Source organism: Streptomyces sp. NPDC059649 (assembly GCF_042734445.1).
In the GTDB taxonomy this organism is placed as follows: domain Bacteria; phylum Actinomycetota; class Actinomycetes; order Streptomycetales; family Streptomycetaceae; genus Streptomyces.
In genome coordinates this window covers 173,015-230,685 of sequence record NZ_JBHWDV010000005.1, presented here as the reverse complement: position 1 = coordinate 230,685, position 57,671 = coordinate 173,015, and the positions used below count along the sequence as shown (strand labels likewise).

General features: G+C 71.9%; 48 protein-coding genes and 1 pseudogene (2 of these 49 running past the window's edge). 31 read left to right on the top strand and 18 right to left on the bottom strand.

Translation table 11 applies throughout. The annotated features are described in order from the left end of the window. Positions 1-224: the final stretch of a LuxR C-terminal-related transcriptional regulator gene (locus ACFV1J_RS10660; protein ID WP_385856932.1), read on the top strand. 805 nt of this gene lie to the left of the window's left edge; only the last 224 of its 1,029 coding nucleotides appear in the window; its start codon lies beyond the left edge, outside the window; its stop codon occupies positions 222-224. 42 nt (positions 225-266) lie between these two features. Here ACFV1J_RS10660 and hppD read toward each other — a convergent pair whose 3' ends face one another. Genes hppD through ACFV1J_RS10645 form a run of 3 tightly spaced genes read right to left on the bottom strand, consistent with a single transcriptional unit; the run spans position 267 to position 4,807 of the window. Beyond that, positions 267-1,364 (bottom strand): 4-hydroxyphenylpyruvate dioxygenase, encoded by a 1,098-nt coding sequence (hppD, locus tag ACFV1J_RS10655; RefSeq protein WP_385856931.1) that lies wholly within the window; start codon positions 1,362-1,364, stop codon positions 267-269. Between the two features lie 6 nt (positions 1,365-1,370). Further along, positions 1,371-1,595, bottom strand: a complete 225-nt coding sequence (locus ACFV1J_RS10650) for an MbtH family protein (protein ID WP_385856930.1) — start codon at positions 1,593-1,595, stop codon at positions 1,371-1,373. Further along, a complete protein-coding gene (locus ACFV1J_RS10645; RefSeq protein ID WP_385856929.1) occupies positions 1,592-4,807 on the bottom strand; it encodes an amino acid adenylation domain-containing protein in 3,216 nt (1,071 codons plus the stop codon). The genes ACFV1J_RS10650 and ACFV1J_RS10645 overlap by 4 nt, the downstream gene beginning before the upstream one ends. A gap of 249 nt (positions 4,808-5,056) precedes the next feature. On the opposite strand from ACFV1J_RS10645, the gene ACFV1J_RS10640 reads away from it, so the two are divergent. The 6 genes from ACFV1J_RS10640 to ACFV1J_RS10615 all read left to right on the top strand — a co-directional run bounded on the left by ACFV1J_RS10640 (position 5,057) and on the right by ACFV1J_RS10615 (position 14,912). Further along, a complete protein-coding gene (locus ACFV1J_RS10640; protein WP_385856928.1) occupies positions 5,057-9,286 on the top strand; it encodes an amino acid adenylation domain-containing protein in 4,230 nt (1,409 codons plus the stop codon). 163 nt (positions 9,287-9,449) lie between these two features. Further along, positions 9,450-11,165, top strand: coding sequence for an S-methyl-5-thioribose-1-phosphate isomerase (gene mtnA / locus ACFV1J_RS10635; RefSeq protein ID WP_385856927.1), 1,716 nt, complete (start codon positions 9,450-9,452; stop codon positions 11,163-11,165). After that, on the top strand, positions 11,162-11,752 hold the full coding sequence (locus ACFV1J_RS10630) for an acireductone dioxygenase (RefSeq protein ID WP_385856926.1): 591 nt from the start codon (positions 11,162-11,164) through the stop codon (positions 11,750-11,752). The genes mtnA and ACFV1J_RS10630 overlap by 4 nt, the downstream gene beginning before the upstream one ends. Then, a complete protein-coding gene (gene mtnC / locus ACFV1J_RS10625; protein ID WP_385856925.1) occupies positions 11,749-12,513 on the top strand; it encodes an acireductone synthase in 765 nt (254 codons plus the stop codon). The genes ACFV1J_RS10630 and mtnC overlap by 4 nt, the downstream gene beginning before the upstream one ends. Positions 12,514-12,547: 34 nt before the next feature. Next, positions 12,548-13,393, top strand: coding sequence for an S-methyl-5'-thioadenosine phosphorylase (locus ACFV1J_RS10620; protein WP_385856924.1), 846 nt, complete (start codon positions 12,548-12,550; stop codon positions 13,391-13,393). 289 nt (positions 13,394-13,682) lie between these two features. Next, positions 13,683-14,912, top strand: coding sequence for a PP2C family protein-serine/threonine phosphatase (locus tag ACFV1J_RS10615; protein WP_385856922.1), 1,230 nt, complete (start codon positions 13,683-13,685; stop codon positions 14,910-14,912). Between the two features lie 158 nt (positions 14,913-15,070). Here the strand turns inward: ACFV1J_RS10615 and ACFV1J_RS10610 are convergent, their stop codons facing one another. Beyond that, on the bottom strand, positions 15,071-15,463 hold the full coding sequence (locus tag ACFV1J_RS10610) for a cupin domain-containing protein (protein WP_385856921.1): 393 nt from the start codon (positions 15,461-15,463) through the stop codon (positions 15,071-15,073). A gap of 372 nt (positions 15,464-15,835) precedes the next feature. Here ACFV1J_RS10610 and ACFV1J_RS10605 point away from each other — a divergent pair, with 372 nt between their 5' ends. Together ACFV1J_RS10605 and ACFV1J_RS10600 are read left to right on the top strand one after the other, a co-directional pair. Beyond that, positions 15,836-16,261 (top strand): MarR family winged helix-turn-helix transcriptional regulator, encoded by a 426-nt coding sequence (locus ACFV1J_RS10605; protein ID WP_385856963.1) that lies wholly within the window; start codon positions 15,836-15,838, stop codon positions 16,259-16,261. Positions 16,262-16,487: 226 nt separating this feature from the next. Next, positions 16,488-16,919: a hypothetical protein gene (locus ACFV1J_RS10600; RefSeq protein ID WP_385856920.1), complete on the top strand. Its 432-nt coding sequence runs from the start codon at positions 16,488-16,490 to the stop codon at positions 16,917-16,919. A gap of 224 nt (positions 16,920-17,143) precedes the next feature. On the opposite strand, the gene ACFV1J_RS10595 is transcribed toward ACFV1J_RS10600, so the two are convergent. Both ACFV1J_RS10595 and ACFV1J_RS10590 read right to left on the bottom strand, forming a co-directional pair. Next, complete coding sequence (locus tag ACFV1J_RS10595) at positions 17,144-17,698, bottom strand: hypothetical protein (RefSeq protein WP_385856919.1); 555 nt, start codon at positions 17,696-17,698, stop codon at positions 17,144-17,146. A gap of 134 nt (positions 17,699-17,832) precedes the next feature. Beyond that, positions 17,833-18,345, bottom strand: coding sequence for a hypothetical protein (locus ACFV1J_RS10590; protein WP_385856918.1), 513 nt, complete (start codon positions 18,343-18,345; stop codon positions 17,833-17,835). Positions 18,346-19,299: 954 nt separating this feature from the next. Here ACFV1J_RS10590 and ACFV1J_RS10585 point away from each other — a divergent pair. The 4 genes and pseudogenes from ACFV1J_RS10585 to ACFV1J_RS10570 all read left to right on the top strand — a co-directional run bounded on the left by ACFV1J_RS10585 (position 19,300) and on the right by ACFV1J_RS10570 (position 22,750). Further along, positions 19,300-19,838 (top strand): annotated as a pseudogene (locus ACFV1J_RS10585) (PTS transporter subunit IIC). A gap of 446 nt (positions 19,839-20,284) precedes the next feature. After that, positions 20,285-20,737, top strand: coding sequence for a MarR family winged helix-turn-helix transcriptional regulator (locus tag ACFV1J_RS10580; protein ID WP_385856917.1), 453 nt, complete (start codon positions 20,285-20,287; stop codon positions 20,735-20,737). Between the two features lie 164 nt (positions 20,738-20,901). After that, positions 20,902-21,927 (top strand): ATP-binding cassette domain-containing protein, encoded by a 1,026-nt coding sequence (locus ACFV1J_RS10575; RefSeq protein WP_385856962.1) that lies wholly within the window; start codon positions 20,902-20,904, stop codon positions 21,925-21,927. After that, on the top strand, positions 21,887-22,750 hold the full coding sequence (locus tag ACFV1J_RS10570; RefSeq protein ID WP_385856916.1) for an ABC transporter permease: 864 nt from the start codon (positions 21,887-21,889) through the stop codon (positions 22,748-22,750). The genes ACFV1J_RS10575 and ACFV1J_RS10570 overlap by 41 nt, the downstream gene beginning before the upstream one ends. A gap of 208 nt (positions 22,751-22,958) precedes the next feature. Here the strand turns inward: ACFV1J_RS10570 and ACFV1J_RS10565 are convergent, their stop codons facing one another. Both ACFV1J_RS10565 and corA read right to left on the bottom strand, forming a co-directional pair. Further along, positions 22,959-23,762, bottom strand: a complete 804-nt coding sequence (locus ACFV1J_RS10565) for an SMI1/KNR4 family protein (RefSeq protein ID WP_385856914.1) — start codon at positions 23,760-23,762, stop codon at positions 22,959-22,961. 112 nt (positions 23,763-23,874) lie between these two features. Further along, positions 23,875-25,032, bottom strand: coding sequence for a magnesium/cobalt transporter CorA (corA, locus tag ACFV1J_RS10560; RefSeq protein ID WP_385856913.1), 1,158 nt, complete (start codon positions 25,030-25,032; stop codon positions 23,875-23,877). Positions 25,033-25,250: 218 nt separating this feature from the next. On the opposite strand from corA, the gene ACFV1J_RS10555 reads away from it, so the two are divergent. The 4 genes from ACFV1J_RS10555 (at position 25,251) to ACFV1J_RS10540 (ending at position 28,373) form a co-directional block, all read left to right on the top strand. Then, positions 25,251-25,640, top strand: coding sequence for a cell division protein SepF (locus tag ACFV1J_RS10555; RefSeq protein ID WP_385856912.1), 390 nt, complete (start codon positions 25,251-25,253; stop codon positions 25,638-25,640). A gap of 55 nt (positions 25,641-25,695) precedes the next feature. Beyond that, entirely contained in the window at positions 25,696-27,123 is a 1,428-nt protein-coding gene (locus tag ACFV1J_RS10550; protein ID WP_385856911.1) for a biotin transporter BioY, read from the top strand. After that, positions 27,120-27,479 carry a nucleotide pyrophosphohydrolase gene (locus ACFV1J_RS10545; RefSeq protein ID WP_385856910.1) on the top strand — a complete coding sequence of 120 codons (360 nt, stop codon included), beginning with the start codon at positions 27,120-27,122 and terminating at the stop codon, positions 27,477-27,479. The genes ACFV1J_RS10550 and ACFV1J_RS10545 overlap by 4 nt, the downstream gene beginning before the upstream one ends. Positions 27,480-27,917: 438 nt before the next feature. Beyond that, entirely contained in the window at positions 27,918-28,373 is a 456-nt protein-coding gene (locus ACFV1J_RS10540) for a DUF6099 family protein (RefSeq protein ID WP_385856909.1), read from the top strand. 669 nt (positions 28,374-29,042) lie between these two features. Here ACFV1J_RS10540 and ACFV1J_RS10535 read toward each other — a convergent pair. Then, on the bottom strand, positions 29,043-29,864 hold the full coding sequence (locus tag ACFV1J_RS10535; protein ID WP_385856961.1) for an NAD(P)H-binding protein: 822 nt from the start codon (positions 29,862-29,864) through the stop codon (positions 29,043-29,045). Between the two features lie 87 nt (positions 29,865-29,951). Here ACFV1J_RS10535 and ACFV1J_RS10530 point away from each other — a divergent pair, with 87 nt between their 5' ends. The 7 genes from ACFV1J_RS10530 to ACFV1J_RS10500 all read left to right on the top strand — a co-directional run bounded on the left by ACFV1J_RS10530 (position 29,952) and on the right by ACFV1J_RS10500 (position 40,983). Further along, positions 29,952-30,428: a winged helix-turn-helix transcriptional regulator gene (locus tag ACFV1J_RS10530; protein ID WP_385856908.1), complete on the top strand. Its 477-nt coding sequence runs from the start codon at positions 29,952-29,954 to the stop codon at positions 30,426-30,428. Between the two features lie 349 nt (positions 30,429-30,777). Continuing rightward, complete coding sequence (locus tag ACFV1J_RS10525) at positions 30,778-31,701, top strand: LLM class F420-dependent oxidoreductase (protein WP_385856907.1); 924 nt, start codon at positions 30,778-30,780, stop codon at positions 31,699-31,701. Between the two features lie 202 nt (positions 31,702-31,903). Next, positions 31,904-33,526, top strand: a complete 1,623-nt coding sequence (locus ACFV1J_RS10520) for a 3' terminal RNA ribose 2'-O-methyltransferase Hen1 (protein ID WP_385856906.1) — start codon at positions 31,904-31,906, stop codon at positions 33,524-33,526. Beyond that, entirely contained in the window at positions 33,523-36,294 is a 2,772-nt protein-coding gene (locus ACFV1J_RS10515) for a polynucleotide kinase-phosphatase (protein ID WP_385856905.1), read from the top strand. Before ACFV1J_RS10520 ends, ACFV1J_RS10515 begins: the two co-directional genes overlap by 4 nt. Positions 36,295-36,735: 441 nt before the next feature. Further along, positions 36,736-37,971, top strand: a complete 1,236-nt coding sequence (locus ACFV1J_RS10510; protein WP_385856904.1) for an arginine deiminase — start codon at positions 36,736-36,738, stop codon at positions 37,969-37,971. Between the two features lie 252 nt (positions 37,972-38,223). Continuing rightward, positions 38,224-39,228 (top strand): ornithine carbamoyltransferase, encoded by a 1,005-nt coding sequence (gene argF / locus ACFV1J_RS10505; protein WP_385856903.1) that lies wholly within the window; start codon positions 38,224-38,226, stop codon positions 39,226-39,228. Between the two features lie 201 nt (positions 39,229-39,429). Further along, positions 39,430-40,983 (top strand): amino acid permease, encoded by a 1,554-nt coding sequence (locus ACFV1J_RS10500; protein ID WP_385856902.1) that lies wholly within the window; start codon positions 39,430-39,432, stop codon positions 40,981-40,983. Here the strand turns inward: ACFV1J_RS10500 and ACFV1J_RS10495 are convergent. Then, the gene (locus ACFV1J_RS10495; protein WP_385856901.1) at positions 40,946-41,581 is read right to left on the bottom strand and encodes an ATP-binding protein; all 636 of its coding nucleotides are present in this window, start codon (positions 41,579-41,581) and stop codon (positions 40,946-40,948) included. The two genes, ACFV1J_RS10500 and ACFV1J_RS10495, sit on opposite strands and share 38 nt — an antisense overlap. 649 nt (positions 41,582-42,230) lie before the next feature. Between ACFV1J_RS10495 and ACFV1J_RS10490 the strand changes: the two genes are divergently transcribed. After that, complete coding sequence (locus tag ACFV1J_RS10490) at positions 42,231-43,058, top strand: enoyl-CoA hydratase family protein (RefSeq protein ID WP_385856900.1); 828 nt, start codon at positions 42,231-42,233, stop codon at positions 43,056-43,058. Continuing rightward, on the top strand, positions 43,043-45,562 hold the full coding sequence (locus ACFV1J_RS10485) for an oxidoreductase (protein WP_385856899.1): 2,520 nt from the start codon (positions 43,043-43,045) through the stop codon (positions 45,560-45,562). Before ACFV1J_RS10490 ends, ACFV1J_RS10485 begins: the two co-directional genes overlap by 16 nt. A 48-nt stretch (positions 45,563-45,610) precedes the next feature. Here the strand turns inward: ACFV1J_RS10485 and ACFV1J_RS10480 are convergent, their stop codons facing one another. The 3 genes from ACFV1J_RS10480 to ACFV1J_RS10470 form a co-directional block, all read right to left on the bottom strand. Beyond that, entirely contained in the window at positions 45,611-46,594 is a 984-nt protein-coding gene (locus tag ACFV1J_RS10480) for a ScbA/BarX family gamma-butyrolactone biosynthesis protein (RefSeq protein ID WP_385856898.1), read from the bottom strand. Between the two features lie 177 nt (positions 46,595-46,771). After that, positions 46,772-47,389, bottom strand: a complete 618-nt coding sequence (locus ACFV1J_RS10475; RefSeq protein WP_385856897.1) for a ScbR family autoregulator-binding transcription factor — start codon at positions 47,387-47,389, stop codon at positions 46,772-46,774. A 463-nt stretch (positions 47,390-47,852) separates the two neighbouring features. Then, on the bottom strand, positions 47,853-48,497 hold the full coding sequence (locus ACFV1J_RS10470; RefSeq protein ID WP_385856896.1) for a TetR family transcriptional regulator: 645 nt from the start codon (positions 48,495-48,497) through the stop codon (positions 47,853-47,855). Between the two features lie 483 nt (positions 48,498-48,980). Here ACFV1J_RS10470 and ACFV1J_RS10465 point away from each other — a divergent pair, with 483 nt between their 5' ends. Then, complete coding sequence (locus ACFV1J_RS10465) at positions 48,981-49,739, top strand: HAD family hydrolase (protein WP_385856895.1); 759 nt, start codon at positions 48,981-48,983, stop codon at positions 49,737-49,739. A gap of 71 nt (positions 49,740-49,810) precedes the next feature. Here the strand turns inward: ACFV1J_RS10465 and ACFV1J_RS10460 are convergent, their stop codons facing one another. Beyond that, positions 49,811-50,662 (bottom strand): PaaX family transcriptional regulator C-terminal domain-containing protein, encoded by an 852-nt coding sequence (locus tag ACFV1J_RS10460; RefSeq protein WP_385856894.1) that lies wholly within the window; start codon positions 50,660-50,662, stop codon positions 49,811-49,813. A gap of 4 nt (positions 50,663-50,666) precedes the next feature. Further along, positions 50,667-52,316, bottom strand: coding sequence for an AMP-binding protein (locus ACFV1J_RS10455; protein ID WP_385856893.1), 1,650 nt, complete (start codon positions 52,314-52,316; stop codon positions 50,667-50,669). A gap of 239 nt (positions 52,317-52,555) precedes the next feature. Between ACFV1J_RS10455 and ACFV1J_RS10450 the strand changes: the two genes are divergently transcribed. Together ACFV1J_RS10450 and ACFV1J_RS10445 are read left to right on the top strand one after the other, a co-directional pair. Then, on the top strand, positions 52,556-53,680 hold the full coding sequence (locus ACFV1J_RS10450) for an acyl-CoA dehydrogenase family protein (RefSeq protein WP_385856892.1): 1,125 nt from the start codon (positions 52,556-52,558) through the stop codon (positions 53,678-53,680). A 119-nt stretch (positions 53,681-53,799) separates the two neighbouring features. Further along, positions 53,800-54,600: a VOC family protein gene (locus ACFV1J_RS10445; RefSeq protein ID WP_385856891.1), complete on the top strand. Its 801-nt coding sequence runs from the start codon at positions 53,800-53,802 to the stop codon at positions 54,598-54,600. On the opposite strand, the gene ACFV1J_RS10440 is transcribed toward ACFV1J_RS10445, so the two are convergent. Together ACFV1J_RS10440 and ACFV1J_RS10435 are read right to left on the bottom strand one after the other, a co-directional pair. Next, on the bottom strand, positions 54,578-54,790 hold the full coding sequence (locus ACFV1J_RS10440; RefSeq protein ID WP_385856890.1) for a hypothetical protein: 213 nt from the start codon (positions 54,788-54,790) through the stop codon (positions 54,578-54,580). The genes ACFV1J_RS10445 and ACFV1J_RS10440 overlap by 23 nt on opposite strands. Before the next feature lie 37 nt (positions 54,791-54,827). Continuing rightward, positions 54,828-55,688: an MOSC domain-containing protein gene (locus ACFV1J_RS10435; protein WP_385856889.1), complete on the bottom strand. Its 861-nt coding sequence runs from the start codon at positions 55,686-55,688 to the stop codon at positions 54,828-54,830. 274 nt (positions 55,689-55,962) lie between these two features. On the opposite strand from ACFV1J_RS10435, the gene ACFV1J_RS10430 reads away from it, so the two are divergent. Beyond that, positions 55,963-56,394 (top strand): hypothetical protein, encoded by a 432-nt coding sequence (locus ACFV1J_RS10430; protein ID WP_385856888.1) that lies wholly within the window; start codon positions 55,963-55,965, stop codon positions 56,392-56,394. A 118-nt stretch (positions 56,395-56,512) separates the two neighbouring features. Beyond that, positions 56,513-57,415, top strand: coding sequence for a hypothetical protein (locus ACFV1J_RS10425; RefSeq protein WP_385856887.1), 903 nt, complete (start codon positions 56,513-56,515; stop codon positions 57,413-57,415). Between the two features lie 135 nt (positions 57,416-57,550). Here the strand turns inward: ACFV1J_RS10425 and ACFV1J_RS10420 are convergent, their stop codons facing one another. Continuing rightward, positions 57,551-57,671, bottom strand: partial view of a helix-turn-helix domain-containing protein gene (locus ACFV1J_RS10420; protein ID WP_385856886.1) — the 3' portion only. The gene runs 1,409 nt beyond the window's last position; only the last 121 of its 1,530 coding nucleotides appear in the window; its start codon lies beyond the right edge, outside the window; its stop codon occupies positions 57,551-57,553.

The window sequence follows — 57,671 nt, the reverse complement described above, 5'->3', positions numbered from 1 at the left end:
ACGTCCAGCGGGCCATACTGCAGGCCGTGGTGTCCGGCGAGACCGATGACTCCATCGCCCGCCGGATGGGCATGAGCCGCCGGAGCGTCGCCAAGCACATCAGCCGGGTCTCCCGGCAGCTGGGCAGCAACAGCCGCGCCCAGCTCGGCTATCTGCTGGCCACCTCCGGCCTGCTGTGGCTGCCGGACCCACCCGAATTCCCGCCGGCGGAACGGACCTTCTGACCGGCCCGGGTGCGGGCCGTACGGGCGCACCGGGCCGCGTCCTCACCGGGTCGCGTCCGACCGGTTCTCCTGCAACTCCACTGCCTCGTACAGCGCCTTGATGTTGCCGCTGCCGAACGTCCGGGCCCCGAGCCGCTCGATGACCTCGAAGAACAGCGTTCCGCGCGGGTGCCCGGACCGGGTGAAGATCTGCAGCAGCTGGCCGTCCTGGTCCTGGTCGGCCAGCACGTTCAGGTCCCGCAGCTCGTCGACCGAGTGCCGGGCGAGCGTCAGCCGGCCCGGGATCATGTCGTAGTAGGTGCGGGGGGTGTCCAGGAAGCCGATACCGCGCGCCGACAACAGCCCCACCGAGCGGACGATGTCGTCCGACGCGAACGCGACGTGCTGCACACCCGCGCCCCCGTGGGAGGCGAGGAAACGGTCGATCTGGCCCGGCTCGCGGGTGGTGTCCGGCTCTATCAGCGTCAGCGTGACCGTCCCCGCGTCGTTCTGCACCACGATCGAGTCCATCGCCTGCCCGCCGACGACGATGCGCTCGGTGAACACCGCGGCGAAGCCCAGGGCCCGTTCGTAGTACTCGACGGTCGGCCCCAGCCGCCCCGGCTCCAGACACACCGCCAGGTGGTCGATTCCGTACAGCCCGGTGGCCGACGGGCCGGGCCCGCCGGCCGACGTCCCCGGCCGCTGCACGAAGGTGTGCACCACATCGCCGAACCCGGCGATCGAGGCGGTCACCACCCCGTCCCGCTCGGCCGGCCCGGCCACCGGTTCCGCGCCCCGCCGCACCGCCTCGGCGAACGCGGCCGCGGCATCCGGCGCCCGCAGCGCGATGTCCCGGACCCCGTCACCGTGCCGCGCGACGTACCGGGCCGACGGATGCGCGGCGTCCTGCGCGGCGGTCAGCACCAGCCGGATACCGCCGGCACCCACCGCCACCGTACGCACCCCCTCCTCCGCGGCACGGGAGACACCGGGGACACCGGGGGCACCGGAGATTCCGGGGAAGCCGTCCAGGACGCCGAAGCCATAGCGCGCGGTGAACGGTTCCGCGGCCGCCGCCAGATCGCCCACCGCCAAACCGAGGTGGTCCAGGCCGAGTTGGCGAAGCGGCCCGGCAGGGGCAGAGGTCGTCGCGGACATCCGGGCTCAGTCCCTGCCGTCCTGCGCCGCGGCCATCGCCGCCACCAGGGATGCCGGCCGCAGATCCGTCCAGTGCTCCTCGATGTACGCGGTGCACTCGGCCCGACCGCGGTCGTCCAGCCGCACCTCCCAGCCCTGCGGGACCTCGGCGAACGACGGCCACAGGGAGTGCTGGCCCTCGGCGTTGACCAGGACCTTGAACGTGCCGTCCGCGTCGTCGAAGGGATTCATGGTGATGACCTTTCAGGAGGATCGAGGGGGAGTGCGCCGAGCCGCCGGTCGGGATCGGCGGCGACCTCGCGCAGCAGCCGGACGTAACGGCCCGCCAGCCGCTCCACGGTGGAACGGTCGAACAACTCGGTGGCGTATTCCAGGCTGACGTCCAGCGCGCCCGGCGCACCGTCCGGCGCGGTACGGCTGACCAGGTCGAAGGCGAGGTCGAAGCGGGCCGCGCCGGAGCCGGCCAGCCGCCACTCGTGGGCGGCGCCGTCCAGCACCAGCGCCGACCCGGCGGTGTTCAGCAGCCCGAACGCGATCTGGAACACCGGGTGGTGGGACAGACTCCGCGGCGGATTGACCGCCTCCACCAGCAGGTCGAACGGGACGTCCTGGTGGGCGTACGCGGGGATCCAGGCCTGCCGCACCCGGTGCAGCAGCTCGCCGAACGGCGGATCGCCGGAGGTGTCGGTGCGCAGCACCACGGTGTTGACGAAGAAGCCCACGAGATCGTCCAGCGCCTCGTCCGCGCGGCCCGCGGTCGGGGTGCCCACCACGATGTCCGTACCCCCACCGAGCCGGGTCAGCAGCCCGGCCAGCGCGGCCTGCAGCACCACGAACAGCGTGCAGCCGCTGGTCCGGGCCAGCTCGTCCAGCGCCCGGCGCAGCTCCGCGGGGATCACGAACTCCACCACGTCACCCGCACCGCCGGCCACCTCCGGACGCGGACGGTCACCGGGCAGCGGTGTGCACTCCGGGATCCCGGCCAGCGCGGTACGCCAGTGGGCCAGCGCCCCCGCGAGCGGGCTGTCCGGATCGTCGCGGTCGCCGAGGACCCGGCGCTGCCAGGCGGCGTAGTCCCGGTACTGGACCGGCAGCGGGGGAAAATCGGGCGCCGTGCCCGCGCGCCGGGCGGCGTAGGCCCGGGACAGATCGCGGAAGAGCGGGGTGAAGGACCAGCCGTCGGCGGCGATGTGGTGCAACACCACCAGCAGTACGCTCTCCTCACCGGTACGGAACAGCGCCGTCCGCAGCGGCAGCTCGCTCTCCAGGTCGAACGGGGCGCGGACGGCACGGGCCAGCAGCCCGGCCACCTCCGCCGGCCGGCAGTCGGTGACGGTCAGTGCGGGCCGGGCGTCGGCCGGGTCGAGGACCACCTGGTGCGAGGTCTCGCCCTCGGCGGGGAAGACGGTCCGCAGACTCTCATGACGGGCCGTCACATCGGCCAGCGCGGCCCGCAGCGCGTCGGTGTCCACCGGGCCGGGCACCCGGAAGACCAGCGGGATGTGATAGCCCGGGTCGGCGTCCCCCATCAGCTGGTACAGCAGCCACAACCGCCGCTGCGCGTGCGACAGTTCGGCCCGGCCCTCGCGCGGCCCCGCCACCAGCGGAACGCGGGCCGCCGGGCCGTCCTGCCTGCGGCGCTCCAGCCGGTCCGCCAGCCCGGCCACCGTCGGTGCCGCGAACAGGTCCTCCAGGCCCGGCCGGACGCCGAGCGCGGCGCCGATGCCCACCGCCGCGCGGGTCGCGGTCAGCGAGTGCCCGCCGAGCGCGAAGAAGCTGTCGTCGATGCCGACCCGTGCCACGCCGAGCACGTCCGCGAAGACCCGGCACAGCACCCGCTCGGTCTCGTTGCGCGGGGCCCGCCCGGCACCCTCGAACACCGGCGCCGGCAGCGCCCGCACATCCAGCTTTCCGTTGTTGGTCAGCGGCAGCCGGTCCACCACCACACAGGCGGCGGGGACCATATGGCCCGGCAGGGCCAGCCGCAGCCCGTCCAGCAGCCGGGCCGGCCAGTCCTCCCCGACGGTCCCGGCGGTGGCCGGCGCGGCCGGGACGACGTACCCGACCAGATTCCGGCCGCCGTGGTGGTCGGGCAGCGGCACGACCGCGGCCCGGGCGACGTCGTCCCGGCGGGTCAGCTGGTGCTCGATCTCCCCGAGCTCGATGCGGAATCCCCGCAGCTTGATCTGGTTGTCCTCGCGGCCGAAGTACTCCAGCAGCCCGTCCGCGCGACGCCGCACCAGATCGCCGGTGCGGTACATCCGGCTGCCGTCCGCCGCGAACGGATCCGCCACGAACCGGCCCGCGGTCAGCTCCGGCCGCCCCCAGTAGCCACGGGCCACGCCCCGCCCGGCGAGGTACAGCTCGCCCACCTCGCCCGGGCCGACCGGCAGCAGCCGCTCGTCCAGCACATGGGTGCGGACACCGGCCAGCGCCGAGCCGATCGGGACCGGCCCGTCGCCCACCTCCGTGATCAGATGCCGGGTGGCGAAGACGGTCACCTCGGTCGGCCCGTAGACATTGACCACCGACCCCGGACCGGAGGCCGCCAGCGTCCGCGCCACCGCGCTGGGCGAGGCCACCTCGCCGCCCATCCACACCTGGCAGCCGTGCGCGAAGGCCTCCGGGGCCTCCTCCGTCATCAGGTTGAACATCGACGGGGTGATGAACGTGGAGGTGATCCGCTCCGCGACGACGGTCCGCACCAGCGCGGCCGGATCCAGCCGCCCCGGCGGTGCGACGACCACGGTCCCGCCGCGCAGCAGCGGCACCAGGATCTGGTACACCGACGCGTCGAACTCCAGCGGCGACTGCAGCAGCACCCGCGCGTCGATACCGGCCCAGCAGTCGTCGGCCGCGAACTCCACCACGTCCCGGTGGCTGACGGCCACGCCCTTCGGACGGCCGGTCGAGCCCGATGTGTGGATGACGTACGCGAGTTGGTCCGGTAACACCGGCGGCGGGGGCGCCGCGGGGCCGGCCGGCGCGCGGTCCAGCAGTTCCCCGACGACCCGCACCGCCACCCCGGCGAGGCCGTCGGCGGGATCCTCGGCGCAGCTCGCGCGCAGCGCCGCGGCCCGCTCCGCGGTGTCCACCAGCACCAGCCGGGTACCGCACTCGCCGATCACGGTCCGCAGTCGGGCGGCGGGGGAGCGGACGTCCAGCGGGGCATAGGCGCCGCCGGCCTTCAGCGTGCCGAGCAGTGCGACCACGACGTCCGGGCCGCGCTCCATCAGGATGCCGATGCGGTCCTCGGGGCGGACGCCGCAACCGGCCAGGGCGCGGGCGAGGGCGTCACTGCGTTCGTCGAGCGCACCGTAGGACAGCGCGGCACCGCCGCCGTGCCCGACCGCGGGCGCGTCCTTCCGCTCGCCCACCCGCGCGGCGAATACCGAGGTGATGGTGCTCGACGCTTCCGTGCTGGTGCTCGGCGCTTCCGGCAAGCCGAATCCCCTTTCGGCGCGGACGGGTTGACCCGGATCTGCCGGCGGCTTCCACCGTGGTCCGGCGACGGCGCTCGGCAACGTAGGTCGGCGTCGGAAGGGGTGTCAAGGAACCCGTGATGTCCCGCCGGCGGGACACCGGATCGTGCTTGTGCGGATTCCCGGCGGCCGGTTGAATGACCGCCGCATCGCCTTTTCGCACATTCCTTTTGCATTTCCGGAAGAGCGCAATGGGATGAGGTCTTCCCGATGACACTGGACGGCACCGGCGCGACACCGCACGGTCCGCGCGGCGCGCGCGAGGAGATCCTGCGCGGTCTGTTCGCGGAGGTCCTCGACGCCCCCGACGTGACGGTCGACGACAACTTCTTCGCCCTGGGCGGGACCTCGATGCTCGCCGTCCGGCTGATCAACCGGATCCGGGCGGTGCTCGGCGTCAAGATCGGTGTGCGGGCGCTGTTCGGCGCCCAGACGGTCGCCAAGCTCGCCGCCCACCTCGCCGCCGACGACCCCGTACACCGCCCCGTGACCCGGGTCGCGCCCCGCCCGGAGCCGGTACCGCTCTCCGCCGGCCAGCGCGGCCTGTGGTTCCTCGACCGGCTGGCCGGCCCCGGCGCGACCTACAACATCCCGGTCGTCACCCGGATCACCGGCACCCTCGACGACCGGGCGCTGGCCGCCGCGCTCGGCGACGTCGTCACCCGCCACGAGGCGCTGCGGACCCTCTACGGCGAACGGGACGGCGAGCCGGTCCAGCGGATACTGCCCGCCGACCAGGTGCGCATCGACCTGCCGGTGACCGACCGCACCCCGGACACCCTGCCCGCCGCGGTGGCCGCCGCCGGCGCCCATGTCTTCGACCTCACCGCCGAACTCCCGCTGCACACCGAGCTGTTCCGCACCGCACCGGACCGATGGGTGCTGGTCCTCGCGCTGCACCACATCGCCTGCGACGGCTGGTCGGTGAGCCGGCTCGGCCGCGACCTGTCCACCGCGTACGCCGCCCGGCTGCACGGCCGGGCACCCGACTGGGAGCCGCTGCCCGTCCAGTACGCCGACTTCGCCCTCCGGCAGCGCGCCGCACTCGACGAGGAGTCCGCGCCCGACTCCCCGGTCGCCCGCGGACTGGCCCACTGGCGCACCGCCCTGCGCGACCTGCCCGAGGAACTGCCGCTGCCCGCCGACCGCCCCCGCCCGGCCCGGGCCGGCAGCGCCCACGGCACCCTGCGCCTCCCCGTCGACGCCGCCACCCGCGCCGGCATCCGGCACCTCGCCCGGACCGGTCACGCCACCGAACTCATGGTCGTCCAGGCCGCGTTGGCCGCCCTGCTGACCCGGATGGGCGCCGGCACCGACATCCCGCTGGGCACCGTCGTCTCCGGCCGCACCGACGACACCCTCGACGACCTGATCGGCTTCTTCGTCAACACCCTGGTACTGCGCACCGACACCTCCGGCGACCCCACCTTCGCCGACCTGCTGGCCCGCGTACGGGACACCGACCTGGCCGCCTTCAGCCACCAGGACCTGCCCTTCGACCGGCTCGTCGAGGAACTCCAGCCACCCCGCTCGCTCTCCCGGCACCCGCTGTTCCAGGTGATGCTCTCCTGGGCGTACGGCGGCGACCTCGGCCTGGAACTGCCCGGCGCCACCTGCGCCACCGACCGCGCCCAGGCCCAGGGCGCCAAGTTCGACCTGGAATTCGCCTTCGACGAGCGGCCCGACCAGGACCTGTTGGAACTCTCCCTCACCTACGCCACCGCCCTCTTCGACGAGCCCACCGCCCGGGCCCTGGGCGAGCGGCTGCTCCGGCTGCTCGACCGGGCCGCGGCCGACCCGCAGCAGCACCTCGGCGCACTCGACCTGCTCTCCGCCACCGAACACGAGCAGGTCATCCGCGGCTGGCAGGGCACCGTCCGGCCGGCCGCGCCCGGCACCGTCGTCGAGGCCTTCGACGCCAGGGCGGCCGCCGCACCCGACGCCCCCGCCGTGGTCCACGGAAACACCGCCCTGACCTACGCCGAACTCGCCCACCGTGCCGAGCAGTTGGCGCAGCGGCTGATCCGGGCCGGAGTGACCCCCGACACCGCCGTCCCGCTGCTCATGGAGCGGTCCGCCGACCTCCTGGTGGCCCAGCTCGCCGTCCTGAAGGCCGGCGCGGCCTATCTTCCGCTGCAGCCCGCCCACCCGGAAGCCCGCCTCCGCACGGCCCTGGCCGAGGCCGGCAGCCCGGTGCTGCTCGCCGACCCCGCGCACCGGGACCACCCGGCGGCCGAGGGGCACACCGTCCTCGTCCCCGGCGCCCGCCGCACGGCGGACCGCGGCCGGCCCACCGCACTGCCCACCCCGCACCCCGACCAACTCGCCTACGTGATGTACACCTCCGGCTCGACCGGTGAGCCGAAGGGCATCGGCACCACCCACCAGGGCGTCCTCGACCTGGCCCGCGACTCCTGCTGGGGCCTCGGCCCCGGCGACCGGGTGCTCTTCCACGCCCCGCACGCCTTCGACGCCGCCACCTACGAGATCTGGGTGACGCTCCTCAACGGCGGCTGTGTGGTCGTCGCGCCCCCGGGCGCACCCGACGGACCGTCCCTGACCCGGCTGATCACCCGGCACCAGATCACCCACGTCCATCTGACCGCCGGGCTGTTCCGCACCGTCGCCGAGGACCACGCGCACTGCTTCGCGCCCGTCCGCGAGGTGCTGACCGGCGGCGACGCGGTGTCCGGGCAGGCCGTCGACCGGGTCCTGGCCACCTGCCCCGACACCGCCGTCCGCGCCCTGTACGGCCCCACCGAGACCACCCTGTGCGTCACCCAGACGTCCTGGTCACCCGGCGAACGGGCCGACGGCACCGTCCCGTTGGGCCACCCGATGGACAACACCCGGGCCCACGTCCTGGACGAGGCGCTCCGCCCGGTCCCCGCCGGCGTCGTGGGGGAGCTCTACCTGGCCGGCGCGGGACTGGCCCGCGGCTACACCGGCCGCGCCGCGCTGACCGCCGAACGCTTCGTGGCCTGCCCGTACGGCGCCCCCGGCGAGCGGATGTACCGCACCGGCGACCTCGTCCGCCGGGACGCCCGGGGCCGGCTGTTCTTCCTCGGCCGCGCCGACGACCAGGTCAAGATCCGCGGCTACCGGATCGAACCGGCCGAGGTCGAGGCGGCGCTCGCCGCCCTGCCCGGTGTCGGCCAGGCCACCGTCGCCGTCCACACCGACCCCGCCGGCGAGAAACTGCTGGCCGGCTATGTCGTACCGGAACCGGACCGGCCGGCCCCCGACCCCGCCGTCCTGCGCGACCAACTCGCCGCCCGGCTGCCCGACTACCTGGTCCCCGCCGCACTCCTCACCCTGGAAGCCCTCCCGCTGACCCCCAACGGCAAACTCGACCGCCGGGCGCTGCCCGCCCCGCGGTTCGCCGCGGACGGGCACGGACGGGCCCCGCGCGGCCCCCGCGAGGTCGTACTGTGCCGCCTCTTCGGGGAGGTCCTCGGACTGCCCCCGGTCGGCATCGACGACGGGTTCTTCGAACTCGGCGGGCACTCCCTGCTCGCCACCCGCCTGGTCCACCGGATCCGCTCCGTGCTCGGCGTGGAACTCGGCGTCCAGGACCTGTTCCGGGCCCCGACCGTGGCCGGACTGAGCGCCCTGCTCGCCGCCGGCGGCACCGGCTCCGGCACCGACCTCGGCGAGGTGCTCACCCTGCGCGCCGACGGCGACCTCCCCCCGGTCTTCCTGATCCCCGCCGCCAACGGCCTGAGCTGGGCCTACGCCCCCCTGCTGCGGCACGTCCCGGCCGGCCACCCGGTCCACGCCCTGCAGGACCCCCGGCTCACCCAGGAGAACCCCGGCCCGCGCACCGTCGCCGACCTCGCGGCCGGCTACCTCGCCCGGATCCGCGCCCTGCGCCCGCACGGCCCGTACGTCCTCGCCGGCTGGTCGTTCGGCGGCACCGTCGCCCAGCAGATCGCCAACGACCTGGCGGCCCAGGGCGATGCGCCCGCCCTGCTGGTCCTGCTCGACGCCTACCCCGGCGACGTCCTCGGCTGGGGCACCACCCTCGACCCGCACACCCTGGTGCCGCTCGCCCTGGACGGCATCACCGCCGGGACACCGGACGGCGCCGACCTGCCCCCGGCCGCCGCCCTGCGCGAGGCATTGCGGTCCGCCGGCAGCGCCCTCGGCTCCCTCGACGAACGGACCGTCGGCCGGCTCGTCGAGGTCGCCCGGCACAACGTCCGGGCACTGGCCGAACACCGCCCGGCGCGCTACTCCGGACCGGTGCTCTGCTTCGACGCGGCGGCCGGCCGGCACCCCGCGGGCCCCGCCTCCGAAAGCTGGCAGCAGCTCCTCGACGGCCGGGTGGACACCGTCGCCGTCCGCGCCGACCACACCGGCATCGTCACCGCCGCGGCCATGCCCGAGATCGGCCCGGTCGTCGAGGCCGCCCTCAAGGCGGCGGCCCCACCGGACTGACCGTGCCCCGGCCCCGCCCACCCGCCGCAAGGAGGAGCATGTCCCGCCGCCGACGCCCCCCGGAGACCGGACCGCCGCAACGCCCCGGCAATACTGCCGCCATGCGCCCCAACTACCGTTTCCCCCAAGCGAATCCGGCCCGCACGGAGGCGGTGACAGGCCCGTGAACGCACACCAGCCCTCCCTGTACTGGGAAGACGGCGCCATCGTCACCATCGACCAGCGCGTCCTGCCGCACACCCACCGGCAACTACGGCTGCGCACCGTCGACGAGACCATCGAGGCCATCACCACCCTCGCCGTCCGCGGCGCGCCGGCCATCGGCCTGGCCGGCGCCCTCGGCGTGGCCCTCTCCACACAGCGGCACCGCCACCCCGACGGCACCCTGGACGCACCGGCCGTACGCGCCGACGCCCGGCGCCTGGCGGCCGCCCGCCCCACCGCCGTCAACCTCGAATGGGCCGTCCACCGGGTCCTCGCCCGGCTCGACGACGGCCACCAGGCCGTCCTCGACGAGGGCCTGGCCATGCTGCGGGAGGACGCCGAGGTGAACGGCGCGATGGTCCGCCGCGCCGCGGACCTCCTCGGCGACCTGCTCCCGGACCGGCCGCTGCGGCTGCTCACCCACTGCAACACCGGTCGGCTGGCCACCACCGCGGTCGGCACCGCCCTCGGCGTGATCCTCGAACTCGCCGCCCGCGGCCGGGTCGCCGAGGTCCTCGTCGACGAGACCCGCCCGCTGCTCCAGGGCGCCCGGCTCACCGCCTGGGAACTGCGCGAGGCCGGCGTGCCGCACCGGGTGTGCGTCGACTCCGCGGCCGCCGCCGCGATCGCCGCCGGCCTGGTCGACTGCGTCCTGGTCGGCGCCGACCGGATAGCCGTCAACGGCGACGTCGCCAACAAGATAGGGACCTACGGCCTCGCGGTCGCCGCGGACCGCAGCCAGGTGCCGTTCCTCGTCATCGCCCCCGAATCCACCCGCGACCCGGCACTGGCCACCGGCGCCGGCATCACCATCGAGGAACGCGCCGCCGCCGAGGTCGTCGAGTTCGCCGGCACGCCGGTCGCCCCGTCCGGCACCGCCGTCTTCAACCCGGCCTTCGACGTCACCCCCGGCGAACTGATCACCGCCATCGTCTCCGAGAGCCGGGTGCAGCGCCCCCGCGAGGCATCCGCACCCCCTCCCGGCGCCGACCTCCCCGACGACGGGCAACTCGCCGCCGAGGTCGCCGCCATGTCCCAGGCGCTGTACGCACGGGACTGGATGCCCGGCACCTCCGGCAACATCTCGGTCCGCTCCGCCACCGACCCCAAGACCGCACTGATCACCGCCAGCGGCCGGGACAAGGGCGAACTGACGGCCCGTGACCTGGTCGCCGTGCACGCCGAGAGCGCCGACCCGCTCGCCTCCGACGGCCCCCGGCCGTCCGCCGAGACCGCCATCCACGCGGCCGTCTACCGCACCACCGACGCCCGGGCCGTGATCCACGTGCACGCCCCCTACGCCACCGCGGTGGCCGGCCGCTGGGCCCGCGAGACCGCCGCCCCCGGCACCGGCCCGGACCCGCTCCCGCTCCGCGCCTTCGAACTCCTCAAGGGCCTCGGCCTCGCCGACCCGTCGGCCACCGAAGTGCCCGTCTTCCCCAACCACGCGGATGTCGGGAGGATAGCCACCGAGGTGGCGGACCACCTCCAGGACCGGCCGGCGGCACCGCCCGCGCTGCTCATCGCCGACCACGGCATCACCGTCTGGGGCCGCGACCTGGCCCAGGCGCGCAACCGGCTGGAGTGCCTGGAGGCGATCTGCCGGCTCGTCCTGCTCGACGACGGCAACTGGCCGGCCCGGCCCGCCCCGACACCGGAAGGAAACCCCGCATGACGCTCCTTCAGCTGATGCCGGACGACGCACCGGAAACCGTGCTGCTGCGCACCACCGACACCACGGTGATCGCCACCACCCTCGCCGGCCACGGCGTCGAACTCCGCCACTGGCCGGTCCGCGGCACGGTCACGCCGCAGGACGACAGCGACGAGATTCTGGGGCGCTACCGCGCGGAGGTCGACGAACTCAGCGCCCGCGAGGGCTTCCGCCTCATCGACGTGGCACGGCTGCACCCCAGCGACGACCCCGCCTGGGCCGAACAGGCCGCCAAGGCCCGCACCACCTTCCTGGAGGAACACCGCCACGCCGAGAACGAGGTCCGCTTCTTCGCCCACGGCCGGGGCTGCTTCTACCTCCACCTCGACGGCAAGGTCTTCGCCACGGTCTGCGAGGCCGGCGACCTGCTCTCCGTACCGGCCGGCACCCGCCACTGGTTCGACATGGGCACCCGCCCGGATTTCACCGCCATCCGCTTCTTCGAGGAGGAGGACGGCTGGGTCGGCGACTTCACCGGCGACCCGCTCGCCCGCACCTTCCCCACCCTCGACGCCCTCGTCGGCACCACCGAACCGGCGGCCCCGTGACCGACCGTCCCGCCCCCGGCACCCCGCCCCGCACCCCGGCCGGCGCGCCCATCAGTGCCGTCGTCCTCGACATCGAGGGCACCACCGGCTCGGCCGACCACGTCCACACCGTGCTCTTCCCGTACGCCCGCAAGCGGATCGCCGGCTGGCTCGCCGCCCACCGCGGCGAGCCCCGCTGGACCGAGATCCTCGACGGCGTCCGCGCGGCGACCGGCACCCCCGACCTCGACGAGGCGGGCGCGGCCGAAGCCCTGCACGCCTGGGCCGACGCCGACGTCAAGGCCGCCCCGCTCAAGTCCCTGCAGGGCGAGATCTGGGCGGCCGGCTACGCCGACGGCACCCTGTACGGCCACGTCTACGACGACGTCCCCGACGCGCTCACCCGCTGGCGGACGGCCGGCATCGCCCGCCACATCTACTCCTCCGGGTCGGTGGCCGCCCAGCGCAACTGGTTCGCGCACAGCAACCACGGCGACCTGACCGGCCTGATCGACGGATACTTCGACCTGACCACCGCCGGACCCAAACGGGAAGCGGACTCGTACCGCACCATCAGCCGCACCCTGGCCGTACCGCCCGGACGGACGCTCTTCCTCAGCGACATCCGCGAGGAACTGGACGCCGCTGCCGCGGCCGGCTGGCGGACCGCGGCGGTCCGCCGCCCGGACGACCCCCGCGGCCGGTCCGTCGAAGGCCACCCCGTCCACGGCGACCTGACCGGGCTGCACCTCCCGCCCGCTCCGCCGCCCCCGGCCGCCTGAGCCACCTTCCGGCCCACCCACCGAGACAGGACACATGACCACCACCGCCACCCCCGCCGGAGCCGCGACCGGCCCCGCCACCCCCGCCGCCGAACTCGCCGTCATCGGCGGCAGCGGCTTCTACGAACTCCTCGCCGACGCCGAACGGATCACCGTCGACACCCCCTACGGCGAACCGTCCGACGCGATCACCGTCAGCGAGATCGGCGGCCGCCGCGTCGCCTTCCTGCCCCGCCACGGCCACGGCCACGCCGTACCCCCGCACCGCATCAACTACCGCGCCAACCTGTGGGCGCTGCGCTCCCTGGGCGTCCGCCAGATCCTCGCCCCGTGCGCGGTCGGCTCGCTCCGCCCCGAACTGGGCCCCGGCACCGTCGTCGTCCCCGACCAGCTCGTGGACCGGACGAGCGGCCGCGCCCAGACCTACTACGAGCGGGGCGCGGTCCACGTCTCGTTCGCCGACCCGTACTGCGCGCACGGCCGGGAAGCGGTCCTGGAGGCGGCCGCCGCCACCGGCACCGAGGCCACCGACGGCGGCACCATGGTCGTCATCCAGGGACCCCGCTTCTCCACCCGCGCCGAGTCCCAGTGGTACGCCGCGGCCGGCTGGTCCCTGGTCAACATGACCGGCCACCCCGAAGCGGTCCTCGCCCGCGAACTCGCCCTCTGCTACACCGCCGTGGCCCTGGTGACCGACCACGACGCGGGCATCGACGCCCACCAGAGCGTCTCCCAGGAAGAGGTCTTCAAGGTCTTCGCCCAGAACACCGAGCGGCTGCGCGCCCTCATCCTGGAAACCCTCGACCGCCTCCCCAAGGAACGCACCTGCGGCTGCCCGGACACCCTCGCCGGCCTGGAGCTGCCGATCGAACTGCCCTGAGGGGCAGGTGGGTGACGGCCCTGTCCCACAGCCCCGTCCTGTCCCACAGCCCCGTCCTGTCCCACAGCGCTCTCCTGTCCGACAGCGCTCTCCGAGAAGTACAGCGCTCTCCGAGAGGTCCTGTCCCAGGTGCTGTCCCAGGTCTTGTCCCAGAGTCCTGTCCGACATACATCCATGGATGACATGCCGCAGGTGGCGTAATGGCCGGGCGGGGTCGTCCGGGCACGCGAGGCTGAAGGGCCCTGATCACGGTCGCAGGACCGTGATCACGGTCGTGTCAGGAGCCGTGGTGGACAGGTCGGGGATGGACGGTTCGGGGCCGGACGGGTCGCCCCGCCCGGTCATGGAACGGAACCGCGGCGCTCGCCGGCCGGGCCGCGGCCACCCGGCACCCGGGCGCGCGGGGGTCGTGGAGAACAGCGGCTTCGAGGTCCCCCGCCCGCCGGCCTGGATGCGCTGGCTGCCGGCCGCCTACGTCGCGCTGGTCCTGCTGCTCGAAACCGTCACCCCCACGGAATGGGCGGTCAGCTTCCTGCTCATCGCCCTCCCCGTCGTCGCCGCCTACACCCTCGGCCCCCTCAGCGTCGCCGCCTTCACCGCCTTCACCCTCGCACTGGAAGGCGTGATCGCCGGCACCCCCTGCTGCACCGGCCACAACATCCACCAACTCTGGGAGAACCACCACGTCGCCGCCTACATCGCCACCGCCCTCGTCGGCATCCTCGGCGTCGCGCTGGCCGCCCACCGCCGGCGCCAGGAGCGCCACCTGGTCCGCGCCCACTCGGTCGCCGAGGCCCTGATGCGCACCCTGCTCCGGCCGGTCCCGCACCAGGTCGGGCACGTGCTCGCGGCCGGCCTCTACCGCTCCGGCGAGGTCGGCACCATGGTCGGCGGCGACCTCTACGACATCCGCGCCACCAAAACCTGCGAACGCGCCATCATCGGCGACGTCCGCGGCAAGGGCCTGAAGGCCGTACGCACCGTCGCCGACATCCTCGGCAGCTTCCGCGAGGCCGCCTACGACCAGGGCGACCTGCTCAGCGTCGCGGCCCGGATGGAACGCCGACTGGTCCGCGAGGCCGCCGAACTGCGCGACGACGAACTCTTCGTCACCGCCGTCCTGATCGAGTACGACGCGGTGGCCGGCGAGGTGACGATCGTCAACCACGGCCACATCGAACCGGTGCTGATCTCCGACGGCGAGGTGACCCCCCTCCTAGGACCCCCCGCCCTCCCGCTCGGCCTGGGCACCCTCGCCGACGTGACGCCCACCGCCTACACCCACCCCTTCGCCCCCGGCGACGTCCTGCTCCTCTGCACCGACGGCCTGATCGAGGCCCGCGACCACGACGGCGCCTTCTACCCCCTCCTCGACCGGCTCCACCACCACTTCACCGGCCGGCCCGCCCCCGGCCCGGCCGACGTCGTCGACTTCCTCAACACCGACCTGCCCCGCCACACCCGCGTCTTCCAGGACGACGTAGCCATCCTCGCCATCGCCCCGCAGCCCACGCCGTAACGGCCAAAAAGCTCGCCAACACCCCCCGGCCTCTTCCTCCGACGCTCCCTGCCCCGCGGCGGTACGGGGCCCGTCCTGGCCACCTCCGGCAATGGCCGTCAGCGTCTCCCGCCGTTTCCCAGGGCCTCCCGCCGCCTCCCGCCGTCTCCCGCGGTCCATCACTCCGCCCACGGCAACGCCCGGCTCTCCTCATCTCCCGGCACCGAGGCGCGCCCCGAGGCGGACATGGCCACCAGAGCCTCGGCCGGCTCCCCGCCCGTACGGAATTGCCGCAGCACGCCGGCGGGAACCACCAGGGTCTGCCCCGCAGCCACCGTCTCGGTGCGCCCACCGGCCGTCACCTCGATCGACCCGACGGTCAGCATCCACACCTGCTCCCGGTCGATCACATGCTCCGGCCCGGCACTCCCAGGCTCCATCCGCACCTGCCAGGTACTCAGTTCAGCACTGCCCCGGCTCGGCGCAGCAAGCCCGGTCATGACGGCCGCGGGCGTGGCGGTGACATCTCCGGCCGACGGCGTAATGACACAAGCGAACGAGTTCGCATCCATGAAATCCCCTCAGAGCAACCGACAACTCGCGGAAACGACAAGGCGAGGACAAGCAATGACAAGCGAGGCCAAGCGAGGGTCGGGGTGAGTAAAGCTGCTTTACTCACCCTCCCGAGGGGAAAGTAAAGCAGCTTGACTCGCCTGTGTCACCATGACTCCGTGCCCCGCAACCACAAACCCACCCACCCCACCCCCCGCCCCGACGACACCAACGACCGCCCCGACGACGCGACATCCCACAACTCCACGTCACACCACGCCGCGTCACACCACCCCGCCTCCCGCAACGAGCCGAACCGCAACGCCCCGCCCGAGAGCGCAGGGCCCATCAACGACCAACTCCCCACCATCGAGCTGACCTTCCTCCTCGGTATGGCCTTCCAGCTCCTCCTCGGCGAATTCACCCGCCGGGTTGCCGACGCCGGCTATCCAGACCTCCGCCCCGTCCACGGCATGGCCTTCCAGGTCCTCCGCGGAGACGGCGCCACCAGCAGCGAACTCGCTGAACGGCTGGGCGTCACCAAGCAGGCCGCCGGCCAGATCGTCGACGACCTCGAAGAACGCGGCTACGTACGCCGGCAACCCCACCCGGCCGGCGGCCGACGCAAACTGGTCGTCCTCACCGAAGCGGCACACCAGCACCTGGCCGTGGCCGGCCGCATCCTCCACGACGTAGAAGCCGAAGCCGCCCGCGCAACCGGCCGCCAAGACCTCACCGTCGTACGCGCCGAACTCGCCGACCTCATCCGCGCCTTGCATCCCAACGACTCCCTGCCACCCCTCCGCCCGGTGTGGTGACCACGCACGCCACCGGGCGCCGCGGCGTCCACGGCATGACGGCTCCCACGAGGGGCGGGAGGGGCATCCTTGCCGACGCCTCCGATGACGCCCCCCGACGACGCGCCCGGGTGCCCCCCGACGACGGCCCCCACGGCAACCCCGACCACACCCCCACTGTCGGTGCCGACCCGTACGCTGCACCTTTGATCGAACAGTTCGACTTCGGGGGGGAATCGCCTCAGACATGGGTGGCAACGCGTGGTGGCAGACAGGCCCGTATCAGCATGATCTGGCGACGGCATTCCGACAGGCGCAAGCGGCGGAACTGGAGCAGAGCGACCATGGTTTCGAGGGCAGGGCGGGCAGGACCATAGAGGAACTGTGGACGGACCCCCACTGGCACGAGTACATCTTCACCGGCGGCACCGGCTCCGTGCTGGACTTCCCCTTCATGATCGACGCCGCTGATACCGACGACGGCCCTTTTATGCGGCCACTCACCGACCATGAGGTGCGTGCCTGGGCTCCCAGTGGTCAGCCCACCCACGCCGAGTGGGTCGACGCCCTCAGTTGCGAGCGTCTGCCCTACCCCAGACGTGGCCGTGGGAACTGCACGGTGCTCTACCGCAACGGCCGGCCAACGGAGATCGGCTACTGGGGCGTCACCGCAGATTAGCGGAGCAATGCCCCCTCAGTTCCCGCGTGCTACCCGGTTCCCCGGGTGTAGTTCCAGCTCCGTCCTTGCGCACCAGCCCCGTCCGTTGCGCTCCGGCTCCGTCCGTTGCGCCCCGGCTCCACCGGTGCGATCCGGCTCCGCCCGCTGCGCTCCCGGTCCACCGGTGTGATCCGCCTCCGTCCATCGCGGTCCGGTCCACCGGCGTGATCCGCTCGCGCCACGGACTACGCGTCCCCTCCCCAAGCCTCCGTCCTCTGGTGCGCGTTGCGGGCCATGTCCACGAAGTTCTCCAGCGCCGCCCAGAACGGTCTGTAGGCGGCATCGAACGCATCACGTCTGTCGCCCTCACCGGCCAGCTCCTGCTTGACCGCCGCGTAGAACGGGCCGGTCGCCTTCTGGAGCGACAGCGCCGCGGCTGCGGCGGACGGCGGGCCCTCCAGCTCGACGACACGCGCACAGCGACGGATCTTGAGGTACTCCGCCACCTCCCTGTCATGCAGTTCAGCCAGCGTCGCCGTCCGGTCATCGGAGCCGGGCAGCCGCAGCGCCGCCGATATCTCCCAGAACAACTCGCCCATGCGATGGGTCTGTTCGATCAGCTCCAGGTACGCGGTGCGCCGGCTCTCACGCAGCCGCTCGGCGCGTTGCGAGCGCGCGGCGATCTCCGCCTGGATCCGCGCCGCCTGCGCGCTGCCACGACTGGTGACCCAACTGGCCAGCACCGCCGTGCCACCGGTTACCGCCGCGATTGCCAGAGTCCACAAGCTGCTGTCGCCCACCCGGCGCACAATACCCAGGTGCTCTCGCAGCCCGGCGGCCGCCCGACGCCCTGTTCCGAGCCCCGGTCGCCACACCGTCACCTGGTAACCAGGCCCACGCCCGGCCGGCCATCACGCCGGTATCGAACCAGCCCTTACGACGGGAACTCGCCTGGCGGCACCTCACTCGTGGTCGCATTGCCGCCGATCACCTTGTTCAAGGTGAACGTCAGCACCGTGTACTGCGTCCCACCGGAAACCTGGACGGTCCGGAAATTCGCCTTGTCGTCGAACTTCTCGAAGCTGCACTCTCTCGTGAACGAACTCTTCCGGCTGTTCCAGTCCTCCCCGGTGGTGAAGTACACCGTGTAGGAACCGCTGTTGACGCTACGTATGGTGGTGTCGGACCCCTTACGTATGTAGACCGAGAAGGCCGTCCGCGTACCTCTGGTCAACGTCACCACCGCATCGCCGCTCGTGCCGTTCCTGACCGTCAGCCGGCCCAGCCCGCCCCGGCTGCTGTCGCGTATGAACGCTCCATTGGCCAGCCGCCGGTGTTGCGCCTTTTCCGTACGCGGCAGCCGCAGCGTGGCGTCGTACCCCAGGCTCGTGAGTGCACGGCCGGCCTCTCGCACGCTCTTCGGGCTCTCCGCCGTGCCGAGCGTCACGCGTGGCGAGTCGGCACACCGGCCTCCACTTCCGTGTGCGCTCCTGAGGTCCTGGCTCAAGGCGCGTAGTGAAGTGGCGAGTTGGCTGTTGCCCGTGGTGGCGTTGTCCGGCGTCCGGGCGGTCTCGAGGGCGTCCGCGGCGGCTTCGGCCCTGCTGGCCGCCGAGTCCAGCGCCCGGTTCAGCGCCCCTCCTTCCCGTGCCTGGTCAACCGCGTGCAGGGCGCTGTTGAGCGGTTCAAGGGCGTTGGTGAGGGCGTGCCGGTAGGACTCCGGATCGACGGTCGGAGTGGGGGAGGAGCTGGGCGACGATGCCGCTTCGGCCGCCGATGAACCACCGGACCCGCTTGCCCCACTCGATCCACCGGCCTCACTTGCCCCGTCCGACGAACACGCCGACAGCGGGAGTGAGAGAGCGAGCACCGCCGCTCCGAGAACGACGCCCCGGCGCAGCCGCGCCCGTGCCTCCGACCTGCTCCGCAATGACGGCGTACGCCGCACCCACATATACCTGGTCATGATCCCCCCTGATCCCCCGATTCCCCCGGTTTCCCGGTAGCCCGGGACCCCCAATTCCGCTTGCATCCCTCTGCATTGCTCGTACAGCTCTATTACTCGTGCAGCTCTATCGCTCGTTATCCCTGGACCTCTATCGGTGGTCCAGAGTCCCGTCCCCCAAATCCCTAGAGACCTCAGAGACCTCAGGGGCCCCAGAGGCCCTGCTTCGGTCCGATTCCCCCCAACTCTCTCCAGTCCCCCCGGATCCCCTGGATCACCGAACTTCCGGCAACTGCCGAAAAGGACCGGATCCAGAACAAAGGCTTCTCCGACCGCAGTTGGCTGTCAAGGTTGCTCGTCCGGGCTGTGGATAACTTCGTCAAGGCGGGCTAGGCCACGGCCTTTCGAGGCGTTCGCGGCCGACGCGGCAGCCCGGCCGCCAACCTCGGCAACTACGTCATGCACTCCGCCATGCACTCCGTCATGCAGGGCCCCCAGTTCGGCATCGCGGTCGCGGTGATCCTGTTCGGGGTGCGCACGATCCTGGCCGAGCTGGCCCCCGCCTTCAGGGCATCGCCGGCCGGCTCGTGCCCGGCGCGGTGCCGGCGCTCGACGTACCCATCGTCTTCCCGTACGCGCAGAACACCGTGCTCATCGGCTTCCTCGCCAGCTTCGTCGGCGGCCTGGTCGGCCTCAGCGTGCTCACCTGGACGTTCCGTTCGGCGTTCGGCCTCGCGCTTGTTCTGCCGGGACTCGTACCGCACTTCTTCACGGGTGGCGCGGCCGGCGTCTACGGCAACTCCACCGGTGGGCGGCGCGAGGCGGTCGTCGGCGCCTTCCTCAACGGCCTCTTGATCACCTTCCTGCCCGCGTTGCTACTCAAGGTGCTGCTCAAGGGGGTGGGCGAGTTCGGCGAGGAGAACACGACTATCGGCGACGCCGACTTCGGGGTGGTTCGGCACCTTGATCGGCAACGCGGCGAAGGCGGGCGTCACTGAGGGCGTCGGGCTGATGCTGGTGATCGGCGTCGTGCCGCTGGGTGCCGCTGATCCTCTTCCGGTTCCGGAAGCGCGTCGTGGATACCGGCTGGGAACGCGGGCGCCGCTCGTGACGCCCTCCTGCCGCCCGTGGCGTCACCCGGGCAGATCTCCCCGGAGCCGTCCGGCACGGCCAGAGCGGCAGCGGCGGCCCACCCCTACGCAAAGATCGCCCCGCCCGCAGGCGCACCGACTCCGCCCCCGCCCCATCCCTCCCCCCTCCTCATCCCCCTCCTCATCCCCGTCCTCGGAGGCCGGCTGAACGGACACGTGCATGAACGGACACGTGCAGGTTGAAGGGCCCCTGGCAGACTGAACGGCTACCGCGGGCCGTTTTCACCGGGCCGCCGCCGCACCCCAGCCACGCGGAACCTCCGCTAGCTCGCACTCAGAGCTAAAATTGAGGCATGGCCATGGGGGAGTTCCCCGATTCGCTCGCCGACGTGCTGGCCGGTGTCCAACGGCTGATCCGGCGCCGCCTGCGGGCCGGCCTCACCGCGCCCCCGCTGCGCGGCGCCGAGGTGGAACTCCTGCGTCTGGTCGTGGCCCGCCCCGGCATCCGCGTCTCGGACGCCGCGAGGGAGCTCTACCTCGCCGGCAACTCGGTCTCGACCCTCGTCAACCGGCTCAGCCGGACCGGCTATCTACGCCGTGAGACCTCGCCGAACGACCGCCGCTCGGCACTGCTGTTCCCCACCCCCGCCGCCTGCGCGCGGCTAAGGGACTGGGAAGTCCGCCGCAGCGCTCTCGTACGCGAACAGGTGTCACGGCTCTCCGAGGCCGACCAGGCCGCGCTGGCCGCGGCCCTCCCGGCACTGCGCAGACTCGCCCACAACCTGCACGAGGAGGCGGAGGGCTGATGACTCCCGATGCAATCCCCGAGGAGAATCCCGAGGAGATCCCCGAAAGGCACCTCAAGAGGCACCCCAAGAGGAACCTTGAGAGGAACGTCAAGAAGAACGTCGAGAAGAACGTCGAGGAAATCGCCGACGGGCCCCTCGGCGGCGCACCACATGCCGGTGCAGTGTGTCCCGCACCCGCCGCGGACGGCTCCGACGCCGTGCTCTGCCACGGCCTGCGCTACGCCTTCGGCGAGACCCGGGCCGTCGACGGCGTCGACCTCTCCGTACGTGCCGGTGAGGTCTTCGGCCTGCTCGGGCCGAACGGTGCCGGGAAGACCACCGCGATCCGCTGTATCACCACCCTGCTGCCCGTCCCCGCCGGCATGGTGCGGGTCTTCGGGCACGACGCTGCCAGGGAGCGGATGGCGGTCCGCCGGCTGCTCGGATACGTCCCCCAGCAGCTGTCCGCCGACGCCGGGCTCACCGGCCGCGAGAACGTCACGCTGTTCGCCCGGGTCTTCGACGTCTCCCGCCGCGAGCGCGCCGCACGCGTCGACCAGGCGCTGGCGGCGGTTGGCCTCACCGACGCGGCCGGCCGCCTCGCCAAGACGTACTCGGGAGGCATGATCCGGCGCCTCGAACTCGCCCAGGCGCTGGTCAGCGCACCCCGTCTGCTGATGCTCGACGAACCGACGATCGGCCTCGACCCGATCGCCCGCACCAGCGTCTGGGACCACATCAACGCGGTACGGGACGCCACAGGAATGACCGTCCTCGTGACCACCCACTACATGGACGAGGCCGACCAGTACTGCGACCGGGTCGCCCTGATGCACCACGGCCGGATCCGCGCCCTCGGCACACCGGACGACCTCAAGTCCGCCCTCCGCGCCCGCCGCCGGACATCCCCCGCCCCGGCCACGACGGTCACATCGGCCCATCCGTCCCCGGTCTCCACGTCCCACCCCCACGTCTCCGCCCCACCGCTCCCCTCTTCCCCCCTCCCCTCTTCACCCTTCCCCTCCTCACCGCTCTCCTCTTCGCCTCTCTCCTCCCCGCCCCCCTCAGCGGCCCCGTCGCGCCCGTCCGATGCCGTGCCGACGCTGGAGGACGTCTTCCGGGACGTCGCCGGCAGCGGCCTCGACGAGCAGTCAGGAGACTTCCGCGATGTCCGAAGCACCCGCCGCACCGCACACCGCGTCGGCTGACGCCCGTCCCGCCGCCGGACAGCTGAACCTGCTGCTGGCCCCGCCGCGCGCCCGTACCGGATGGCGGGTGCTGCCCGCCCGGGTCGTCGCGATGTGCGTGGTCGAACTTCAGAAGCTGCGGCACGACCGGACCGAGCTGTACACCCGCGCCGTCCAGCCCGCCCTCTGGCTCCTCGTCTTCGGGGAGACCTTCACCCGCATCAAGGCCATCCCCACCGGCGGCACCCCCTACATCGACTATCTGGCGCCCGGCATCATCGCCCAGTCGGCCATGTTCATCGCGATCTTCTACGGCATCATGATCATCTGGGAGCGGGACGCCGGCATCCTCACCAAGCTGCTGGTCACACCGACACCACGCGCCGCCTTGATCGCCGGAAAGGCGTTTGCCGCCGGAGTGAAAGCACTGATCCAGGCCGTGGTGGTGATCGTCATCGCCGCCCTGCTGGGTGTGGCCATGACCTGGAACCCGCTACGGCTCCTCGGCGTGGTCGTGGCGGTGGTGCTCGGGTCGGCCTTCTTCTCGTGCCTGTCGATGACCATCGCCGGAATCGTGCTCACCCGCGACCGCTTGATGGGTATCGGCCAGGCCATCACCATGCCGCTCTTCTTCGCCTCCAACGCGCTGTATCCGGTGGCGATCATGCCCGGCTGGCTCCAAACGGTCAGCAAGATCAACCCGTTGAGCTATCAGGTCGATGCCCTACGCGGCCTTCTCCTCGGCACCCACGCCCATCTCGCCCTGGACTACGCCGTACTCGTCGCGGCCGCCGTGGTCGGTATCGCCGCTGCTTCCTCCCTCCTGGGCCGCTTGGCCCGCTGAGCCAGCCCCCTGCCATGAGGTCCGTGGGTCATGAGGCCCGTCGCACATGACCCGTCGGTCATGAGGCCCGTCGGCCATGAGGTCCGCCGGTCGTGCGAGCCGGCGTCCCGCGCCCGGCACCCGCGCCCGGCACCCGCGCCCGCCCCCCGCCCGGCACCCGGGCACGCCCCCGTCTCCCGCCGTTCCTGCCCCGCCGACTGGCCGGCGCTCAGCCGGCCATCGCAGCCCCGCCCCTCGCAGCCCCGTCCCTCGGCGCCCCCTCAGCCGTACCCGCGACCTCAGCCGTACCCGTGACCTCAGCCGTACCCGTGACCTCAGTCGTATCCGCGACCTCCGCCGCCGTGCGCTCGGCCTGCTCCAGCCACTCCAGATACCAACTCCGGAACGTCACCGGCGTGGCGTCGTCCGAGCCGAGCCGCAGGGGCTGCATGTCGACGCCGTCACAGCGGGCGTCCGCCCATATCCGGCCCCGTTCCGGCCCGCTCACCACCAGCCACCGGCGCTCGGCACATCCGATGTGGCACAGGCATATCGCCCCGACGGTGCGGTCCTCGGACCACATCAGCGTCTCCCACCGGTCCCACCAGGCCTCTTCCGCCTCTTCGTACTCCTCCGCACTCTCGAAGTCAGCCTCGTCCGGCTGCTCCGCCTCCAACGCATCGAGCAGCTCGGCACCAGGCCCCTCTATGGGGAACGGCTCGGTCAAGCGGGTCGGCGTCGTCATGTTGCCCCCGTCGCCCACCCACTCCCAACCGCTGCCCGCCGCCCTGCGTACGGGAAAGACGCCGTAGGCCGGGCCCGCCCCGCCCGCGCCCACCTCTCGTAGGAACTCCCGGTACGCATCGGGCAGGCGGACTCCCAACCAGCGCTCCAGCTCCGCCAGTTCGTCCGCCGTGAGCGGGTCGGCCAGCGCGAAGTCGTGGCCGCGGTAACCGAATACCTGCTCCGCGCCCGGTGCCGAGCCCAGCAGCCGTACCCGCTCGCGGACCCCCGCCCATGTCTGCTCAGTCATGCTCCCACCGTACGAGGCACCACTGACAACGCCCGCCGAGCAGCTGACAACGCCCGCCGAGCAGCCGACTCGCGGCTGGCCCCGCGACGGTCGGCCGGTCCCGCGGCCCGGCTCAGAGCCAGTCCCTCCGCTTGAAAATGAAGTACAGGCTCACGCACACCACCACCATCAGCCCGATGGCGAAGGGATACCCGAACGACCAGTGCAGCTCCGGCATGTTCTGGAAATTCATGCCGTAGATCGTCCCGACCAGCGTCGGTGCGAACAGGATCGCCGCCCACGACGAGATCTTCTTGACCTCCTCGTTCTGCTCGAAGCCGGCCTCCGCCAGGGCCCGCATCTCGGCGTTCTGCTGCTGGTTCACGAGCGTGGCGTTGACGGTGAGGATGTCCTGGAGGGCCTGCCGGAAGCCGTCCACCCGCTCCGTCGTGTGCAGAACATGGTCCGCCACGTCACGCAGGTAGCGGCGCAACTCCTCGTCGATGGCGTACTTCTCGAAGCCCGCGGTCAGGCTCTCCAGGATGCCGTTCAGCGGTCGGGTCGCCCGTTGGAACTCCACGACCTCCCGGGAGAGTTCGTAAATCCGGCGGGAGACGCGGGGGTCGCCGCCGAACACCTCGGTCTCGATCTCGTCGATGTCGGTCTGCACCCCGGCGACGACCGGGGCGTAGCCGTCGACGACCGCGTCGAGGATCGCGTAGAGCACGGCCTCGGGGCCGCGCTTGAGCAGCTCGGGGGCGTCCTCCATGCGGCGGCGCACGGCCGTGAGGTCCGGTGCGCCCCCGTGCCGCACGGTGATGACGAAGTCGCGCCCGACGAAGAGGTGCAGCTCGCCGAAGTCGACCTCTTCGGCGTCGTCCAGATAGCGCGCGGCGCGCAGCACGACGAACAGGGTGCCGCCGTAGCGTTCCAGTTTGGGGCGCTGGTGAGCCTCCAGGGCGTCTTCGACGGCCAACGGATGGAGGTCGAACTCCGAGGCCAGGGTGACCAGTTCGGACGGGGTGGGGCGGTGCAGTCCGATCCAGGCGAGGGTGTCCGTAGTGGCACGCTGCTGCCGGAAGGCGTCGGCGAGTGTGTCGTGGGTGCTGACGCGGTGCCCGTCGCGATACAGGGCGGCGGTGATGACGCTGCTGGTGTTCTCGGCGGGTGGTTCCTGGGGGCGGGAGTCGTCGGCGGTCTCGGCCGGCGGGGGTCCGGCGGGCCGCTTCTTGGCGGCTTTGCGCAGGCCACGCAGGCCACGCGGCCGACGGCCGGGAGGTTCAGAGCTCATAGAACCGACCTCCGTCACAAGAGGGGATGAACGGGCACACAGAATCTCGACGCAGGATATCTGCCGCAGATGTCAGCACAGGTCAGCGGCCGTGGTGCAGGATGGAACGGGACGTGGCGCGGCGTGTGTCGCGTCCGGCGAGCTTTGTATGCTTATCCCTAGAATTGCGCGATGCAGATACCGCAGACAGCCATTGCTCCTCTGGGTGAGGTGATTCGGTGAACGGCCCCGATGCCACCGACGAACAGTGGGAAGGGCTCGCCGAGGTCGTCCCGCTCCGCGGCAGTAGTGAATGGCCCTCCTGGCCAGACCACCGGGCCCTCCCGGAGGACGAACCGGCCGAGGAACAGCGGCGTTTCATGGTCATCCGCGTCCAGACCTTCGCGGACGCCCGTGAGGTCGCCGAGTACCTGATGGCGCAGATCCCGGTCCTGCTGGACCTCAGCAGCGCCGACACCGATGTGGCCAAGCGCATCCTGGACTTCTCCAGTGGTGTCGTCTTCGGGCTCGGCAGCGGTATGCACCGCGTCGACACCAACGTCTTCCTTCTGGCGCCGGTCGGCACCGAGGTCGCGGAGGCGGTGACGGGGGCCGTCCCCCGTTCGTAGGAAGGGCGGTCGGGCGGAACGGTTCTCCGGTCGCGCCACTGCATAGCGTCCGCATATGGATACCGGCAGTGTGCGACCGGCGGTCACCGAGTTACGGCTCTCCGCCTTCAAGACCCATCGCGGCGTCACCCTGCCGCTCGGCCCGCTGACCCTGTTGAGCGGCGAGAGCGGAAGTGGCAAATCCAGTGCGCTGCAGGCGTACGAGATCCTCGCCCGCCTAGGAAGCGGAGAGTCCCTCGCCCGGGCCGTACGGGACGTCGCGGGCAGCGCGTCGGCGTGTGTGCCGGCGGGAGCGCGCCCCGACGAACAGGGGAGACGCGGTTTCCGGATCGGGTGCACGGTCGACGGCCCGGCCGGCCCCGTCGACCTCGACCTCGCCGTACAGGCCGAGCCCGAACTCCGGATCGTCGGCGAGCGGTTGACCGGCGGCGGCCAAGCCCTGCTGACCACCGCCCTCACCGATCCGGACCGTCCCGCGGTCCAGGCAGCCTGGCACACCGCGGGCGCGACCCCGGTGACCCGCGCACCGCTGCCCGACGACCGTCTCGGCACCTCGCTGCTGCCGCTGCGCGTCGCCGGTAAGACGGAGGGCCAACGGCTCGTCCTGGCCGCCGCCGAACAGGTCGTGGTCGCGCTGCGCTCGGCGTTCGTCTGTGATCCCCGGCCGGAGGTCATGCGGGGGACGAGGACGGCCATGGCGGCCGGCAGCGGAGGTGCGGGCGGAACGGGAGCCCGCGCCAAGAAGGCGGGCACGGGGAAGACCGCGGGAAAAGGGGCGGCGACCCCGACGGCCGCCGGCAGCTGGGGCACCCGGGCCCGCAAGGGGGCCGGAAACGGGGCCGAGGGCTGGGGTCGCGACGCCGACGTCGTGCACGACGAGGGGCGGCTGCGGACCTCCTGCGACAACCTGCCCGCCGTACTGGAGCGGACGAGCAAGGAGTGCGCACGACGGCACGCGGTGCTGGTCGCGGCTGTACGGGAGGCATGCGCCGGCCCGGTTGACGGACTGCGCGCCGTACCGAGGCAGCCGGACACGTCGGCGGAGGGGACGGCCGCGGTCCTGGCCGCAGGGGCGTCGACGGGTGGCGGACGGAGTGATTCCGGTGCGCAGCATGCCGTGCAGGGAGCAGCGGCGGAGGAACGGCGTCTGCAGGCCGTGGTCGACCGGGGAGCGCTCGGCGAGATGCCCATCGAGCAGCTCGGCGACGGTGAGCTGCGGTTCGTCGCCCTGGCGCTGGTGCTGCTGACCGGTCCGGGCGTGCTGGCCATGGATCCCGCCGGGGAGATCCCCTCGGCACAACAGCAGATGACCGTCATGGCCGACGGAATGGACCGCTGTATGGACCGCAGGCAGACCCGCGAGCTGGTGTCGCTGGCCGTGCGGATGGCCGAACGCGGGCACGTCCGGCTGCTGGGCACGGTACGGGACCCCTCGGTCGCCGACGGACTGCCCGGCGTACAGGTGCTACACCTAGGAGCATGAGCGAGGATCTTCAAGCGCTGCAGCGACGACTGGCCGAATTCGCGGCCGCGCGGGACTGGCAGCAGTACCACACCCCCAAGAACCTGGCCGCGGCGCTGAGCGTCGAGGCCGCGGAACTCGTCGAGATCTTCCAGTGGTTGACCCCGGAGGAATCGGCGAAGGTGATGTCCGACCCGCGGGTGGCCGGCCGGGTCGAGGACGAGGTCGCGGACGTGCTGGCGTATCTGCTGCAGTTCTGCGAGGCGCTGGGCATCGATGCCCTGGCGGCGCTGGCCGCGAAGATCGAGCGCAATGAAACGCGCTTCCCGGCGGTCCGGCAGGCCCGGCCGGACCGGCCCCGGGAGGGTGAGGAGTAGCGAGGGGGCGGGACGACGGCAGTAGAGCGGGGGAGCGGGGGGAGTGGGGGCTCGGGAGGCGGCTCGGGGAGGGAAGCGGGTGGGCCGGGCTGGAGGGGCGCTGGCCCGAGCCCGGAGGATCGCCGGCTCGGGCGGTGGAAGCGCTGGCGTGCGCTTGCCCCTCACCCCCCTGATGCTGAATTTTCCGGTCATTGCCGGTATTTCTGGTGGTCCGAGCCGGTCGTGTGACGGGTGGGGGCGCTGTGGCGGGAGGGAAGTGGGGCGCGTACATATCGGACGCTCGTCACTCTCCGGAGTTATGGATCTATCCACAGTGCCTTGGTTGTCCACAGATTTGCGAATTCCCCTGGCTTTTTTGGCTGTTGACCCTCACTCTGGGTAGTGAAAGGAGTGCGGGGTGCATGCGAAGGACGAAGAAAAAGGAAGGAGGGGGAGAGGATGGACGCGGTGCGGATCATCGCGGCCAGCCGGCGCGGCCTGGCGGAGTCGACCACAGTGCAGGACGTGATCGTCGAGGCGTGGCAGGCGCAGGCTTTGGCGGAGGCGATAGGTAGCCATCTCGCGATATTCGGACCGTACGAGGTGCGGTCCCGGGCCCAAGGGCTGGGCGATGCGAGCGGGCGGTTCAGCGGGGGACTGCCGTGCTCGACGCCGGCCGGGGGCGGACTGCGTGCGGCACAGCTCTCCGAAGTGCGGGACGTCAGGGCTGCCTTGACGGGGCTGTGCCGGCTGTTGCGCGAGGTATGCGAGGCGCTGGTCGGAGTGGTGCTGCTCGCGGACGAGGAAGGTACGTACTGGACCTGCGTGGAGGCGATGGACACGCTCGACGAATCGAGAGACCGCGTTACCGGAATACTGGAAAAACTGGAGGTGCGTGACCCGTACCCTGCCTGAGAACGACCTCGGAAGAAGCCCTGAGAACAGCCGTAGCCCCGACGTCAGAACAGCCGTAGCCCTGACGGTAGTAGTCGCAGCCACTTGCAGCACCGCTATGTGCGTGCAGCACCGTCATGTACGTGCAATGCCGTCACGTGCATGCAGCACTGCCACGTGCATGCAGCACCGCCACTCCTCCCGAGGGAACGCCCTGCGCAGGCTAGGCAGCCTGCCCGCCAGCCACTTCGTCTGCTGCTGACCAAGCGACCCGCCATCTCAAGCGACCCGCCATCTCAAGCGACCTGCAATCGCCAGACCGGTCTGCCGCTGACGGCTCACCTGCCGCCGACCGGCTCAGCCACTAGTGAATCGGCTCGTCTGCTGCTGACCGGCTCAGCTACCAGTGGATCGGCTCGCCTGGCACTGAACGGCTCGGCTGCCACTGGCCTTTGTAGCCGCCCGCCATCACCAGACGCGGCCCCGCTCGCTGCCCGCCGCCCGAAGGGCCAACGGCCGCCCTGTCGCCCGCTGCTCGTTGCTCGTTGCTCAATGAGTCACCGGCCGCCCGTCTCCCGCCGCTCGCCGTCCGTTGCGGAACCACGGCCTCGCCCGGTGCAAAGCACATGAGTCCTCACAGGGCGGTCGTCGGGAGGACTCATGTGGTTGCCGGGTGCGTGCTGCCCGCCGTTATCCGGGCGTTCCCGGTTTTGTGGCGGAGGCGGCTGCGGTGGCCGTGGCCAGGGGGTCGCTAACGGGGCGGTCGAGGAGGTCGGCGAGGTCGGGGCTGGTGCCGTCAAGGAAGCCGTGCCGGATGCTGGTGGCGATCGAGGCGAGCATGGGTGGCTGGAACGGCAGCAATCCCGGCATGTCGTTCAGGAGCCTGCGCCGGTACTCGTCCAGGCCGATGGTGCGGTGCGGGACTCCGAGCCGGTCGGCTACCTGCGCTGCCGTGATCGGGGTGCCGGTCAAGTCGTAGGTGCGCCCGCTGTGTTGTGTCGGGTCCGCTGCGGTGATCGCCGCGGCCTCGGCGAGGTCCGTACGGGCGACCGCGGCCAGGGCGCCGTCGCCGAATGCGGACTCCACCCCGTCGTCGGCCCACATCAGCAGACCACCGAAGAGTTCGGCATACAGACCGTTGCGCAGGATCGTCCACGGCAGGCCGCAAGCGCGCACGAGCCGTTCGGTCGCACGGTGCGCCAGTGCGAAACCGAGGTGGTCGCCGGCGCCGGTCAGGCTCGTGTAGACGACATGCCGGACGCCGTCTCTGGCGGCAGCGTCCAGGACGGCCGCATGCCGCCCGATGACCTGGTCGTCCTCGGCATATCCCGCGGAAATCAGCACCAGGGTCGATACACCGGCAAGGTCAATGCCGGCGGGGTCGTCGAAATCGAGGCGCCGCATCCCGTTGCGTGGCGTGCGGCTGCCGCCTGTCGCGATCGCGCCGCGGGCATGCAGTGCCGCGAGAGTGGCCGAGCCGAGGCTCCCGTTCGCTCCGGTCACCAAGATCATGTCAGTCACAGACTTCCGTAGTGGTTCTCTTCAGTAACTACGCTTGATCCTGATCCGTCCGCGCACCGGTCACAAGGAGGCAGTTTGATGTCACCCACGCACACCGAGGTAACCGCCGCACCCGCAGCACCCGTTGTACCTGCCGTCCCCGCCGCATCCGCCGCACCTGCCGTCCCCGCCGGCCTCGATCCCTGCGGGCGCGAAGACCATCCGGACTGCGGGATCCGGGACGTCCTGGACCGGATCGGGGACAAGTGGTCGGTACTCGTGATCGTCGAACTCGCCGGCGGGCCGCGGCGCTTCCGGGAACTGCAACGGGCCATCGACGGCATCTCCCAACGCATGCTCACCCTCACCGTGCGCAGGCTGGAACGCGACGGACTCGTCCTCCGCACCGTGTACCCAACCGTCCCGGCGCAGGTCGACTACCGCCTGACCGAGACCGGGACCAGCCTGACCCACCTGGTCAAAGCACTCGCCGACTGGTCTCTCACCCATCGCGCCGTCATTGCCGAGGCACGGCATCAGTACGACCAGACCCACCCCGACCACGACATCCGGTAGTGGGGACCGTAGTTGCCCCACCCGCCGACGTGCTGGGCGCTGGCGCTGGCTCTGGCTCTGGCTCGGGCGCCGTAAACCACCTCATGGTCCGCAACACCTGGTCCGTCGTGCATCGTCCATCGTCCGTTGCTCGTTGCCCATCGTCCGTGGCCCGTTGCTCGTCGCCACCGTCGTCCATCCCCGGCCGGGGCCGGGCGGGCCCGATCCGACCTGAAGCGCCGCAACCACCGGCAGGCATCACCAAGCACCGCCAAGCACCGCCAAGCAACGCCGATCAAGAACCGCAAGCACCGCCAAGCAACGACGTACTGCCGCGGTTGGTCCGCCGTACGGTGTGCAGGATGGAGGTATGGATCTACGAATCTTCACCGAGCCCCAGCAGGGGGCTTCCTACGACACGCTCCTGAAGGTCGCCAAGGCCACGGAGGATCTCGGCTTCAACGCGTTCTTCCGCTCCGATCATTACCTGAGCATGGGCAATGGCGACGGGCTCCCCGGTCCGACGGACGCCTGGATCACCCTGGCGGGACTGGCTCGTGAGACCAAGCGGATCCGGCTCGGCACGCTCATGACCGCGGGCACCTTCCGGCTGCCGGGTGTGCTGGCGATTCAGGTGGCGCAGGTCGACCAGATGTCGGGCGGCCGGGTGGAACTCGGCCTCGGCGCAGGGTGGTTCGAGGAGGAGCACAAGGCGTACGGCATTCCGTTCCCCAAGGAGAAGTTCGCACGGCTGGAGGAGCAGCTGGCGATCATCACCGGCCTGTGGGCCACCGGGACGGGAAGCGAGTTCACCTACGACGGGACCTACTACCAGCTGGCGAAGTCACCCGCCCTGCCCAAGCCCGCGCAGGCCAAGGTGCCGGTGCTGATCGGTGGGCACGGTGCGACCCGTACGCCGCGGCTGGCCGCGCAGTACGCCGATGAGTTCAACATTCCGTTCGCCTCGCTCGAAGACAGTGAGCGCCAGTTCGGGCGGGTGCGGGCGGCCGCCGAAGCCGCCGGGAGGAAGGGCGATGAGCTGGTGTACTCCAACGCCCTGGTGGCCTGCGTCGGCAAGGACGACGCGGAGGTGGCGCGGCGGGCAGCGGCCATCGGGCGGGACGTGGACGAACTGAAGGCCAACGGCCTTGCGGGCTCCCCGGCGGAGGTCGTCGACAAGATCGGGCGCTATGCCGCCATCGGCACCTCCCGCGTCTACCTGCAGATCCTGGATCTCGACGATCTCGACCACCTGCAGCTCATCTCGGATCAGGTGCAGTCCCAGTTGGGCTGAACCTGAACGAGAGAGCGACTGTCAGTTGGCTTGAGGTGAAGTGGCATGCGTTGACTTGAGTTGACGTGACTTGAGTTGGCAGTTGACGTGACTTGAGTTGGCGGGGCAGCAACCAGGCCGGGGCGCGACTCCGTGCCGGAGCGGAGCGGTGCTGCCGGAAAACTGGTGGGGATCGGGGCGCGGTGCCGTAATACTCGGACGGGTGTTCCTGACGATAACCACCACCGGCAGCGCCGACCGTCCCGCGACCGACCTCGGATTCCTGCTGCACAAGCATCCCGACAAGGCGCAACAGTTCTCGACGGCACAGGGCACCGCGCACGTCCTGTATCCGGAGGCGGATACGGAACGGTGCACGGCGGCGCTGCTGCTGGAGGTCGATCCCATCGCCCTGGTGCGTCGGGGCCGGGGCAAGGGCCGGGGCGGTGCTCCGGACTCGGCGCTCGGGCAGTACGTGAACGACCGCCCGTACGCGGCCTCCTCGCTGCTCGCGGTGGCGTTGCGGAGCGTCTTCTCCAGCGCGATGAAGGGGCAGTGTGCGGCGCGGCCGGAGCTGGTGGCGCGGGCGATGCCGTTGCGCATCGAGGTGCCCGTGCTGCCGGCCCGGGGCGGTGCGGAGCTGGTGCGCAAGCTGTTCCAGCCGCTGGGGTGGCAGGTGCTGGCCGAGCCGGTGCCGCTGGACGAGACGTTCCCGGAGTGGGGTGACTCCCGCTACGTACGGCTCGTACTGGAAGGGGAGCGCACGCTCGCCGAGGCGCTGCGGCATCTGTACGTGCTGCTGCCGGTGCTGGACGACGCCAAGCACTACTGGGTCGCGCCCGACGAGGTCGACAAGCTCCTGCGGGCCGGTGAGGGCTGGCTGGAAGAGCACCCGGAGCAACGGCTGATCGTCGGCCGCTATCTCGCACGGCGCTGGGCGCTGACGCGTGAGGCCCTGGCGCGACTGGAGCTGGAGCGGCTGGCCGAGTCGGACGACGTGGCCGCCGAGGAGATCGACAACGCGGTGGACGAGGAGGCGGACACCGAGGAACGGCCGGTGCCGCTCGCCGTGCAACGGAGGGACGCGATTCTCGCGGTGCTGCGGTCGGCCGGGGCGGCGCGGGTGCTCGATCTCGGTTGTGGCCAGGGCCAGTTGGTCGGTGCGCTGCTCAAGGACCCGCAGTTCACCGAGATCGTCGGTATGGACGTGTCGATGCGGGCGCTGCACGAGGCGCGGCGCCGGCTGCGGCTGGACCGGATGTCCGAACGGCAGGCGGCCCGCGTACGGCTCGTACAGGGGTCGCTGGCGTACACCGACGCGCGGCTGAAGGGGTATGACGCGGCGGTGCTCAGCGAGGTCGTCGAGCACGTCGACCCGGAGCGGCTGCCGGCGCTGGAGTACGCGGTGTTCGGGGCGGCCCGGCCCAGGACGGTCGTGGTGACGACGCCGAACGTCGAGTACAACGTGCGCTGGGAGTCGCTGCCGGCCGGGCACGTGCGGCATGCGGACCACCGCTTCGAGTGGACCCGGGAGGAGTTCCGGGGCTGGGCCCGGGAGGTGGCCGTACGGCACGGCTACGAGGTGGACTTCGGCCCGGTGGGGCCGGACGACCCCGAGGTCGGGCCGCCGACCCAGCTCGCCCATTTCCGTAGGGCGGAGGAGGCCGGCGGCGGGAAGGCCGCCACCGGAGCCGGAGCCGCCATCGGAGCCGGAGCCGCCATCGGAGCCGGAGCCGGAACGGGAGCCGGGGCGGGAGCCGCAGTCGGAACCGGAACCGGAACCGAAAGCGGAGGCAGTTCTGTGAGTGGAGCGAGTGGACCGAGTGGAGAGGAGGTTGCGGTATGACGGGCGTCGACCGTGTGGACGGAGCGGTGGAAGCGGAAGACGAGGGGCGCGTGGGGCGGCGGGCGCTCGGGGTACCGGACCTGTCGCTGGTGGTGCTGATCGGGGCCACGGGGTCCGGCAAGTCGACCTTCGCGGCCCGGCACTTCAAGGCGACGGAGGTGATCTCCTCCGACTTCTGCCGCGGGCTGGTCAGCGATGACGAGAACGACCAGAGCGCGAGCGGCGACGCGTTCGACCTGCTGCACTTCATCGTGGGGAAGCGGCTGGCGGCCGGCCGGCTGACGGTCGTCGACGCCACCAACGTGCAGTCCGAGGCGCGCACCCAGCTGGTGCGCCTGGCGCGGGAGCATGACGTCCTCCCGGTGGCGATCGTGCTCGACGTGCCCGAGCAGGTGTGTGCCGAGCGCAATGCGACACGTGCCGACCGGGCCGGGCTGCCACGCCGGGTCATCCAGCGCCACCAGCGTGAACTCCGCCGTTCCCTGCGCCACTTGGAGCGCGAGGGATTCCGCAAGGTGCACCACCTCAGAGGCCAGGCGGAGATCGATGCCGCCGAGGTCGTCCGGGAGCGGCGGTTCAACGACCTGCGGCACCTCACCGGGCCGTTCGACATCATCGGTGACATCCACGGCTGCCGTTCCGAGCTGGAGACGCTGCTCGGCCGGCTGGGGTACGCCCTGGTGCGCGACGGGCTCGGCAGGGCCGTGGACGCGGCGCACCCGGAGGGCCGTACCGCCGTGTTCGTCGGGGACCTGGTCGACCGCGGACCGGACAGCCCCGGAGTGCTGCGGCTGGTGATGGGCATGGTCGCGGCCGGGCACGCGCTCTGCGTACCGGGCAACCACGAGAACAAGCTCGGCCGCTACCTCAAGGGCCGCAAGGTCCAGCACACCCACGGCCTCGCCGAGACCGTCGAACAGCTGGCGAAGGAGGACGCGGCCTTCCGGGACGAGGTGGGGACGTTCCTGCACGGACTGGTCAGCCACTACGTCCTCGACGGCGGCGGACTGGTGGTGTGCCACGCCGGGCTGCCGGAGAAGTACCACGGCCGGACGTCGGGCCGCGTGCGGTCCTTCGCGCTGTACGGCGACACGACCGGCGAGACCGACGAATTCGGCCTGCCGGTGCGCTACCCGTGGGCCGAGGACTACCGCGGTCGCGCCGCCGTCGTCTACGGACACACGCCCACTCCGCGTGCCACCTGGCTGAACAACACCCTCTGCCTGGACACCGGCTGCGTCTTCGGCGGCCGGATGACCGCGCTGCGCTGGCCGGAGCGGGAGCTGGTGGACGTACCGGCGGAACGCGTCTGGTACGAGCCGACCAAGCCGCTCGCCGGCGAGGCGCCGGGCGGAGCGGACGGTCGCCCGCTCGACCTGGACGACGTGGCCGGCCGGCGGATCGTGGAGACCCGCTACATGGGCCGGCTCGCCGTGAAGGAGGAGAACGCCGCGGCCGCGCTGGAGGTCATGAGCCGCTTCGCGATCGACCCGCGGCTGCTGCCGTACCTCCCGCCGACGATGGCGCCCTGCGCGACGTCGCAGGAGGACGGCTACCTGGAGCATCCGGCGGAGGCGTTCGCCGGGTACCGGGCGGACGGCGTACGGGAAGTGGTGTGCGAGGAGAAGCACATGGGGTCCCGTGCGGTGGTGCTGGTGTGCCGCGACGAGACGGTGGCCGCGGAGCGCTTCGGGGCGTCCAAGGGCGTCTCGGGTGCGCTCTACACCCGTACGGGACGGCCGTTCTTCGACGACCCGGAGGCGACCGGAACGTTGCTGCGGCGGGTCGGCGCCTGCGTCGCGGAGGCCGGTCTCTGGGAGGAGCTGGAGACCGACTGGCTGCTGCTGGACGCGGAGCTGATGCCGTGGTCGCTCAAGGCGACCGGGCTGCTGCGCAAGCAGTACGCGGCGGTGGGCGCGGCCTCCGGGGCGGTGTTCCCGGGCGTGCTCGGCGCGCTGGAGGCGGCGGCCGGCCGCGGTGTCGAGGTGGGACCGCTGCTCCGGCGGCAGCGGGACCGGGCGGCGGACGCCGCGGCGTTCACGGCGGCGTACCGGCGCTACTGCTGGCGCGTCGGCGAGCGGACGACGCCGGACGGGTCGGTGTCGGACGGACCGGTATCGGAGGGACCGGTATCGGACGGCCCGGTATCGGATGGACCGGTGTCGGAGGGGCTGGGCGTGATGGAGGGGGTGCGGCTGGCGCCGTTCCAGATCCTCGCCGTACAGGGGCGCAGCCTCGCCGGGCTGGCACATACGGAGCAACTGGCGCTGATCGACCGGATCGTGGCGGCGGAGAGTGCGGTGGCGGCCCAGGAGGACGGGCCGTCCGGCCGCGGACGTGTCGCCGGCGGGGCGGGGCTGCTGGCCACGACCCGGCGGATCATCGTCGATACCGAGGACGAGGCGTCGGTCGCGGCCGGCATCCGGTGGTGGCTGGAGCTGACCGCGGACGGCGGCGAGGGCATGGTCGTCAAACCGGTGCAGGCGCTGATACGGCAGCCGGACGGACGGCTCGTCCAGCCGGGCGTCAAATGCCGCGGCCGCGAGTACCTGCGCATCATCTACGGACCGGAGTACACCCGCCCGGAGAACCTCAAGCGCCTGCGCGTACGCCACCTGGGCCACAAGCGGTCGCTGGCCCTGCGGGAATACGCGCTGGGCCTGGAGGCGCTGGACCGGATGGCGGAGGGCGAACCGCTGTGGCGGGTACACGAGGCGGTCTTCGGCGTGCTCGCGCTGGAGTCGGAGCCGGTGGACCCGCGGCTGTAGGGGCGGGGCGCGCTGATCGCCGGCACGGGAGGGCCGGGTCAACAGGCCCCGAAGGCAGGTGAGTTGGGGCTGGCTGGTTGATCACGGCGGTGACCGGAGCGGTGATCGGGGCGGTGATCGCGGCGATGGCCGGCGTGGGCGCGGTGGGAGCGGCGGTCACGCTACGGGCGGATGGCTACGGCGGCGGGCGACCCGCCACCGTCGCCACCCGCTGCCGTAGCCACCCGTCGCCACCCGCTGCCGTAGCCGCCCGTCGCCGTCGCCACCCGCCACCCGCCGCCGTAGCCACCCGCTGACAGCCCCGTAAGTGCCCCTCCGGGCACCGCCACCCGCCCGCTCCCGGTCTCCGCCAGTCACCTTCAGCCACCCCCACCGGCGACCCGTGCACCCCACATTGCGCGACTGCCTCCCCCCGGCCCCCGGAGCGGCCAAGATGGGGAGATGGGATTCCAAGTCGACTCCGAGGCCGGGCGGCTGCGCCGGGTCATCCTGCATCGTCCCGATCTGGAGCTGAAGCGGCTCACCCCCTCCAACAAGGACGCCCTGCTCTTCGACGACGTGCTGTGGGTACGCCGGGCGCGCGCCGAGCACGACGGGTTCGCGGACGTACTGCGCGACCGGGGCGTGGAAGTGCACCTCTTCGGGGATCTGCTGGCCGAGAGCATGCAGATCCCCGCGGCCCGCGAGCTGGTCCTGGACCGGGTCTTCGACGAGAAGCTGTACGGGCCGCTGGCCACCGACCATCTGCGCGCCGCCTTCGACGAGATGCCGGTCCCGGAACTCGTCGAGGCGCTGGTGGGCGGGATGACCAAGCGCGAGTTCCTGGAGCGCCATCCCGAACCGACCTCGGTCCGCTTCCACGTGATGGATCTGGACGACTTCCTGCTGGGCCCGCTGCCCAATCACCTCTTCACCCGTGACACCTCCGCCTGGATCTACGACGGGGTGTCGATCAACTCGATGCGCTGGCCGGCCCGGCAGCGCGAGACCGTCCATTACGAGGCGATCTACCGCTACCACCCGCTCTTCCGTGACGAGGACTTCCACGTCTGGTCGGAGGGGCAGGCGGACTACCCCTCGACGATCGAGGGCGGCGACGTCCTGGTGATGGGCAGCGGTGCGGTGCTGATCGGGATGAGTGAGCGGACCACTCCCCAGGCCGTCGAACTGCTGGCGCGCGGGCTGTTCGCGGCCGGTTCGGCGCGCACGATCGTGGCGCTGGACATGCCCAAACGGCGGGCGTTCATGCACCTGGACACCGTCATGACCATGATCGACGGGGACACCTTCACCCAGTACGAGGGCCTCGGCATGCTCCGCTCGTACACCATCGAGCCGGGCTCGGGCGACCAGGACGTCAAGGTCACCGACCACCCGCCGGAGCACATGCACCGGGCCATAGCGGCCTCGCTGGGGCTGTCCGACATCCGGGTGCTGACCGCGACCCAGGACGTGCACTCCGCGGAGCGCGAGCAGTGGGACGACGGCTGCAACGTGCTCGCCGTGGAGCCCGGCGTGGTGGTGGCGTACGAGCGGAACGTCACGACGAACACCTTTCTGCGCAAGCGTGGCATTGAGGTGATCACGATTCCGGGCAGCGAGCTGGGGCGGGGGCGGGGCGGTCCGCGCTGTATGAGCTGTCCGGTGGCGAGGGACGCGGTGGCCGGGGCAGGCTGAGGCGTACGACGGGGGCGGCGTGCGGCGTGCGGCGTGCGCGTGCGGTGTGTGGCAGGCGTATGTGTATGCCCATGCCCGGGACTCATGCCCGTGCCCGGGCTCGTGCCCATGCCCGGGCTCATGCTCGTGCACCCTGCTCATGCCCATGAGCCGGCAGCGATCCTGTCCGGGCGTCTCGTATACAGATACGGAACGTCGTATACACTTCCAGCCCTGTCCCCTCCCCGACCGCCGCGAAACAGGAGCCGACCGATGGCGATAGACCTCACGGGCCGCCACTTCCTCAAGGAGCTGGACTTCAGCGCCGAGGAATTCCGCCGACTGATCGACCTCGCGGCCGAGCTGAAAGCGGCGAAGCGCGCCGGCACCGAGGTCCCCCGCCTCCGCGGCAAGAACATCGCCCTGATCTTCGAGAAGACCTCCACCAGGACCCGCTGTTCGTTCGAGGTCGCGGCTGCGGACCAGGGTGCCTCGACCACCTACCTCGACCCGTCCGGCTCGCAGATCGGGCACAAGGAGTCGGTCAAGGACACCGCACGGGTCCTGGGCCGGATGTTCGACGGCATCGAGTTCCGCGGCAGCCGCCAGTCCGACGTCGAGGAGCTGGCCGCGCACGCCGGCGTACCCGTCTTCAACGGGCTGACCGACGACTGGCACCCGACCCAGATGCTCGCCGACGTCCTGACCATGGTGGAACACGGCCGGGGCCGCGCCCTGGAGGAGACCGCCTTCGCCTACCTCGGCGACGCCCGCAACAACATGGGCAACTCCTACCTCGTCACCGGCGCCCTGCTCGGCATGGACGTACGGATCGTGGCACCGAAGGAACTGTGGCCCGAGGAATCGGTGATCGCCCGGGCGCACGAGCTGGCCGACGCCAGCGGGGCCCGGATCACCCTGACCGAGGACGTTGCCGACGGTGTGCGCGGTGCGGACTTCGTCGCCACCGATGTCTGGGTGTCCATGGGCGAGCCCAAGGAGGTGTGGGACGAGCGGATCGCGCTGCTGGCCCCGTACGCGGTCACGATGGACGTGCTGCGGGCCACCGGCAAGCCGGACGTGAAGTTCCTGCACTGCCTGCCCGCGTACCACGACCTGGGGACGGCGGTCGGCCGGGAGATCCACGCCCGGCACGGCCTGTCGTCGCTGGAGGTCACCGACGAGGTCTTCGAGTCCGCGCACTCGGTCGTCTTCGACGAGGCGGAGAACCGGATGCACACCATCAAGGCGGTACTGGTCGCGACGCTCGCCGGCTAGTCGCGACGCTCGCCGGCCGTCAGCACATATCACGCCGCGTCGGCAATATCACACTGCATAGGCATACGCCCGATAGGGCGAGCATGCAGCTCCTGCGGCTACCATCGAGCCGCTCGCGGGGTTCGGACCCACCGGTCCGGACCCCGTTCGTGCGTGGCCCACCCCGCGCCACGCGCACCGCACCACCAGAGAGAGAACCCCATGCGTGCCCCTGGTCCCTCCGGACTGCGCATCAAGTCCCCCGACCTCCTCGTCGCCGAATCGGGCGCGGACCGTGAAGGCAACGGCCTCCAGCGCAGCATGGGCCTCTTCCAGCTCGTCTGCTTCGGCATCGGCGCCATCGTCGGCACCGGCATCTTCGTCGGCCTGTCCGACACCGTCGCCGAGGCCGGCCCCGCGGTCATCGTGTCCTTCGTCCTGGCCGCGGTCACCTGCGTCTTCACCGCGTTCTCCTTCGGGGAACTGGGCGGCGCGATCCCGGTGTCCGGCAGCTCGTATTCCTATGCGTACGCCACCCTCGGCGAGCGCACCGCCTTCCTCGTGGGCTGGTGCCTGCTGCTCGAATACGGCATCTCGGTGTCGGCCGTGGCCGTCGGCTGGGGGCAGTACCTGAACGAACTGCTGGGCAGCCTGACCGGCTGGGAGCTGCCGGCCGCGCTCTCCCACCCGCCCGGTGAGGGCGGGATCGTCAATGTCCCGGCCGTCGTCGTGATCCTGCTCGCCGCGCTGCTGCTGGTCCGCGGCATCCGGGAGAGCGCCCGCGCGACCGCCGCGATGGCGGTGCTGAAGCTGGCGATCCTGGTGCTGTTCTGCGCGATCGGCTTCAGCGCCTTCCGGGCGGGCCATCTCTCGCCGTTCGCGCCGCAGAGCATCGCCGGGATCACCTCCGGCGCCTCGGTCGCGTTCTTCTCGTACATCGGCTTCGACGCGATCACCACGGCCGGCGAAGAGGTCCGGAACCCGCGGCGGAACATCCCGCTCGCGATCATGATCTGCATCGGTGTGGTCACCGTGTTGTACTGCCTGGTCGCGGTCTCCGCCATCGGGGCGCTCTCCTCCGACCAGGTGGCCGACCAGCCGGCCGCGCTGTCCCTGATCGTCAACCGGGTCACCCACTCCGCGCTCGGCGGCGGGGTCATCGCCTTCGGCGCGGTGGTCGCCATCGCGTCCGTCGTCCTCGCGGTGATGTACGGGCAGACCCGCATCCTGATGTCGATGTCGCGGGACGGGCTGGTCCCGCGGGTCTTCGAACGGATCTCACCGCGTACGTCCACGCCGGTCGCCAACACCTGGATCGTCGCGGCCGTCTTTGCCGTGCCCGCCGCGGTCGTCCCCCTGGACGTGGTGATGAACCTGACCACCATCGGGACGCTGGCGGTCATGGCGGTGGTCAATGTGAGCGTGCTGGTGCTCCGCCGCACCCGGCCCGATCTGCCGCGCCGCTTCCGCGTCCCGTTCTTCCCGCTCAGCCCGATCCTCGGCATCGCGTTCTGCGGCTATCTGATGTACGGGACCGGTCCGACGACCTGGCTGCAGTTCGCGGGGTTCCTGGTGGCCGGCGCGCTGGTCTACGCGCTCTACGGGCGCCGCCACTCCCGCCTCGGCCAGCTCAGTCCGGCCTCCGCCTCGGCGGCGGACGATGAGAAGGACGACGCTCAGGAACATAAGCAGGACGTAGAAGGAGAACGCGCAGACCGGGGAGACCGCGAGGCGGCGGTCAGCGCTGCCTCGCCGGGTGCAGTTCGGGAAGCGTGAACCAGACCGCCTTACCGTGCCGGGTACGCCGACAGCCGGAACCAGAACTGAGGGAACGCACCAGAAGCAGCCCACGGTTCCGGGTGCCGGTTCCCGCTCCCGCCTCCGCTCCCGCTCGTGGGTCTGTCGTGGCGAGCGCCACGTCCCCCGGTTCGGCCGACGGAAGCGTTGCGCCCGTCCCGGTCATGGGGCGGGGCTCGCCCGATCCGACCATCGACGTACGCATTGAGGTCGGCACTGACGTCGGCGTCGGCGTTGGCGTCGGCCTTGACGTCGGCGTTGGCAGGGGCACCGGCAGGGGCAGGGGCAGGGGCAGCGGCTCTCCCAGCCCCTCGACGAGCACCGTGTCGCCGTCGTGCACCTCCACCCGACACCCGTCCGGCCCTCGCTCCACCACCAGCTCGATGGGGTGATCGGCGCTGGTGTGCTTGAGCGCGTTGGTGACCAACTCGGCGGTCAGCAGCTGAGCGGTGGTGCGGTCGGCGGTGGACCCCAGGTCCTGCAGGGCGCAGCGGACCATCGCACGGGCGATGGGAACAGCGGTCGCCTCCCGGGGCAGCGCGATGCGCCAGGTCGACGGGGAAGACGATTCCAGCATGCGCACGGCGTTCCGTTCACGAGGGCGGGCTCGGACGGTTCCACCGTAGGAAGCGAGGGGGCGGCGGGCGCAGGGCCGGGTGGCCGCGAGGCACGTGACGCAGGTCATGCGCCATACGGGACCAAAGTCCCGAACGGACGGGACCTTCGGCCCTAAAGGGGGGCGGGACCTTCGGCCCTGGGGGCGGGCTCGGGCGCGTAGAGCGGGAGCCTACGGATGGACGGAGGCGGGCGACGAACCGCGGGCCTCGGGCGGCGGGTGATGGCCCGGTTGGTGTCGTCCCACTGGTCCGATCAGGGGCGGTCGGGGGTGGGGCGGTAGTGGGCGGGCCCTTAGGGGACAGGGGAACAGATCCCCTAGTGGTCGCGAGCGCCCCCTCGGGGCCGACAACGTGAAGACGGGCCGCGGCATTCCCGACAGCCGCGGCATTCCCGAGGCCCGCGGCACTCGCGACGGCTGCAGCACTCCCCAAGCCCACGGATTCTCGAAACGGGCCCGGCGAATCAGAGCCCACCCGTATCCCACCCACATCGCGCCCATATCGCTCCCGTATCGCGCCCTCATGACGACAGTCACAGAACAGTGATAGCTTCGAAGGGCATCCGGAAGAGCACCACCGGCCGACCCGCCGAAGGGGGCAGGCAGTCCGATGAGTCCGTTCGCAGGATCCGCCCGTAGTACAGAGGACTGGCAGCACATCCGTGTGACCAGGGACGACGGGGTCGCCACGGTCACCCTGGCGCGACCGGAGAAGCTCAATGCGCTCACCTTCGAGGCGTATGCCGACCTCCGTGATCTGCTCGCCGAGCTGTCCCGGGAGCGCTCCGTACGCGCCCTCGTGCTGGCCGGCGAGGGGCGCGGGTTCTGCTCGGGGGGTGACGTCGAGGAGATCATCGGCGCCACCCTGGGCATGGACACCGGCCAGCTGCTGGACTTCAACCGGATGACCGGACAGGTCGTGCGAGCCGTGCGGGAGGCCCCGTTCCCGGTGATCGCGGCGGTGCACGGCGTCGCGGCCGGTGCCGGTGCGGTGCTCGCGCTGGCCGCGGACTTCCGGGTCGCCGACCCCTCGGCCCGCTTCGCGTTCCTCTTCACCCGGGTCGGGCTGTCCGGCGGCGACATGGGCGCCGCCTATCTGCTGCCGCGGGTCATCGGGCTCGGGCACGCCACCCGGCTGCTGATGCTCGGCGACGCGGTGAGAGCGCCGGAGGCCGAACGGCTCGGCCTCATCAGCGAGTTGGCCGACGAGGGGCGGGCCGACGAGGCGGCCGCTGCACTCGCCCGGCGGCTCGCCGAGGGGCCCGCCCTGGCGCACGCACAGACCAAGGCGCTGCTCACCGCCGAACTCGACATGCCCCTGGCCGCTGCCGTCGAGATGGACGCCGCGACCCAGGCACTACTGATGAACAGCGCCGACTACGCGGAATTCCACGCCGCCTTCACCGAGAAGCGGACGCCCAAATGGCAGGGGAAATAGCCATGCGGGTCGCGGTCATCGGCGGCGGACCGGGCGGACTGTACGCCGCGGCGCTCCTCAAACGGCTCGACCCCACCCGCGAGATCACCGTATTCGAGCGCAACGCCCCCGACGACACCTTCGGCTTCGGTGTCGTCCTCTCCGACGAGACGCTCGGCGGCATCGAGCACGCCGACCCGGAGGTCTACCGCGCACTCCAGGCGGAGTTCGTCCGCTGGGACGACATCGACATCGTGCACCGCGGCCGGACCCTCACCTCCGGCGGGCACGGCTTCGCCGCACTCGGCCGCCGCCGGCTGCTGGCCGTACTGCACCGGCGCTGCCGCGGCCTCGGCGTGGAGCTGCGCTTCCGTACCGAGGCGCCGCCCGCCGCCGCACTGGCCCGGGAGTACGACCTGGTCATCGCCGCCGACGGAGTACACAGTGCGACCCGCAGCGCACACGCCGACGTCTTCCGGCCGCAGTTGACCACCCACCGCTGCCGCTACATCTGGCTCGCCGCGGACTTCGCCTTCGACGCCTTCCGCTTCGAGATCGCCGAGACCGAGCACGGCGTCGTCCAGCTCCACGCCTATCCCTACGCCGCTCCCACCTCCCCTGACGCCGTACCCACTGGCGCCGCGCCCGCTGACGCCGCGCCCGCACCCACCGGGGTCGGCCCTGACCCCACCGACGCCGCTCCCGCACCGATTGACACCGCTCCCGCACCCGCCGGCGCCGGCCCTGACCCCGCCAATCCCGGTCCTCCCTCCCCTGACGCCGACGCCGACGCCGACCCCGCCCCGCTCTCTCCCCGATCTCCCGGCGGCCCCGAGGCCGCCCTCGGTGCCAGCACCGTCATCGTCGAGATGCGGGAGGAGGTGTGGCGGGCCGCCGGGCTGGACCGGGCGGATGAGCGGACGTCGGTGGAGTGGTGCGGCAAGGTCTTCACCGACGCCCTGCGGGGGCGGACCCTGCGGTCCAACAACTCCAGCTGGATCGCCTTCCGTACCGTCGTCAACGAGCGCTGGTCGCACGGCAACACCGTGCTGCTCGGCGATGCCGCGCACACCGCGCACTTCTCCATCGGCTCCGGCACCAAACTCGCCGTCGAGGACGCCCTCGCGCTGGCCGCCTGCCTCCAGGAGCAGCCCGACATCCCCCGCGCCCTCGCCGCCTACGAGACGGAGCGCCGGCCCGTCGTCGCCTCCACACAGCGGGCCGCGCGCGCCAGCCTCGCGTGGTTCGAGGAACTGGCCGGGTACGTCGACCAGCCGCCGCGCCAGTTCGCCTTCAACCTGCTCACCCGCAGCCGCCGCGTCACCCACGACAACCTGCGGCTGCGCGACCCCGGATTCGTCGCCGCCGTCGAGGACGAGGCGGGCATCCCGGCCGGCACCCCGCCGATGTTCACGCCCTTCCGGCTGCGCGGCCTCACCCTGCGCAACCGGGTGGTCGTGTCACCGATGGACATGTACTCCTCCGAGGACGGCGTCCCCGGTGACTTCCACCTCGTGCACCTCGGCGCCCGGGCCCTCGGCGGGGCCGGACTCGTGATGACCGAGATGGTGTGCGTCAGCGAACAGGGCCGGATCACCCCGGGCTGCGCCGGTCTCTACACGGCCGAACAGGCCGCGGCCTGGCGCCGCGTCACCGACTTCGTGCACACCCGGGCACCCGGCACCGCGATCGGCGTACAGCTCGGCCACTCCGGCCGCAAGGGCTCCACCAAGCTGATGTGGGACGGCATCGACGAGCCCCTCGACACCGGCAACTGGCCGCTCGTCGCCGCATCCCCCCTCCCTTACAAGCCCGGCAGCCAGCGCCCCCACGAGCTGACCACCGGCGAACTCGCCGACATCCGGCGGGAGTTCACCGACTCCGCACGGCGCGCCGCCGACTGCGGCTTCGACCTCCTCGAACTGCACTGCGCCCACGGCTATCTGCTGTCCGGCTTCCTCTCCCCGCTGACCAATCAACGCACCGACGCCTACGGAGGTTCCCTGGCCGGCCGGCTCCGCTTCCCGCTCGAGGTCTTCGACGCGGTGCGTGAAGTCTGGCCGGACGACCGGCCGATGACCGTCCGGATCTCCGCCACCGACTGGGCCGACGGCGGCACCACCGCCGAGGACGCGGTGGCCATGGCGGGCGCGTTCGCCGAGCACGGTGCCGACGCCATCGACGTGTCCACCGGGCAGGTCGTGTCCGACGAGCGCCCCGACTTCGGACGCTCGTACCAGACACCGTTCGCCGACCGGATCCGCAACTCCCTCGGCGTGCCGGTCATCGCGGTCGGCGCGATCTCCTCCTGGGACGACGTCAACTCCCTCGTCCTCGCCGGGCGCGCCGACCTGTGCGCACTGGCCCGGCCGCACCTGTACGACCCGCACTGGACGCTGCACGCCGCCGCCGAGCAGGGCTACGCCGGCCCGGGCGCCCCCTGGCCGCTGCCCTACCAGGCGGGCAGCCGCACCCCGCCCACCGGGCGTACCGACGCGCCGAAGCCCCGCCTCACGCTGCGGTGACGGGGGAGGCACGGGCAGCGCGGGCGGGGCCGCTGGGGAGCCGGGCCCTCAGGACACCGGCACGCTGGTGATCCGCGCGGCGACCACCGGTCTTCCGTGCTGCTCCACGCCGACCTCGACCCGTCGCGCGCCGCCGCCCGTGGCCGGGTCCGGCATGCGTGCCCGCACCCAACTCGGCGCGTCCAGCTCGGCGTACCGCTCGAAGGAGCACTCCAGCGAGACCGGCAGCATCGGCACGCCGGGCGTCGTCGCCCGGGCGGCCTGCCGGGTGGCCTCGACCATCAGCATGCCGGGGGCGTGGTCGACGGGATGGTCGAAGAGCACCGGATGGGAGGTGTCGACCCGCAGCTGCCAGCGGTCCGGGAGGTCGGTGGGGGAGAGCAGCACATCGCGGTCGCGGTCCCGGTCGACCAGCTCCGGGGCGACCGGTTCCGGCACCGGCAGCCGGCGCGAGGTGGCGAATGCCAGGTCGCTGTATCTGCCGCGCAGCCGGCGGTAACCCGCCGGGCTGTAACAGGAGTAGATGAGCCGGGCATGGGCCAGATGGGCGCCGTCGCACCGGACGCGGAACTCCTGACGGGCGCTGATCAGGCGCTTCCCGCGGCGCACCACGTCATGGACGGTGATCTGCAGCTCCACCTCGGCCGGTTCGCCGGCGGCGCGCAGCGCCTGCGGGGCGAGGTCGTAGCGGACGTGCTGCCAGACGATGGGGTGGTCGAGCGGCACCCGGTGCGCCACATGGCTCAGTAATATCCCCGCCTGCCGCACGGTCTCGATCAACAGCAGCGGATCGTGCAGCCCGCCGACCGGCTCGTAGAAACCGTGCGCCCGCGGCCACTGGGCGCTCACCACCCAGCTGTCGCCGGGACCGCGCCGCCAGTTGGTGAGGAACACCTCGGACCCGGTGGTGCGGTGTCCGTACGCGCCGAGAACGGGCGGGTGCGTCGTGGACGGTCGGTTTCCTTCCGGCAGCCAGCGCGCCCTGGGGTGTTGCTCGCGCGAGGAGGAGGGCATCAGGGTGGCGCTGGCCATGGGCGTCCCTTTCTGCTGTGCGGCTCTCCGCGCCCTCGCGGGCGGACGTGCGGCGACGACCCGGAAGAACCAAGATACGGACCATGTGGTTTGTTTGCCAGGGGCCGCCGGCGCTTCTCCCTGGGGCGACCCCGGCAGGTCTCGTCGGGGCGCGCCGCGGGAGGAGTGCGGCGTGGATCAGAGGGGGACCTGCGTGCGGCGCCCGTGCGGGTCGAGATGGCTCAGCGCGCCGGGCGCGGCCAGTCCCGGCAGGGTGTGCTTCCACAGCCCGGTGACCCGCTCGGGGAGGTCGGCACGGTTGGTCGCCGCCCGCGAGAACAACTGCACGCCCATATAGGCGGCGACGAAGAACTCGGCCGCCCGTTCGGGGACCACGCCGGGCAGTAATTCCCCGTTGTCCCGGGCCTCTCGGAACATCGTCGTGATGAGGTCGGTCCACACCTGATACGGCATCAGCGGTTCCTCGCTGAAGGTCGTCTCCACCGCGATCCGGGTGCCGGCCTGCAGCAGCGGATCGCTGCGCAGGGCCAGGGCCACTTGGTGGGTGAAGTCGATGGCGTCCTGGAGGCGGGACGCGCTGACCTGCGGCAGGAACGGTTCGGCCTGCTCCGTGATGACGGCACGGGCCAGCGCGTCCTTGGACGTGAAGTGGAAGTACACCGCCCCTTTGGTGACCCCGGCCCGCTGGATGATCTCGGACATGGTGGCCGCCTGGTACCCACGTGTCCCTATGACATGAGCCGCTGCTTCGAGGACGGTGCGCCGGGTGCGCAGTGCGCGTTCCTGCTTGACCACAGATCATCCTCCGCATGGTCTCTTGGAGTTGTTGAGCTTTCGACCGCTGCTGGTGGCCGCGCAGTCTATTTGCGGCATCATGAAGAAGCCAACCATGCGGTATGGAATGCGCGCGCCGCCCGTGCCCAGGGCGCGCCGGATGCGGGCTGCTTCACCTGGGGGAGGTACGGGTCCGGGTCCGCGGCCGCGGTACGGCGGCCGGCGGCCCCGGTGCTGGCGGCGCGGGCCGGCGAACTCGTCCAACCTCCTTAGGAGTGAAGCGAGTTCGCCGCCGACGAGGAGGTGCGGAGGTGACCTCCGGCGCCGGACGGCATCGATGTGCTGGCATCGGCGCGGTGTTCGTCGAGTGGTGACACGGACGCATGGTGACGCGGTCGCACGGGTGGTGCGGCCGCGTTCGCGTTCCGCTCGGGCGTGAAGACGGGCCGCGGGTGCGGCCCGGGTGCGGTGTGGCGGCCGGGGATCAGCCGGCCGCCGGCAGCTGGGCCGGTGCGGGAAGGCCGGCGGCCGGCACCCGCTCCGGAGCCTCCGGCAGCAGCGCCCACAGTCCGGCCACGGCCTCCTCGTCCCACCAGGTGCCGTCCTCGCCGCCGAGGTGCAACAGCCCCACCACGATCGAGGTCAACAGCTGGGCGGTGCGCCGCGGTTCGGCGTCCGGTGCGTGCGCCGCGGGCGGGCCGCAGGGGCTGCCGGTGCCGCAGGTGACCGCCTTGTCCAGGAAGAGCGCGTACCAGCGCTGTTCCAGGGCGTAGATGCCGAGGCCCGGCGCGGTCTCGGGACGCAGCCGCAGTCCGGCGCGGAGCACCGCGTCGGACCGGACCCGGCCGAACAGCTCGACGGCGAAGTCCCGTACGGCCTGGGGGAGCGGCTCCGGGGAGCGGGTGAAGGCGTCCTCGATCTCCTGGAGGGTGGCCAGTGCGGAGTCCCGCACCGCGAGGGTGAGGTCGTCCTTGGATGTGAAGTGGAAGTAGAGGGCGCCCTTGCTCAGGCGGGCCCGCCGGCTGATCTCGACCATGCCCGCGGCGGGGACCCCCTTCTCCAGGAAGGTCTCTGCGGCCGAGCGGATGAGTGCCTGGCGGCTCTGGATGGCGCGATGCTGGGTGGGCACGGTGTCCGTCCCGTCTCTAGTACGGCTGCGAGCTGATTGCAGTCTACATAGAAAACCAACCATGCGGTTCGATATGCTTCAGGGGTTTGGCCGGAACTCGCGTCTCCTGACGGGAAGTCGACGGTCCGTCGCCCGCTCGGGGCGTCGGCGGCCCCTGTGAAGCGTGTGTCCCCAGTCTGAAGGCACGGAAGAACGTTGTCGACCCGTCAGGGAGTGACAAAGGCACATTGACAAACAGCGCAGGCGGTTTTTAAATCTCCGAAGGCGGTAAACGGGACGTTCCCTTCCGTTGCAGCCGCCCCGTCGGTCGCGTGCCGCCCTAGGACAGCGGTGCGCCATGGCGAGACCGCCTCTGCCGTTACGAGTCGTCGACCGCGGGCCGCCCCATCAGCAGAGCCAGCAACGTCACCCGAACCCGCACCCCCACCGGAACCCGAAAGGTCTCCAGCCATGCGCGTAGCAACGGAAGCCCGCGAACGTCCCGTGAGAGGCGCACGGGGTACCGGAGTCGACACGCTCCGGGCCGCCGTCTTCGACCTGGACGGCACCCTCGCCAACACTCTGCCCGCCATCAGCAAACTGTTGGTCAAGGTGGCTTCGGAGCAGGGCTGCTCGGTGACCGCGCGGCAGGCGGCGCAGGCCATCGGCAAGCCGCCCGGCGCCGCCTTCGGCCGGCTGCTGGGCCGCCCCGAGGACGACGCCCGGGTGCAGGCCGCCATCAACCGCTACCGCGAACTGTTCTCCTACGAAGTGCTCTGCCAGGGACCGCAGCTGCTCTTCCCCGGTGTCAGCGCGGGACTGTCCGCGCTGCGCGCCCACGGCGTCGAGCTGGCGGTCGCCACGTCCAAGCCCACCCGTAGCGCCGAGGCGCTGCTCGACGTCATGGGCATCCGCGACCTGGTCGGCCCGGTCATCGGCCAGGACATGGTCCGGCGCGGCAAACCGCACCCGGAGCTGGTGCTGCGGGCGGCCGGCCGGCTGGGGGTCGCGGCCTGGCAGACCGCGTACGTGGGGGACACGGTGGGGGACATGCGGATGGCGGTCACCGCGCGGATGGAGCCGGTCGCGGTGACCTACGGGGTGGGCACGTTCGGTGAGTTGGCCGCGGTCGCCGGCACCCGGATGTGCAGTTCGTTCAAGGACGTGGTGTCGGTGATCGCCGCCTCCCGGCCGCGCCCGGCCATGGCCGCGGGAGCCGCCGGCGGCGCGGGCGCCGTGCGGGCCGTGCAGCGCCGCCGCTGAGGCACGGTCCGGCACCCGGTGCGATGCGCGGTCCGGCGCCCTGACGGTCCTTCACCGTCCTCCGCCGCCCCTCACGGCCCGGCCGTCACCTCACGCACGTAACGGGCGCCCGCCGCCCGCAAGGTGTCGTGCAGCCGGCCGAAGACCTCCGCAGCGCGGCCGCCCGGCCAGTCCTCCGGCAGGAGGGGAGAGGGCAGTCCGGGATCCGCGTACGGCAGTCGGCGCCAGGCGTCCAGGGCCAGCAGATAGTCGTGGTAGGCCGCCTCGCCCGGCACCGTGCGCCGCCGTGACCACCGGCGCAGCACCGGCTCCTGCTCCGCCAGGAAGGCGCGGTGCTGCGCGGCGATGGCGTCCAGGTCCCACCACCGCGCCACCGATCGGGCCGTCGGTGCGAAACCCGCATGCGTTCCGGTGAACAGGTCGACGTACGGGGCGAGTTCGAGCCGCTCCAGGGTGTGCCGGGTCTCCTCGTAGAGGTGGGCGGGGGCGATCCACACACCCGGGGCGGCGGTACCGAAGCCCAGCCGGGCCAGCCGCGACCGCAGCAGATGCCGTTTGTGCCGCTCCTCCTCGGGGACGGAGAAGACGGCCAGCACCCAGCCGTCGGACAGCCGCGCGGCCGGCCGGCCGAAGATCCGCCGGTCGCCGTCGTCCAGCAGCTGCCGGCCGGCGTCCGACAGCCCGTAACCGGCCGCCCCGGTGACGGTGCGCCCGGGGACCAGCAGACCGCGCCGCTTGAGGCGGGAGACCGCCGAACGCACCGACGGCGGATCGACGCCGAGCACGCCGAGCAGCCGGATCAGCGCGGCGACCGGCACCGGCCCGGCCGCCTGGTCCGCCGGGCCGGGCTCGTCGCGCCCGTACGCACCGTAGAAGGTGACGATCAGGGACCGGGGGGTGCGCTGTGTCTGCTGGTCGGTCACCTGATCACTGTAGATCGGCGACCGGGTCCGGCCCGCGGGACGGGTCGGCCGTCCCGAGCGGCGCACGCAGCCGGAAGCGCTGGAGCTTGCCGGTCGGGGTGCGCGGCAGCGCGCTGTGGAAGACGATCTCGCGGGGGCATTTGTACGGGGCGATGCGGGACTTGGTGAAGGCGCGCAGCGCGGCGACGGTGTCCGGGCCCCGGGGCACGCCGTCCCGCAGCACGAGGTGGGCGACCACCACCTGCCCGCGCTCCTCGTCCGGCCGTCCGACCACCGCCGCCTCGGTCACGTCGGGGTGGTGCAGCAGCGCGTCCTCCACCTCGGGGCCGGCGATGTTGTACCCGGCCGAGATGATCATGTCGTCCGCGCGGGCCACGTAGCGGAAGTAGCCGTCCGGCTCGCGGACATAGGTGTCGCCGGTGACGTTCCAGCCGTCCCGGACGTACTCGGTCTGCCGCGGGTCCGCGAGGTAGCGGCAGCCCGTCGGACCGCGGACCGCCAGCAGTCCGGGCTCGCCGTCCGGCACCGGGGCGCCGTCCGCGTCCACCACCCGCGCCTCGAAGCCCGGCACCGGCAGGCCCGTCGTGCCGGGCCGGATCGCGTCGTCGGCGGCGGAGATGAAGATGTGCAGCAGTTCGGTGGCGCCGATGCCGTTGATGATCCGCAGACCGGTCGCCTCGTACCAGGACTGCCAGGTGGCGGCGGGGAGGTTCTCCCCGGCGGATACGCAGCGGCGCAGCGAGGAGACGTCGTGCCCGGCCAGCCGGGGGAGCATCGCGCGGTAGGCGGTGGGCGCGGTGAACAGCACCGAGATCCGGTGCCGCGCGATGTCGCCGAGCAGCTGCTCGGGGCCGCCCCAGTCGGCGAGCAGGGCCGAGGCGCCGGCCCGCAGCGGGAAGATCACCAGCCCGCCGAGGCCGAAGGTGAAGCCCAGCGGCGGGCTGCCGGCGAACACGTCGTCCGGGGTCGGCCGCAGCACCTGCGCGGAGAAGGTGTCCGCGATGGCGAGCACGTCCCGGTGGAAGTGCAGACAGCCCTTGGGGCGGCCGGTGGTGCCGGAGGTGAAGGCGATCAGCGCGACGTCGTCGGCCGCGGTCGGCACCGCCGGGTACGGGGCGCCGCCGGGCCGGGCCAGGTGCCGCAGATCGCCCGGTCCGTCGCCGCCGTACGTGGTGATCCGCAGCCCGGGGACCGCGGCCTTGACCAGGTCGTCGACCGCCTCGGCCGCGCACAGGGCGTGCCGTACCTCCGCCAGCCCGCAGATCGTGGCGAGTTCGTCGGGGCGCTGGGAGGCCAGGACCGTCACCGCGACCGCCCCGGCCTTCATCACGGCGAGCCAGCAGGCGGCCAGCCAGGGGGTGGTGGGGCCGCGCAGCAGGACGCGGTTGCCGGGGCGGACGCCCAGCGGGCCGGTGAGCGCATGCGCGATCGCGTCCACCCGGGCGCGCAGTTCTTCGTACGTCCAGACCCGGCCGGCCGCGTCGCGCAGTGCGGGCCGGTCGGCGCCGTATCGGGCGAGGGTGCCGTCCAGCAGCTCGGCGCCGCAGTTCAGCCGGTCGGGATAGCCCAGGTCGGTCAGGTGCGGCCACTGCTCGCGGGGCGGCAGCCGGTCGCGCGCGAAGGTGTCGGTGTGGGCCGAGGACCGTGGCTCCATGGCGGTGCGCCCCCTAGGACGGCCGGGTGGCCGGCTCGGTCGGCTGCTCGTCCCTCCGGCCGGGACCGGCCGACGAGCCGTCGAGACTGCTCCAGAACTGTCTGTTGTTCAGGGACTGTCCGTCGCTCAAGGGCGGTCCCTCGCCCCGGGGGCTGCCGTTCGGATCCGTCGTCAGCGTAACGTGTTCGTGACGGCAGTCAACAGACCGCGATAGAGGACCGCTACCAGGGAGCCGCCTCGTGACTGTATTCGCGCTGGGACCGGACGAGCAGGAATGGTGCGCCGCGTTGCGCGCCATGACGGCCGAACGGCTGAGCCCGCTGGCCGAGAAGGGCACCGAGGGCCGGGTCAACCGCCCCCTGGTCGCGGCACTCGGCGAACTCGGCCTGCTGCGCCGCCTGTTCCCGGACGACGGGCCGTTGCGCGCCCTGGACCTGTGCCTGCTGCGGGAATCCCTCGCCCAGGAGTGCACGGAGGCGGAGACCGCCCTCGCGCTCCAGGGGCTGGGGACGTATCCGGTCGTCCAGTCGGGGACCGAGGCGCAGCGGGCCCGCTGGGTGCCCGAGGTCGCCGCGGGCCGCGCGGTCGCCGCCTTCGCGCTGAGCGAGCCGGACGCGGGCTCGGACGCCGCCGCGCTGTCGCTGGCCGCCGAGCCGGACGGGCCGGGCCGCTGGCGGCTGACCGGCGAGAAGTGCTGGATCTCCAACGCCCCCGAGGCGGACTTCGCCACCGTCTTCGCCCGCACCGGCGGGCCGGGGCCCCGTGGTGTCACCGCCTTCCTGGTGCCCGCCGACCGGCCCGGCGTCTCCGGCACGCACCTGGACCTGCTCAGCCCGCACCCCATCGGCACGCTGGTCTTCGACGGCACACCCGTGACCGGCGAGGACGTCCTGGGTGAGGTGGACGGCGGATTCGCCGTCGCGATGGGCACGCTGAACCTCTTCCGGCCGAGCGTGGGCGCCTTCGCGGTCGGTATGGCGCAGGCCGCGCTGGATGCCGCGGTGGCACACGCGGGCGCGCGCACCGCGTTCGGCGGCCCGCTCAAGGACCTGCAGTCCGTCGGCCACCAGCTCGCCGAAATGGCCACCCGCACCGAGGCGGCCCGGCTCCTGGTGTACGCGGCGGCCACCGCGTACGACACCGGGGCCCGCGACATCGCCCGGCGCTCGGCGATGGCCAAACTGCTGGCCACCGAGACCGCGCAGTACGTGGTCGACGCCGCGGTCCAGATCCACGGCGCCCGCGCCCTGCGCCGCGGCCACCTCCTGGAGCACCTCTACCGCGAGGTCCGGGCACCCCGCATCTACGAGGGCGCCACGGAGGTGCAGCGCTCGATCATCGCGAAGGAGCTCTACCGGGCCTGAGGGCGTGGGCGGGCGTGCCGGAACCGCCCGCCGCCCGGCCGTCACCGTCCGTTCCGACGGGCGATTGTCAGTGCCGAATGTCAGGCTGAGATCAGAGACGATCCGCGAAGGGAATCGCCATGATCACTACTGACTTCGTCCCTGGCTCCCCGTGCTGGCTCGATCTGGGGGCGCCCGACGTCGAGGTCGCGACGGCCTTCTACCGAGCGGTGTTCGGCTGGCGGTCGGAGCCCTTCGGTGACCAGGAGGCGGGCGGATACACGCTCTTCCGGCTCGACGGGAAGGCGGTGGGCGCGGTCGGCCCGCTCACCGAGGACGGCGCCACGTCGGCCTGGACGATCTACTTCCACACCCCCGACGCGGACGCCACGGTCAAGGCGGTGGAGCAGGCGGGCGGCGCGGTCCGTACCCAGCCGGCCGAGGTCGGCGCCGAGGACGGCCGGTTCGCCCAGCTCACGGACCCGCAGGGCGCGGACTTCGCGGTCTGGCAGCCCGCGCGGTACCCGGGCTTCGAAACCGCGGACGCCCCGGGCAGCCTGGGCTGGACGGAGCTTTACACCACCGACCCGGCCGCCGCCCAGACCTTCTACCGGACCGTCTTCGGCTGGCACACCCAGGACATGCCGCTCCCCGCCGGAGGCGGCACCTACACCCTCCTCACCCCCGCGAACTGCGGCAACGACCGCACGCACGGCGGCCTCATGGGCGTCCCCGCCGACCTCCTCGCCCCCACGGGCAAGCCCTACTGGCACCCCGTCTTCATCTCCAAGGACTGCGACGCCACCGTCGGCCTGGTGACCGGCAACGGCGGCACCCTCTCCATGGGCCCCGAAACCGCCGAGGGCGTCGGCCGCCTCGCCGTCTGCACGGACTCCGCCGGCGCCGAATTCGTCATCCTCACCCCGCACGGCTCGCTGTGACACCGGGAATCCGACGCGTTCCCAGGGTCGGGCCGACCGACGGCAGCACGCGGTGGTGTGCCTCGTCGACGTGCGGATTCGCATTCAGCCGGTCATCAACCATGATCCGATCGATGAAATCGTCGACGACGGTGGCGATGTTGTAGAGACCCCCGAGCCGCTCGTACAGCGAATTCGGCTGCATTTCCACGTTCGCTTCCTCTGGACGTGTGGGGACGCGCGTCCGGTCATGCGAGCCTTACGGGATCGCCGCGCCGGATGGTGCCGCCCGCGATCACGTCGGCGTAGACCCCCACGTTCACCTGGTTGTGCCGCGCTGCCGTACGCAGGATGCCGGCGTCTCGCGGCAGGTCCCCCTGCGGCAGCGTGATCATGACGCAGCGAGGGCAGGGGCCGGTGATCCGCAACCGGACCTCGTCGCCGATCGCCACCGTGTGACCGATCCAGCCGTTCTCCACGAAACCCCGCTCGTCCGGGCCGGTCGCCACGACGATGTTCGGCCGAAATCGCCGCACTTCGAAGCGCCCTTCGGGATACAGCTCGCGCAGCCGGTCGATCGTCGCCGTCGTCACCAGATGCACGACGGCGAGGTCGAAAAAGGTCCCGGCCGGCAGTTCCCACTCGGTCACGGTGTCTCTGTGGTCGAGCCCTTCCATGTCCGGCCAGTACTCCTCGGCCGTCGTGCCCGACCGTGCCTCCCCCTCGTCCTGCGTGCCCGCCAGCGTGACCTCGCGGCCGAGTGCCCGGGAAAGAATCTGTGCCAGGCCGGGCTGATCGCTCATCACGGCGGTGCCGTCGGGCAGGGTCAGACGGACGGCAGGCAGCTTCGCTCCCGCCTGAGGTGGCTCGACATAGGCAGCGCGAAAGTCGAAGAAGTTACCCCACTTGTGCGGATTCTTTGCGCCCGCGACCTTTCCTGTCGCTGCGTCGACAACGGCGAACCGCCGATCCCCGACGAGTCCGTACTTCGTGACCGCGGAGGCGTTCAACTCCTCGCCCAGCATCGACTTCACTGGATAGCGCCACAGGCCGACAACCGCACGGCCCTCCCCGTGCGCGGAACGCGCATGCGACGGATCCGTTCGCATGACGGCCTCCTCGATCCAACGCCCCGGCGCGGCCGTCGCGCACCCTCCTTACCAGCGGAAACCCCTGGAATCCTGCTGTCAACCGGAAGCCTGCGGGTCGGTAGGGGACGTGGTGGTCGGTGGCGTGAGCGCTCCTCCTCGGTGTCGGGAGCACCCCTCCCCCTGGCACAGGCATTACCCCGAGGGGGTATGGTCGGGCAGGCAAGCATTGCCGTGAGACGAGCAGAGAGCCCTTGCCGTGAGGCGAGCGGCGAGTCGGGGAAGGACGCCCACCGTGGACCGCACCGGAACGTCGAGCAGGCCGCTGGCGGCCAGGCTGCTCGCCGTGTGCGCCGTCGTCCTCGGGCTCTTCCTCATGCACGGTTCACCGGCTGCCGCTGCCGACGGATGCCATGGGGCGATGGCCGGCGCCATGCCGATGACCCAGGCCGCGCCCGCTGCGATGGGCTCGCCCGCGACAGCCCCGTCGGCAGGGCACTTCGCCGCCGCCCCTCATCTGACCCCTGTCGGCATGGACGGCACGCTGTGCGTGTCGACCCGTGCGCAGTCCTCGCCGCCGCTGCCGGCGGTCGGCGTGCCGGCCGTCATGGTCGTCACGGCGTGGGAGCCCCTCGGCCGACGGCTGGCGGCCGCGGTGGCGCGCTGGAGAGGGCCGCCCGAAGGCGGGCGGGGAGTGCTGCTCCGCGTGTGCGTCGCACGGACGTGACAGGCGCCCGCCGGACCCGGGACCGCTCCCGGGCCCGTACGACGTCCTGTTCACCCGCGCACCGCCCCGCTGTGGTTGCGCCCCCTTCGAAAGACTCGCGATGTCCCTCATTTCCCGTTTGTCCGCACGTCGCCGCACCCTCGCCGCAGCCTCCCTCGGCAGCGCTCTCGCGTTGGCCCTGGCCGCGTGTGGCGCCGACTCCCCGCACGACTCCTCGACGCCGCGAACCGGCAAGCCGTCCGCCTCGGCGTCCCCCACCGGTACGGGGCACGACCACTCCTCGATGCCCGGCATGGACATGAACGACGGGGACGGTCTGGCCGGTGAGAAGGACGGCTACCGGCTGACCTCGAACGCCGCCACGCTGCCGGCCGGCAAGGGGACCGACTATCGGTTCGCCGTCACCGGCCCGGACGGCAAGCCGGTCACCCGCTTCACCGTCGAGCAGACCAAGCGCCTGCACTTCTACGCCATCCGGTCCGACCTGACCGGTTTCCAGCACCTCCACCCCACCATGGCCGACGACGGCACCTGGACGGCCGGTCTCGCCGCGCTCCAGCCCGGTTCCTGGCGGTTGTTCGCCCAGTTCACGCCGCACAGCGGTACGGGCAGGAGTCAGGACCTCGTGCTCAGCCGGACCGTCACCGTCCCCGGCCCGGCGGCCACCACCCCGCTGCCCAAGGTGTCCACGACCACCGAGGTCGACGGGTACACCGTCACCGTGCGGGGGGAACTGATGGCGGGCATGGCCCACCCCCTCACCGTGACCGTCAGCAAGGACGGCAAGCCGGTCACCGACCTCCAGCCGTACCTGGACAGTTACGCCCATCTGACCGCCTTCCACGAAGGCGATCAGGCCTTCGCCCACCTCCACCCGCGGAACAAGGTCAACGGCGACCATGGAGGGCCCGGCCTGTCGTTCCACGCCGAGCTGGCCAAGTCCGGTAACTGGCGGCTGTTCCTGCAGTTCCGGACCGCCGGAAGGCTGCACACCGCCGCCCTCACCCTGCACGTGAGCTGAGCCGGCCCCCGCAGGCCTCGCTGCCGAGCGCGGGTTTCACCCCCGCAGGGAAACCCCACAGATGCCGCCGCACCCCGTCCGGACCCGTATGCACACAGGTCGGTCAGGGTGCGGCGGCACTTTCTCCAAGAGGGCTCAGATGTCCCGGAAGATTTCGATCTGCGCGCCGATCGAGTTGAGGCGGGCCGCGAGGTCCTCGTAACCGCGGTTGATGACATAGACGTTGCGCAGGACGGAGGTGCCCTCGGCGGCCATC

Excerpts from the sequence above, each read along its gene's own strand:
- ACFV1J_RS10510 (WP_385856904.1), top strand. The coding sequence starts at position 36,736 with ATGGGATTCCAAGTCGACTCCGAGGCCGGGCGGCTGCGCCGGGTCATC.
- ACFV1J_RS10600 (WP_385856920.1), top strand. The coding sequence starts at position 16,488 with ATGGGTGGCAACGCGTGGTGGCAGACAGGCCCGTATCAGCATGATCTG.
- ACFV1J_RS10435 (WP_385856889.1), bottom strand. The coding sequence starts at position 55,688 with ATGCGAACGGATCCGTCGCATGCGCGTTCCGCGCACGGGGAGGGCCGT.
- ACFV1J_RS10495 (WP_385856901.1), bottom strand. The coding sequence starts at position 41,581 with ATGCTGGAATCGTCTTCCCCGTCGACCTGGCGCATCGCGCTGCCCCGG.
- ACFV1J_RS10580 (WP_385856917.1), top strand. The coding sequence starts at position 20,285 with ATGGCCATGGGGGAGTTCCCCGATTCGCTCGCCGACGTGCTGGCCGGT.
- hppD (WP_385856931.1), bottom strand. The coding sequence starts at position 1,364 with ATGTCCGCGACGACCTCTGCCCCTGCCGGGCCGCTTCGCCAACTCGGC.
- ACFV1J_RS10445 (WP_385856891.1), top strand. The coding sequence starts at position 53,800 with ATGATCACTACTGACTTCGTCCCTGGCTCCCCGTGCTGGCTCGATCTG.
- ACFV1J_RS10630 (WP_385856926.1), top strand. The coding sequence starts at position 11,162 with ATGACGCTCCTTCAGCTGATGCCGGACGACGCACCGGAAACCGTGCTG.
- ACFV1J_RS10610 (WP_385856921.1), bottom strand. The coding sequence starts at position 15,463 with ATGGATGCGAACTCGTTCGCTTGTGTCATTACGCCGTCGGCCGGAGAT.
- ACFV1J_RS10605 (WP_385856963.1), top strand. The coding sequence starts at position 15,836 with ATGGCCTTCCAGCTCCTCCTCGGCGAATTCACCCGCCGGGTTGCCGAC.
- corA (WP_385856913.1), bottom strand. The coding sequence starts at position 25,032 with ATGAGCTCTGAACCTCCCGGCCGTCGGCCGCGTGGCCTGCGTGGCCTG.
- ACFV1J_RS10490 (WP_385856900.1), top strand. The coding sequence starts at position 42,231 with ATGAGTCCGTTCGCAGGATCCGCCCGTAGTACAGAGGACTGGCAGCAC.
- ACFV1J_RS10650 (WP_385856930.1), bottom strand. The coding sequence starts at position 1,595 with ATGAATCCCTTCGACGACGCGGACGGCACGTTCAAGGTCCTGGTCAAC.
- ACFV1J_RS10530 (WP_385856908.1), top strand. The coding sequence starts at position 29,952 with ATGTCACCCACGCACACCGAGGTAACCGCCGCACCCGCAGCACCCGTT.
- argF (WP_385856903.1), top strand. The coding sequence starts at position 38,224 with ATGGCGATAGACCTCACGGGCCGCCACTTCCTCAAGGAGCTGGACTTC.
- ACFV1J_RS10640 (WP_385856928.1), top strand. The coding sequence starts at position 5,057 with ATGACACTGGACGGCACCGGCGCGACACCGCACGGTCCGCGCGGCGCG.
- ACFV1J_RS10485 (WP_385856899.1), top strand. The coding sequence starts at position 43,043 with ATGGCAGGGGAAATAGCCATGCGGGTCGCGGTCATCGGCGGCGGACCG.
- ACFV1J_RS10540 (WP_385856909.1), top strand. The coding sequence starts at position 27,918 with ATGGACGCGGTGCGGATCATCGCGGCCAGCCGGCGCGGCCTGGCGGAG.
- ACFV1J_RS10550 (WP_385856911.1), top strand. The coding sequence starts at position 25,696 with ATGGATACCGGCAGTGTGCGACCGGCGGTCACCGAGTTACGGCTCTCC.
- ACFV1J_RS10565 (WP_385856914.1), bottom strand. The coding sequence starts at position 23,762 with ATGACTGAGCAGACATGGGCGGGGGTCCGCGAGCGGGTACGGCTGCTG.
- ACFV1J_RS10480 (WP_385856898.1), bottom strand. The coding sequence starts at position 46,594 with ATGGCCAGCGCCACCCTGATGCCCTCCTCCTCGCGCGAGCAACACCCC.
- ACFV1J_RS10455 (WP_385856893.1), bottom strand. The coding sequence starts at position 52,316 with ATGGAGCCACGGTCCTCGGCCCACACCGACACCTTCGCGCGCGACCGG.
- ACFV1J_RS10500 (WP_385856902.1), top strand. The coding sequence starts at position 39,430 with ATGCGTGCCCCTGGTCCCTCCGGACTGCGCATCAAGTCCCCCGACCTC.
- ACFV1J_RS10535 (WP_385856961.1), bottom strand. The coding sequence starts at position 29,864 with ATGATCTTGGTGACCGGAGCGAACGGGAGCCTCGGCTCGGCCACTCTC.
- ACFV1J_RS10545 (WP_385856910.1), top strand. The coding sequence starts at position 27,120 with ATGAGCGAGGATCTTCAAGCGCTGCAGCGACGACTGGCCGAATTCGCG.
- ACFV1J_RS10620 (WP_385856924.1), top strand. The coding sequence starts at position 12,548 with ATGACCACCACCGCCACCCCCGCCGGAGCCGCGACCGGCCCCGCCACC.
- ACFV1J_RS10525 (WP_385856907.1), top strand. The coding sequence starts at position 30,778 with ATGGATCTACGAATCTTCACCGAGCCCCAGCAGGGGGCTTCCTACGAC.
- ACFV1J_RS10570 (WP_385856916.1), top strand. The coding sequence starts at position 21,887 with ATGTCCGAAGCACCCGCCGCACCGCACACCGCGTCGGCTGACGCCCGT.
- ACFV1J_RS10515 (WP_385856905.1), top strand. The coding sequence starts at position 33,523 with ATGACGGGCGTCGACCGTGTGGACGGAGCGGTGGAAGCGGAAGACGAG.